This window comes from Halomonas sp. KO116 (genome assembly GCF_000734975.2).
Classification (GTDB): domain Bacteria; phylum Pseudomonadota; class Gammaproteobacteria; order Pseudomonadales; family Halomonadaceae; genus Vreelandella; species Vreelandella glaciei.
Genome location: NZ_CP011052.1, coordinates 2,645,246 through 2,702,916, shown reverse-complemented (window position 1 = coordinate 2,702,916; position 57,671 = coordinate 2,645,246). Strand labels below are relative to the sequence as shown.

The following is a 57,671-nucleotide window of genomic DNA, read 5'->3' as shown; positions in this document are numbered from 1 at the left end:
AGCCAAACTAAACTGGCAAAGGAGATTTTATGACGACATCTTCAGATACCCATAATCGCCTGACCTCGTTAAAACAATTCGGAACTGACCCTGGGTCGTTGCATGCAGACACCTATATCCCGAAGAATTTTCAGAAGAATGGGCCACTCGTCGTCGTTCTACACGGCAGCACCCAGTCGGCTGAGAGCTATGATCACGGATCAGGCTGGTCAACTCTCGCCGATGAATGCGGAATAGCGCTTCTGTATCCGGAGCAGAGGAAAACCAATAACGCTCTTAGCAGCTTCAATTGGTTCAAGGCTGGCGACACCCGTCGTGGCGGAGGCGAACCGCTCTCTATTCGTCATATGATCAATCAGGTCGTTGAGGATCACGGCATCGACCCAACACGTGTGTACATCACGGGGTTGTCCTCGGGTGGGGCAATGGCATCTGTGATGCTGGCGACCTATCCAGAGGTATTCGCGGGAGGTGCGATCATCGCTGGACTACCCTACCGCAGCACGGACACTCTGATGCAAGCGATGGTTCGCATGAAAGGATATGGCGGCCCTTCGGATAGCAAGCTCGACTCGCTTGTGCGTGGAGCGTCGACATTTGACGGCCCTTGGCCAACAATTTCGGTCTGGCATGGTGGCAGCGATTTGACTGTTGACAATGCCAATGCTGACTCCATCGTTCGACAGTGGCAGAAGATTCACGAGGTCGAAGGGCCACCGACCAGGGTGGAGGAGGTAGAAAGTTTTCCTCGACAGGTCTGGTGCAACGCGGATGGGCGGGAGGTGATCGAGGAATACATCATCGGGAAAATGGGGCACGGAACGCCGATCATGGCAGAGGGGGAAGACGGCCTCGGAGAAGAAGGCAGGTATATGCTGGAAGTCGGTATTTCTTCGACCCGCCATATAGCGCATTTCTGGGATCTTACTGCGTAAGGTAACGGTGGCCGGTTGGTTCTTTCCACCACCGCTTAGACACTCAAGATAGTGCCAAAGTACAACGCTATGCTCGAATGGCTCAGATAATGTAAAGCTTCGTCTAAGGCGCTTGCTTTGCATTATCTGAGCATTTTTTATTTGTCAGCACTTATAGTGTGAGGTCTATATTTTGCTCACACTTAACTATTCGTCTTTTCTCTTCCAACCGAGACATCCGTCTGAACGAATATGTAGTCGGTCCATGTTGCTGGATAAAAGGGCTTGGGAGAGAGGTCAGAGCGCTACTTCTCTTTTCTTTTACAATGACTTCATTACTCTGGCATATAGTGCGCAATCTTCGGTGTAGCACTCGCAGGCCGTCTCAATCAGACCCGGTCGGTCAAGCACGACGATTGCGCCACGGTGATAACGAATTAGGCTACGGGCCTGAAGGGTGGACGCTGCCAGCGTAATCCCGGCACGCCGGACACCGAGCATCATGGCGAGAAACTCATGGGTCAGCTGCAATTGAGCAGAGTTAGCGCGATCCTCCGTCATCAACAGCCAGCGGGCGAGCCGGGCTTCAATCTGATGAAAGTGGTTACAGGCCACTGATTTCGCTAGCTGATTCATCACCACATAGAGGTACTTATTTAACCGTTGATGCAGTACAGGGCCCTTCTCAAGTAGCCACTGGAAGCGGGCAGCGCTGATACGCAAGGCGGTCCCCGAGCCCTGAACCAATGCAAGGAGGGGCGCCTCATTGATACCTAGCACCAGTGAGGTGCCCAGCATACCTTCTCGGCCTGCCATCGCGACTTCAAGCCGGATGCCACCATTGATGACTGCAATGAGTGAAATAAAACTATCGATAGGGAAGTAAACGTGGGTGATCGTATCGCCGGGCTGGCATAACACTTTGCCAAAGGCAAGTTCCACGGTTTCACAGTCAGCCATCAAGGCATACCGCTCAACGTCTGGTAGCGACGCAAGTAGCTGATTGGTGTTAGGAGTGTGCAAAAAATAAGACATGCGCCTCTCCGGTCATAAGAACCTGGCAATCGGCACAATGAAGGTAATAATCATTTCAATGTCGGCTGCAAAACCATCATTAGAAAAACTTCTAACGTTAGTCTTACATAATAACATTGGATGCTTCACGCGTCGGCTCGCTAGCGTACACAACGCGCTAATACTTTTTTGCGGTTAGGCTTGTTGCCTTGATTTAGGCGCTTAAATTACGTTGTTACGTTCTCGTGGCTCAGCAGGCGGTCGTACTCTTCCTTGACGACCGCATAGCATTCACAGACACGCTCTTCTAGCCCAGCCCGGTCTATTACAGTGATACATCCACGACTATAGGAGATCAAACCGGATTTCTGAAGTTTACCCGCCGACTCAGACACCCCTTCGCGACGAACACCGAGCATATTGGAGATCAATTCCTGAGTCATGTTTAATGTCTTGCCAGGTAACCGATCAATGCTGAGCAGCAGCCAGCGACATAGCTGCTGATCGAGGCTGTGATGACGATTGCATACCGCCGTCTGTGCCATCTGCGTTAGCAAGGCTTGGGTGTAGCGCAGCAGCAACCGTTGCATCGGACCAGCGCGGTAGAATTCGTTTTTGAGCAAGTTACCCTTAAGACGATAAGCGTGCCCGGCACTCTGTACGACCGCTCGGTTGGGTGTAGTCTCACCGCCCATAAAGAGCGACACGCCTACAATGCCTTCATGGCCTACAACGGCAATCTCTGTTGAAGCACCGTTCTCCATTACATAAAGCAATGAAACAATGGAATCAACCGGAAAGTAGACATGGCTCATCAGCTCTCCGGACTCCCCCAGCGATTGGCCCAATGTCAGCGTCACCCTTTCGAGATCAGGCAATAGGCGATTCAGTTCTTCTTCCGGCAGTCGGCTAAGCAACGCGTTTTGTTGAAAATCACGCGGTTCAAGCATTGAATACCCCTCTCTCATTATCTCAAGCGTCATGCAGTCTTGTTTAAACTAGCACTGGGGAGTATGTGTTATAGGTATTTTTATACGGTGATTTACGCCGATTCACATACACTTAGATAAGTATAGAATATCGGGAGCACAGGACTGTACGCTAACGCACATAAAGTTTTCGGACAGGTAGGTGAGCTGTTAGTGACCTCAGGAAAGCGTTCCCGGTGGGTGGATTTCTCACGCAGTTTTCGCCAACATAGGGTCATGTGGTTATTTACCCGTTAGTTTCATTCTTAGAGCTTCGATGGATTTGCCTATACAACAGGTTGTTGCACTATGCGCTGCAAGGAACAAGCGGCGCCGCTAACGTAAGATCTTCCAGTTCGACCTCGCAAGGAACGCGCCGCTACTCTTATTAAATCCTCTCGTTTTTGCTGAGTGTTATATAGTTGCATTTTAAATTATGCGATACGTACGGTAGCGTATATAAGTTATGGTCGATCATTGATACGCTCGGCAAGCCTTTAGCTCAGGTCTTCAAGATTGTCGATGGGCAAACACTAAAGACGGCTAGCAGCCCGCCCCAACGAGCCATGGAAGAGAACCGCGCTGTCGGGCTCGCCATGGATTGCATTCTGATTCGCCAAGATGGTAGTCAGTTAGAGATAGAGGACTCAGCAGCGCCCATCCATGATCGTAATGGCGATCTCAGGGGGCGGTGATCGTGTTTCATAATGCCTGCCATTCGCCCACCCAATCGCTAAAGCTTGCCTATCTGGCGCAGCATGATTCACTCACTGGCTTGCCCAATCGCATCCTGCTTTTAGAAAGACTTTCCCGAGCCATCGGTTTGGCGAAGCGGCATCAGCATCAGGTCGCTCTGATATATCTAGACCTTGACGACTTCAAGCCCATCAACGACTCACTTGGCCATGCAGTAGGCGATTGTCTTTTAAAGTCAGTTGCTGTTCGCCTCAGCGACTGTATCCGCGACACAGACACGATATGCCGTCAGGGGGGGCGACGAGTTCGTGGTGCTATTGAGCGAAATTGAAAAGCCTCAGGATGCAGTCAGGATCGCAGAGAAAATACTTGGCGCGTTAGCCGCGCCTCACCAAATCGGTAACCATGAGTTGCGTATTACCGCCAGTATCGGGATCAGCCTCTATCCCGACCACGGAACCGATGACCGTACGTTGCTCAATAATGCTGACACGGCCATGTATCAGGCGAAAAATAGCGGTTGTAACACCTACCAACTGTTCAAGGCCGACATGAATGACACGAGAGACCAACATATCCGTATTGAGTCTCAACTTCATCAGGCCTTGAAGGAAGAGTCTCTCTTTCTAAATTTCCAACCCAGGGTAGATATAACTACCGGTGACTGGGTTAGTGCTGAAGCGCTGGTGCGCTGCCGCAACCCAACCGTTGGCAATATAGCACCTATGGCGTTTCTACCTGTCGCAGAATCTAGCGGACTTATCGTTCCCATTGGTCACTGGGTGCTGCGTGAGGTCTGCCATCGTCTACAGGCGTGGCGAGCTGAAGGCGTCAATATCGAGCCTATCGCGGTGAATATTTCCGCCATTGAACTGCGAGATAATACATTGCCCGCTCGAATTGCCGAGATATTGGCCGAGACTGGGTTAGAAGCACACTTTTTAGAATTAGAGGTAACCGAAAGCAGTCTCTTGCATAATCAAAATGACACTACTGCTTCGACACTAGTGGCGTTGAGCCACTTAGGGATACGCATTGTATCGACGACTTCGGAGCGGGCAATGCCAGCCTGAGATACTTGAAATGCTTTCCTATCGATACGGTCAATATCGCCTCCTGTTTTCTCCAGGATATGCTTGATAAACCGGGAAATGCCATTTTCATCAACGCACCCATCAACTTTGGCCAAAATTTATCGTTACGCATTATCGCTAAGGGCGTTGAGACCCAGGCACAGTTGGAACATCTTAAGTTACAAGCCTGCGATGGTGCTCAAGGATTTTTGTTTAGTAGGCCGCTTTCGGCAGAAGACTTTAGTACGTTACTCCGTTCTGAACGTCTGAGATGGAGGAGTGAAACATAATTAATAATCTTTTCTTCTCTGCTAAGTTCAGCTAACCCCTCAATTTTTTTATTATAACGGCGTCATGAAGATCTGCGCTTTTAATGAAATACTGCATAAAGGGTACCTGTTGCTGGAAAACTAAGATCAATAAAAATCTCAGTTAGGAAGTATCGAGCATAGCTGGGATAGACGGTAGAGAAAGGTTAAGCGGTGTCTGGGATCCGGTTGCTAACCGTGGGGTCACCCATTTACTGGATAACAACTGTTTAGGATAACAAAGAAGCTGTTTGTCGCGATTAGGAACCTCTATAGATCACTAAAGTGGCAGCGAACAGCGAATACCCACGGTATATCAGTACAGCAGCAACTTTAAGGCTTCTTCAGTGAGGACTATCCAGATACGTTCTGACAATGCAGGTAAGTCGGGTCAAATTGTGAAAATTGCTTTAACCGATCCCAGTCAAGAATCGTTAAGCGTTTCTTTTCCAGTTTCACTAGGCCTTCGTGGCGCAGCTTTTGAAGAACGCGGTTGATATGTACCTGGGTTAGCCCCATCGACTCACTGAGTTCCGCCTGGGTCAGTGGAAATTCAATATTATCATCTTCAGCACGCCCAGCCATTCGAGTACGTATCAGCATCTCACAAAAAATATGTGCCAAGCGCGCCTCGGCTGACCGAGTTCCCATATTAACCAGCCATTCACGTAAAACAGCTTCATCTACCAGCGTTGACCAGAAAAGCGCTCGCGCCAGTCGGTGGTGGTTTTCCATAATATTGCGTATCTCATCCGCTGGAAATTTGTGCATTGTTACTGGGGTAAGCGCGCGTATTGAGTGATCCATTTCTTCGAGAATGGTGATATGCACATCACATAGATCACCCGGAATCAGGAAAGCCATGATGTGATTCTCACCATTTTCCAAAAGCTTGTAGCGACATGCCCACCCCTTTTCTATGAGATAGACGTTTTCAGGCCGCTCGCCTTCGTTAATAATAACGTCTCCTTTCTCCACAGAGATGCTTCGGGTACCCGCCGTTTCCAGCACCCTTTTTTCTTCTTTGGAGAGAGTCATGTAGTAGCTCAATTTATTAACCAATGAAGTAATCAATGTCTCTCTCCTCTATCTAGATCTAGTGAGTGTACTTACAGTTATCTCTTATATATAGCTCAAGGCAGTATGGCAGGCATGAAGAGAAGAAAAAGAGGGATTTCCTGCACAATATTGGTTAGTGCGCACTGCTAAAAGTAAAAATTAACCATGAGAGAAATGTGCTCTTCCAGCCGTAACCTTGGTACAGGCGTACATGAGACCTTGTCATTCACACGCGCCATTGGGTCGAATTCAGCTTTTGGGCACCAGCAACGAATAAAGGGGAAGTGATAGGGGGTATCATTAGACCCGGTACGCAAAGCGCCAGGGTTCTATTGGATGAAGGCTTATTCCGGAAGCTGGTGCTCTAGCCGATATAGCGTACAGTCCATTTTGATCAGCTTGGTGGCGACACTACTAGGCTAAGGGGCTGATTGCGCCCGCTTTCTTTGCACCCTGGTTTTTCGGGGGGATTACCGTTGGAGACAGCCATTTCCAGCATTATCCGGCGCTGTTCATCGGTTTGTCATCACTGGAAGACGAGGCCGTCCGCCTGGCAGATCTTGTTGGCACCTTCCAGCTCAGAGAAGGCGCTGCATCGTCGACTCCGTCGCTGCCTCAAAAATCGCTGAGTGCCGAGGTACCCACCGCGGCAAGCTAATGACAATCTAACGCGGGCCAGCAGGCTCATATAACGAAAACCATTAAAGGCTCAACATCAGTTTGGTCCCACAGGAGAATCACCTTGATGTTGCCGTCATGCGTTGGATGTCATCTGGGCTTTTTGCGTAAGCCAAGTGATGAGGCTGTCCAGTGGCATCGGTTTGGCAAACAGGTAGCCTTGGAAAACCTCGCAGCCTAGTGACATCAAGTAGTCGTGCTGTTCTACCGTTTCGATACCTTCGGCAACCACCCTCAGGTCAAGCTCCAGCGCCAAGGTGATAACGCCCTGGCAGATAGCGGCGTTCTTGTCGCTCTTGGCAGCATCCTGCACGAAGCTGCGGTCGATCTTGATCTTGTCGATGGGCAGGTCGCGCAGGTAACTCAGGCTGGAAAAACCGGTGCCGAAGTCGTCGATGGCGGTACTGACCCCCATGCCGCTTAGGGCGTGGAGGATATCGATGGCGCCGTCGGCATCACGCATCAGTATGCCTTCAGTCAGTTCCAGCTCCAGGTGCTCAGGTGCAAGGTGCGTCTCGTTCAGTACATTGCGCAACGTGCTGAGGAAGTTGGGGCGGTGAAACTGGAGGGGCGAGAGGTTGACTGCCATGCGTCCTTTTAACAGGCCTTGTTCGACCAATTGTTGGGCATCTTTGCAGGCCTGCCGCATTACCCAGCGGCTCAGCGGAATGATCTGACCGGTCTCCTCCGCAATGGGAATAAACGTCGCTGGCGAGATAAAGCCCTTGGTCGGGTGGTACCAGCGAACCAACGCCTCTAGTCCGTCGACATCGCCTGCGCGGTTCAGCAGGGGCTGGTAATGCAGGTTGAGATGGCCGTGCTCAATGGCTTCCTGTAGCTCGCTGCGCAGGGTGACACGCTGACTGAGCTTGCTGTCGAGATCGTCCGTGTACATCTGGTAGGTGTTACGACCTTGCTGCTTGGCTTTGTACATAGCCATGTCTGCGTGCTGAAGCAGTCGCTCGGGCTCATCGAGCCCAGCGCGATTTACGGCGATACCAATGCTGGCCGACACGTGCAGCTCGTGCTCATTGATCCGGTGGGGTTTATTGAGTGCTTCCAACAGCCGGCCGGCCACTTCTTCGGCCTCATCGGGGTGGCTCAAGTCGGGCAGCAGCAGTACGAACTCATCGCCACCCAAGCGGGCGAGCGTATCACTGACCCGCAACCCCTGCTGTAGCTTCTCTGCCACGCTGATCAAGAGCTGATCACCAACGTTGTGGCCGAGCGTATCGTTGATAGGTTTGAACTCGTCCAGGTCAACGAAGAGTACGGCCAACGTTTGGCCATTGCGAGCCGCCAATTCAACATCATGGGCCAGGCGATCACTGAATAGCGCTCGATTGCCAAGGCCGGTCAGAACGTCGTGGGTCGCCTGATAAGCCAGCTGGCTCTCCTGCTCTTTACGCTCGGAGATATCGTTGATAATGCAGATGAAGTGGCTAACTTGTTGATTGGCATCCTTCACCGGCGACAGGAACAGTTGATTCCAAAAAGGGGAGCCGTCGCGACGATAAGTGCGCACGGTGGTGGTCAGGCTAATGCCGTGCTGGATCGCTGCTTGGATCTGCTTGGTGTCCTCAGTATCCGTTTCAGCACCGCTGAGAAGTAGCGGCGCGTGGCCGATAACTTCTTGCTCTGGGTAACCGGTAATCCGTGTGAACGCGTGGTTCACATAAACCACTTGTTTCTCTTCCGTACGAACGTCAATGATCATGGCGCCGTTGCCGCTCGCCTCAAGGCTTCGCTCCAGAATGAGCAGCCGCTCCTCGGCGGCAACGCGATCGGTGATGTCCTTGGCAATACCGAAGACCCCGCTGACCTCGCCATCAACCACTATGGGCACCATTGTTACTTCCAAATCTTGAGAAGCCCCTTCGCGTACGAAGCGCATGGTATAGCTGCTGGGGAGTCCGTTGATGGCGCGATTGAAAGCGATCTCCGTACGCTCTACATCCTGATTGGAACACGCTGGTTCGCAGACGACTGAGCGGAAGTGCTTTCCCAGTAGGTCGCTTTCCGAGAGTCCCACGATGGCTTCCGTCACCGGATTGAGGCTTTCATAGGTGCCGTCACGGTGATGAGCAAATACCGCATCTGGGTTATGGGTGAACAGGGACCGGAAGCGCTGCTCATTGAGCTGCAAAGCGGTGGCCTGTTGGTTACGGAAGGCGATAAGGGCACGGCTCATGATCAACTGATAAGAGAATACTAACCCCATTAGGCCGAAGATCACTGGCAAAGCGCCGGGCAGGCTGCTCAGCGACAGCGGCCCATCCAGTGCTGTAATCGTGAAGGTTGGCCCGCCGGGCAGCGTCACCTCGCGGGAGTCAAACGCCCTCGGGATAAGGGCTCCGTGCGAACTTTTGGCAGCCAACGTGCCCCACGTTTGGTCGTTTGAGGTATACGTGATGGTGAAGCCACTCGTATCCAGATGACGCTGCAACTGGATGATCTCGGCTAAGTCGATAGCAGCCAGCATGGTAGTCTGCCCACGATCGAACGTCACCGCTAGTAGGCCGTGGCTGCTGCGTTCGGGATCAGGAAAATGCCAGCTGACACGCTGATGAAGTTCATTTTGCTGACGTAGCCAGCCCAGTGTCGCGGGGCCGGTCAGTTGATCCATCATCCATAGTAGGTTTGCGGGTTCACGACCCACTCGCCATCGTACTTGGGAGTCATCGCCTAAGTGAACGATGGCCAGCAAGCTTGGCTCGTCACGCATAAACGTTCGCATCTCTACTTCTTGAAGCTCGCGAACGGCACTACGACCCTCGCCTCTTAACGCCATCCAGCGCTCTGTTAGGCGCTCAACCTGTTTTACTCTTGACTCAATCCGCTGCTCCATGCCATCGGCGACATTGTTCACTAGCGTATCGGCAGCGGTGAGGCGGGCGTTGTACTGTACCCAGCTGCTGGCCAGCCAGATCATGATACTGACCGTGACGCCTAACACACCGACGATAATGGCAGAGCGGGGCAGTGGCAGCGTCGGATAGGTGCGCTGATGGGCAATAATCAGTAGAGCCGCGCCCAGCAGAAGGCAGAATAAGCTACCCATGGAGGTGAGGCCTGCCACCGAGTCGGGTGACGTCTGGGTGATCAGTGGATAAGCCAACGTAGCGACGCCGAGGATGATCGACGCCCAGCCGATCAAGCGATAACCGCGCCGAGTGCCCCCCGATGCCGGAGAAAAGAAACAACTCGTTCCCATGATTACCACCAGCAACGCAGGTACCCTGCCCAGGCGTGGCTGTCCGGTGAGCCATGAAAGCCCGTCGTCCGTTCCCGGTGCGAGAAGATCATGGCCAAGGCTATAACCACCCAATACGATCATCAGGCCACCGGCTAAACGTCGCCAGCGTGACTGGTGGCTCAGCAGGGCCAGCAGGCCGACGCTAACCAACAGCACGGCAAGGGTGCCGTCAGGGCTTAAACGCCACTGTGGGGGTAGCGGAAGGTGTGCAACGCGGTCTAGCAGCAGGCTGCTGACACTGATCAGCAAACTACTAGTGAGTAGAATCAACAGCCAAGCCTGCATGGCGAGACGACGGTTATTCTGAGCCATCTTTTGTTGTTGTCCTTCGGCTATGGTGTGAGAAGCATTGTCACAATGGGCGGAAACGCTGGGAGAGGCCTTACTGACGGTCTTTTAGTCTACGGCGGCCAAAAATATTGCGCTGTTATACAGGAGTAAGCCTAGTGCGCAATTAGCGGTAAGTATTATAAAAGGATGTTATTAACGAACGCTGGTATTCATGTAACAAATGTTTCAGTTAGTGGTTGAGGTGTTTTGTGACAGATAGCCCATTCCCTATGCCACCGTCCCTGCTACTTTTGCTAGCCGACGCTATCCTCATACTTCATGTGTTGTTTGTGGCCTTCGTGGTACTCGGCTTATTCGCAGTATACGCGGGCTATTTTCTGAACTGGCAGTGGGTGCGCAATCGCATTTTCCGCATCGTGCATTTGTGCGCGATTGGCTATGTGGTGGGTCAAGCCTGGTTAGGTATCGTTTGCCCGTTAACCACCTGGGAAATGGCGCTTAGAGCAGAGGTGGGCGCTGGCACCTATTCGGGGTCATTTATTCAGCACTGGCTGCATAGCCTGCTCTATTTGACGTTGCCGGAGTGGGTGTTTGTGGTGGTTTATACGCTATTCGGCAGCTTGGTGTTGGCCAGTTGGCCAGTTGGCTGGTGGTGAAGCCGCATAAGCGTGTTCGCTAACTCACTCCAGTTGACTGTTTCGGTTAGTGGGGTAGCTTTACTTAGTGAACCCGAAAGAAATCGCCGCGTTACTCAGGGAGTGTGGGGCTTTGCCATTACAAAAAAAGCGGAACCAGGTGCATTGGTTAACGGGCCAATTTTGCGACGCTGGCAGGGAGTCGATGTATCGCCAGTCTATCCAGGAAAACGTTAGGTTGGAGTTTAGCCGTGCCTTAAGCGTCGCGACCTTAGTCTTTGGTATGTTTGCGATTTCGGATTACTACCTGCTTGGACTCACTAGCGAATTTTATCTGCTGCTTAGCATGCGTGCTGTGGTGGTAAGTCTTTGCCTTCTTATTGCCTTGATTGTTAGGTATGGGCTTGGCCATTCTTATCGCCCCTGGCTCCACGCGTTGCCATTGTGGATATTGGCAACGGGCATCATTTTGATTATTCCTTTACGCCCAGACAGTCTCCCCACCCAAATTACCGCTGTGGTGGTCGCCACTATGGCGTTCTATCTTCTAATTCCCAACCTGCTAACCGTGGTGGTGTTTGCCAGCCTTTACTTAAATATTGGCTTTTTAGTCGCTGCTGTTCTGTTTACGGAGATTGCCCTGATAACGGCGCTTCGCATCGTACTTTTGTTGATTATGGGAATCGTGGTGGGGTTCTTTGCCTTGCTGCGTTTGGAGATTCTTCAGCGCAAGCAGTATGCGTTGCTTCACGAAGAGCGTGATTATAACCACCAGCTGCACGCGGAAATAGCACATCGAAAATCGCTGGAGGCGCAGCTGCGAGTGGTCGCAGAGCGGGACGCGTTGACCAGCCTCAATAATCGGGGCCATTTTATGAAACTGGCCGAGGAGCTGTTACAGCGCTCACAGTCAGAAAAGATGCCGTTTAGCCTTTTTATGATCGATGTCGACCATTTCAAGCGTATTAACGATACCTGGGGGCATAGCCACGGGGATTGGGTGCTGATTAAAATCGCAGAGGCTTGCGCAGCGTCGCTGCGTCCATCGGATGTAATAGGGCGTTTTGGTGGGGAGGAGTTTGTAGTGGCCCTGCCGAACACTAACCCAAACGATGCGCAAATCATCGCTGAGCGCTTGAAAAAGAAGGTCGCTGAGCTGCCGTTAAAGGAAGAGATGAGCGAGCTGAGCCCAAGTGTCACCATCGGGGTAGCTGCAACGAATAGTGGTGAGGTCGATCTAGACTCTCTCATCACGCGGGCGGATCAGATGCTTTATGCTGGCAAGCGCGGCGGCAGGAACCAAGTCGTGGTGTGTCGCGATGCTATAAAAGAGGGCGAAGGCGGGGGGCGCCTTTAATCTTACTCAATAGGTGATGCGCGTGTACTAAACTTCGTTCAACACCCCCTTACTTGTGAGCGAACCCATGCGGCACTTATACCTAATGCGGCACGCCAAGGCCAAACAGCCCAGTGGCGATATGACCGACCACCAACGGCCGTTGCGAAAGCGGGGTAAGCGACAGGCAGCAGCGATGGCGTATGTGCTGCAGCGCTGGCAAGCGTTGGAAGGGGAGATTTACGTCAGTACAGCGGCTCGCACGCGGGAAACCTTCGACGAGATCGCGGTGCAACTGCCTGAACATACTCTGGTCGATCAGGTTCACTTCGATGAAGACCTTTACACTTTCGATGGCGCCGGGCTGCAGGCATGGCTCAAAGCGTTACCGGATGAAGCCGAAAGGGTGCTGGTGATTGGGCATAACCCGGCGCTGCATGATCTGGCCCGTTGGCTCGATAACACAGCGCCGCATTCGCTGCCCACCGGTAGCGTGCTGCATTTCACGCTGTCTGGCACTGCCTGGAAAAGCGTGGAGCAGGGCGGAGCTAAACTGACGGGGTGCCTGACCCCGGAAGCGGCCAGTTACCCACTTTTCAAGCGCCTTGCCCCCCAGCCACCCAAACACAAAGGCGACACTGCCAGCCGAATATGCGCCATGCTGGAGCACCAGTATCAGATGATTCGGGCCTTGGAGCCTGGCGTCATCGCAGGTGTTGATCCTGAGTTTCTGCACCAGTACCGGGTCAATCTGCGCCGCAGCCGGGCAGTGGGTGAATCCGTGCACGCCATTACCCGAGTGCCTGGTTTTAAGAAGATGCTTAAGCGGCTCAAGCATCGCGCCCAGGCCACCAGTGATCTCCGTGATATTGATGTGTTTCTGGAGGATATGGGCAAGACATCACCGCCGCTCTCGTCGGTTACTCGAAAGGGGTTAACGCAGTGGCTGCAGGCTAGCCAGCGGGAACGGCACCAGACGCTGTGCCAGCAGTTAAATGCACCGGAGTACGCTGAAGAGCTTGAGGACTGGCAGCGTTTTATCGCTTCCGATGATGTTGGAAAGGCGCTGTCAAAACTCACGCCAAAACGCATCAAGGCGGTACTAGACGAGCGCATCGCACGCCACGATGAGGATCTGGCGGCACTCTCATTGGACGCTCAAGACGCCGAGTTCCATGAACTGCGCAAGGGCGTGAAGCGCATTCGCTATCTGGCTGATCTGAATCCGCAGACTCCCGAGCTGTTCCTGACTGAATTGAAGCACCGCCAGGGCCTGCTCGGGGAGTATCAAGACCTGTGTTCCCGTCAGGCTTGGCTGGATGCCTTCGGCGCAAGCCCCGATAACGACCCGCAACAACAGCAGGAGTGTTCTCAGTGGCGCGCTTCGTTAGAGAAGCCGAAGCTGGCGCTGCGCAAGAAAGTAGTGGCGTTGAAACCTCTCTCTAACGTTACAGCTTAACGTAACCAGGTAGCCTTGCCGCCAGTCGTCACGCGATATATGATCCGTATATGGTTTATATTCGTTTCATATATTGGATGGTGTGATGGGTATCGTAAAAATCAATGATCAGCTGCACGAAGATATTCGCAAAGCGAGCTCGGTGATGGTGCGCTCTATCAATGCCCAGGCAGAGTACTGGATAAAAGTGGGCATGCTCGCTGAGGCCAATCCGACCATGACTTTCTCTGAGATTATGCGTGAGCAAATGAAACAAGCCGACGTTGAAGTAAGGAAGGTGGTCGGTGAGTGAGGTAACGCTAAAAAACGAGGAGGCGTTGCGCTTAATGCGGGAAGCCGGCCGGCTACTCGGATTGGTGTTCAGCCATCTTGATCAACGAGTTGCGCCCGGCGTATCCACCATGGCCATTAACGATTGGGCCGAGCGTTATATCGTCGATCAACTAGAGGCTCGCCCGGCCAGTAAGGGGCAATACGATTACCAATACGTATTGAATGCCTCAGTGAACCACGTAGTGTGCCATGGCATTCCATCCGACAAGCAAACGCTCAGATCAGGCGATATCGTCAATGTCGATATTACCCTGGAGAAAGACGGCTTTATTGCCGACTCCAGCAAGATGTACCTGATTGGCGATGTCACTCCCTATGCCAAGCGACTGGTCGATAAAACCTACGAAGCCATGTGGCAAGGGATTCAAGCGGTCAAGCCCGGTGCCACCTTGGGCGATGTGGGTTTTGCGATCCAGCAACATGCCGAACAGCATGGCTACTCTGTGGTTCGTGAGTATTGCGGCCACGGCATTGGCCGGGAAATGCATGAAGAGCCGGAGGTGCTGCATTACGGAAAGAAAGGCAGAGGCTTGGCGTTAAAAGAGGGCATGGTGTTTACCATCGAGCCCATGATTAATCAGGGCAGGGCCAAGATAAAAACCAAGCGGGATGGTTGGACGGTGGTCACCAGTGACAAAACATTGTCAGCCCAGTGGGAGCACACGATTGCCGTCACTGCTTCCGGTTTTGAAGTGCTCACCCTTCGGGCTGAAGAGCGTCTTCCCGATGAACTCAATCAATCTGGCGAAGATCATTAGGTGCGTTAAGCTGAAAGCACGACTCTCTGCATAGAGAGGCTTTGCTTTTTATGGGTAAGCACTTGAGCAGTAACGTTTGAAAGCCAGACGAAATGGAGGTCAGCGATGGCTAAAAAACCGACAGGCCGCGGAAACGGTAACACACCCACAGGAAAAAATGGGGCGCTTGCCACCGTATCTTGTAGCACCGAAAAACTGTTGTTGGCGGCCCTGGAGCGGGGAGGCAGCTGTCTGGAAACCGGTCGCTTTCTTATTAGCTTTCGTGACGGATGGATGGAAGAGGGTATCAAGTCGTTAAAAGCCCAGAACTTTCGGGTGGCTGATGCCCGTGACTTTACCGATCAGGCTGTCAGCCTGGAAGACGCCGGGGATGCCGAAGCGATGGTGTTTCCCGAGCTAGGCGTGGCACTGGTAGGTGGTGATGCATTGGAGCAACATGGCATGAGTGTGTTGGATAAGGTGTCAGCGGATAGTCCTATCGAAATCATTGAGCCAGAGTACTTTGCGTTTTCCGAGAGCTCTGATTTTAAAAACTCTGGCTCTAAAAACTCGGAATACCTCCGCGGCTTCTTGCGGGCAGCGAGCACCATCGCGCGCGACTTGGGTGTCGACCTTGATAGGGAGGACTCCGATGAGGGGGCTGAGTCTGAAGCTCAGCAGTCGACATGGGGGCTAACCCGGTGCAGGGTGCCGCAAAGTAGTTGGAGTGGTGCAGGCATTAAGGTGGCCGTGCTAGATACCGGAATGGATCTTGGCCACCCGGATTTCGCTGGACGGGAGTTCGTTACCCGCTCATTTGTCGGGGAGCCAGTGCAAGATATGAATGGGCACGGTACGCACTGTATCGGCACGGCCTGTGGCCCCCAGGCGCCAAGTGAAAACACCCAGCGTTACGGCATCGCGTATGAAGCTGAGGTCTACGTTGGGAAGGTGCTGACCAACTCGGGCAGCAGTACCGGGGCGGGCGTGCTCGCTGGCTTGAACTGGGCCATTGCCAACCGGTGTGAGGTGATCTCGATGTCGCTTGGCAGCCAGAGCCCGGTGCAGGCCGCCTACACCCATGCGGGTGAAGCGGCGCTGCGTAATGGGTGCCTCATTATCGCCGCGGCGGGGAATTCTGCGACCAATACGGGCGCGCCTGCCAATTCGCCTACGGTGATGTCAGTCGCGTCTCTCGATCCGAACCTGAAACCCTCCAGCTTTTCCAATCATGGCAAGATTGAGATTGCCGCGCCTGGGCGCGATATCTTCTCCTCATGGCCACGGCCTACTCGTCATAAGGCGATCAGTGGCACCAGCATGGCGGCGCCACACGTGGCAGGCTGCGCAGCCCTTTGGGCACAGTCTGATGACGCATTGCGGGGAAGGAAGCTGTGGCAGCAATTGATGGCTTCAGCGCAAGAGCTGCCGTTGCCTGAATCCGGCGTGGGAGCAGGGTTAGTGCAAGCACCCTAACATGGGCGACGCGCTGGGTAGCCGCTTCCACTTCTTTCAGGCCGCCCGGCGCACTCACTGTGGAGATATGCCAGATGCCAACGGTAGCGCTATGGGTGATCACTATTTCCAGCGATCAACCGATAAATGAAATGGCCACGCGTCTCAGCGAGGAAGGCCTGACCATCAAGGATATCCTTGAAGAGATCGGCTGTATAACCGGCTCGGCAGACGATGTCACCGCGGAACGGCTAAAGCATATACAGGGCGTGGTGGATATTGCGCCGGATATGCAGATGGATATTGGCCCGCCAGGGGCGGATGAGACTTGGTAAGCTTATTCACTTCTTAACATTTGAAGTGGAGCTGCCAAAAAAAGGCATTCGTCGCTACCTTTGGTGATGACAGGGGCAAAGGTGGGAGCACTTCTTAAGAGAAGGTGTGAATATCCTGAAGTAGCAATAGCCGCACCAAATACGAGAGCCTGTTTAGAGTAAGTCATCTCATGTAATTACGCTGGTTCGTGGTTGACGCTGTCAGCACCAGAGGGCCGTAGACGCCTTTATATATTGTTTAAAGTCTCATTTCATATTTTTATACCGTTATCTTAGTCCGTTGTTTAAAGTTAATATAATTTGCAGACAACATGCTTAATTCCGTTGAATCAGCTTGTCGGTTGCTTTTTCGCGGTACTTTTCCTTTTCGCATAACTCTTTCTTGTCTTACCCGTGCGCTTCGCTGGCGCGCCGGTTTCCCCCTGTGCGCTCTGCAAGCTCTGCCTGAGCTTTGCTGCATCGCTGTGGGTGAGCAGGCCGCGTAGATCATCTAACAACGCCTGCTGGAAAGCGCCGGGGTCATCTTGCTGTTCGGAAATCGCCCGTAGGCGCTGTTCCCAAAGGGCGGTTCGTTCGGGCGTGCTGACGGCGCTGGGCAGGGCGGTGATCAAGGCGGTGCCAAGCTTGGTGGCGCGCAGGGCTTTTTGCTGGCGAACTAAGTAGCCGCGCTGTACCAGGGTTTCGATAATGCCCGCCCGGGTGGCTTCGGTGCCCAGGCCGTCTGTATCGCGCAGAGTGCGGCGAACGGCGGGGTCATCCACGTAGCGGCCGATATTCATCATCGCTTTGATCAGGCTGGCATCGGTGAAGGGCTCCGGCGGGCGGGTTTCTTTCTCTTCCACGCCTGCGCCTAACGCTTGGCAGGGCTCGCCTTGGGTGAGCGGTGGTAGCGGTGGCGCTTCATCGCGGGTGGTAAATAGCGGCTTCCAGCCGGGGTCGAGAATACTTTGCCCACGGGCACGGAAGGCTTCATTTAGCAGCGTAAATTCTGCCTTTACTTCAAAGGTGCGCAGCGGGCGATAGAACTGCGCCATCACATTGCGCACGATCAATCTAAAAACATGGCCTTCGGTGTCGGAAAGCTGACTGAAATCTGCCGGTTTGCCAGTGGGTGCGATCGCATGGTGCGCACCGACCTGCTTATCGTTCCACGCTTTGGAGCGTAGCGTAAAGTCAGCCCCATTAAGCCACTGCTGGAGCGCTTGATCGTTTTGGCAAGCGCCAGTCAGGTTGCGTTGAGCTAGCTGGAGATGCTCCTCTGGCAGGTAGCGACAATCGGAGCGCGGGTAGGTGATCAACTTGTGGCGTTCGTACAGCCGCTGACAAATATCCAGCACCATCTGCGCGGAAAGCCCGTGACGGCGGGCGGCATCTACCTGAAGGGCAGAGAGCGAGTAGGGCAGTGGCGGCGCCTGGCGTTTCTCCTGCTGGTCGAGCTTGGTGAGCTGCCCTGATGCGCCGGGTAACTTCGCCGCTAGGTCATCCGCGGGCGCACGATCAATCAAGCGCCCTTGATCATCGAGCGGTTCATGCTCTTTGGGGGCCCACCAGGCGAGCAGTTGGCCCTGGGTGACTTTAAGATCCACCCATAACGGATAAAACGGATGGGGTACAAAGTCGCGGATGGCGTTGTCGCGGCGCACGATCAGCCCCAGCACCGGGGTTTGCACACGGCCTACGGAAAGCACACCATCGTGCCCCGCCTGGCGACCGGTAAGTGTCCAGGCACGGGTTAGATTGATGCCATACAGCCAGTCGGCACGGGAACGCGCCTGGGCTGCTAGAAAGAGCGGCTGGTACTCAACGTTGGAGCGCAGCTTGGAAAGTGCCCGGCTGACGGCGGGCTTGTTAAGATCACTAATTAGCAGCCGCTGCACCGGGCCGCGATACTTCATGTACTCGATCACTTCCTGCACCAACAGCTGGCCCTCGCGGTCCGGGTCGCCAGCGTGCACGACATCGGTGGCCTGTTTGATCAGTTTGCGAATCACCGCCAGTTGGCCGCGTGCTTTAGAACGAGGCATCAGTTTCCACTGGTGCGGCACAATCGGGAGTCGATCTAAACGCCACTGTTTATCGGCGGGATCGTAGGCCTCCGGCGGCGCTTGCTCTAATAAATGCCCCAGGCACCAAGTGACCGTGGTGTCACCACATACCACTGCGCCATCCTGGCGTCGGCCAGTGCCCGGTAAAGCCTCAGCAATGGCTTGGGCGAGGCTGGGTTTTTCGGCAATTATCAGGCGCATAGCAGCGAAGCCTTCATCGTATCCTTTGATGGTGCCTATGGTAGCAGACGCTTGACTGGCATTGGTGGGTGGGGCAGTAAGGCAGTAGAGTGATGCGATAAGTTGTCAATGCTGTTAGTTTGTACAAAGTTTGTATAGATAATTGTTTGTAGTGAGACTGAGTTGGGTCATCGGGATGGGTTTTTAAGGGGTATAAGCATGCGCGAACGAGGCAGAACACGACGTTTGATGGGGTTGGGCGCACGCACCGGTGGGGCGTTGCTGAAAACCCGCTTAGGCGGTCAGGCAGATTGGCGTGCTTTGGGCGAAGCGCTATTTGAAGGGCTTTCAGAGCTTAAAGGCCCGGCCATGAAGCTTGCGCAAATCATGTCGCAATGGGATGACCTGCTGCCCCCGGATCTTGCCGAGGAGTTAGCTCGCCTGCAGCGCCAAGCCGAACCCATGCCGTGGCCGCGGATTCGAGAAGCGTTGGTACTGCAATATGGCGATATCGACTTCTACTTCAGCAAAATCGAGGAGCGGCCGTTTGCCAGTGCCTCCATGGGTCAGGTGCACCGTGCCACCACCCATGAGGGTGAAACGGTAGTGCTCAAGGTGCAGTATCCGGGCCTTGCCGATGTATTAGAGAGTGATTTGGTTCAGGTGCGGCGCATTATGCGGTTAGGCCGTTGGTTTAAGGTGCCACAGGTGCGGTTGGATGCCCTGTTTGATGAGCTCGCCGAAAGCCTCAGGGGAGAGCTGGATTATCACGCTGAAGCCGATGCCTTGGCCCGTTACCGTGAACGTTACAAAGATGACCCCAGGCTTGTCATTCCCGAGCCGCTGCCTGCGCTTTCCGGGCAACACGTGCTGGCGATGCGCTTTGTCGACGGCACGCCGTTGCGAGAGTTGGCGGATGCCGATGATGCGACGCGCCAGGGCATTGCCCAAACATTAGCTGATTGGATTACCCAGGAGCTATTTACCTACGGCGAACTGCACGCTGACCCCCATGCGGGTAACTTCGCTGCCGATGCCCAAGGGCGACTGGTGATTTACGATTTAGGCGCGGTGATCGCCATGCCGGAGACGCGCATCAAAGCGATGATGCAGCTGCTTGATGCCACGTTAAAGCATGACCCCATGGGCATGGATGAGGCGCTGATGCAGATGGGCGGTCGCCAAGGGCAGGGCGCGCCGTTAGCGCTCTATCGCGAATCGGCGGAGTGTATCGCGCCACTGTTCGCACCGGGTGAGCAGGATTTCAGCGATGTGCGGGTACATCGTCAGTTACGAGAGCTAACCCCAAAGGTCTGGGCGGCCATGGACCGCCTGCAGCCACCTGCAGATACACTGCTGCTTTCACGCGCGCTCAACGGTCACTACTGGAATCTTGTGCGTTTAGGCGCGCGATTGGATATGAATGAGCGTACGACCCCATTGTTACAACGGGCCCATTAACGATAAACCGATTGCCGCTGCGAGGGCGTCGGCCTTCGTGATAAACTATGCCGCTTTCATTTTAGACATCGATTACGGGTCATCGTAAAACACAGTGGAGACGGCAATGCTGGCGGTATGGGTCGATCAGCTGCTGGGATTTGCCTCCGGGGCACTCTCGGCAATCAGGCAACAAGAACACTATCCGGACTTCATGACCTGGGTGCGCGCCAAAGGGGCGGACTCATTTGCAGGCGATGTGGCAATGGCTCAGGCATTAGCGCCCGTGCTGTGGTCGCAAACGCCGCTGGAGCGGCTTAATTTTGCCTGCGAGCCACTCGCTACGCCGGGTCGTAATGAGCCTTGCTGGTGCGACTCTGGGCGTAAGTTCAAGCAGTGCTGCTACAAGATTGAGTTTCCCACCGATATCCCTGATCAGATGATGTGGATGCTGTCGCTACGTGAGTGGAAGGGCGCCACCTTGAAAGCGGCGTTAGATAGCCAGCACGCGCCCCCTCAAGCGCTGCTTGAAGCCGGGTTGATCGCCGCTGAAAGCGGTCAAACAGGCCGCGCAATGCAAATTCTTGAATCTCTGTTCGACGGTAGCGATTGGTCACGTCTGCCGGAGCAGGCGGAACCCGCTTTTGAAATCCTGCTGGATATTTATCAAGAGCGCGGGTTCACTCGCAAGCGCGCCGATTTGCTTGACGAGGTGATGGAACGTGGGCCGCTGTTCTTACGCGGCGTTGCTCTTGAACGACTGTGCTTGATGCACCTCGATAACGATGATCTGGATAGCGCTCGCGGGGCATTCGTGAAAGCCCAACAGGCGCTGCCTGACTCGCCTACCTTGGCTTACATTGAAGCCATGCTGCTGCTGCATGAAGGTCATGAACAGGAAGCCAAAGAGCGCGCTAACTTCTGGTATCGCCGCCTGGTTCGCCAAGGCGAGCTGGACGAAGATCAGTTGGAGTTTCTAGCCGCACTGGCGGATAACCCCGGCGCGACGCTGGCTGACCAATTGCTCAGCGCAGAAGAGGATCTCGCTACTCCGCTGGTGGCGCTTCAAGCATTGCTGGCCGCGCTGCCTACCGCGCCCAAAATCGATGTCAGCGCCGATCCTGAAAGTGGCCGATTGCTGTATAACACAAGCGCCCGTGAAGCCACGCTGTTTGCCGGCTGGCATGAGCAGTTTCAAGTGCTGGTCGATGAAGATGTCGCGCTGGGTTTTCGTGATGACCCCTGGGGCAACGCCATTGAGTGGATGTCGGCGCTTTGCGCGCATCCTGAGTGGCTGGATGCCCCGCAGGTAGTGCAGGACTTAACGTTGGCACTTACCAGCCGCTTTGGCAGCCTGCCCTGGATGGCACCAAGCCTGCTGGAGCCCCTGGCGCTGCGCCTCTCGCGCTGGTTGGAGCAAGCCCGCGCCGAAGGCGATGGCAACCTGTGCTGGGACGATGCCAACAACGCGATGTTGCTACGTACTGGCTTGGCGCTGGTAGTGGGAATGGAGCGCGGTGCGCGTCAGCACTCTCGTAAGTTGGCCGAAGAGTTACTGTTGATCGATCAGGAAGATAGCTTGGGGCTGCGCGAACTGGTGCTGGATCAACTGCTGCGGGATGACCGCAACGAAGAAGCGCTGGCGCTAGCCGAAGAGAATGACGACGACGGCTCACTGGTGCTGGGGCTATTAATGGGTAAAACCCTGGCGCTCTATCGGTTAGAGCAGCGGGAGGCCGCAGAAGCCGCGCTTGGCGATGTACTTGGCCATAACCGCTACGCGTTAGAGCTGATTTGCGCAGATAGCCCGCGGCCTTCCATGCCTCATCCCGATGGCCAGGTTGACCCTGGCTCGCGGGCGGAAGCGTGGCAATACCGCACCTTGATGCGCGATCAGTGGCGCACTACGCCAGGGGCCTTGGATTGGCTCGAAACATACCGCTAGTCCAAATTTTCTCTTCACTCGTCTAAGCCTTCAAGCCTGTTTAAGCAGGCTTGGGGGTAGGCACTAGCTGCTTGTCTCGGCTGATCCAAATCGCCAGGATAATGGCGGGCAGGCCCAGTAGCGTTGCGATAACAAAGAAGCTTGGGTAGCCCTGTGAGGTAACGACCAAGCCGCCAAACCCGCTCAAAAACTTTCCTGGTAGCGTCATTAGCGATGAGAAAAGCGCGTACTGCGTTGCAGTATAGGCGCGAGATGTGAGGCTGGAAAGGAAGGCGATAAACACCGCGCTGGCTAAACCGTTGGCGAGGTTATCGCCGATAATCGTGACCACCAGCATGGGCAGTTGGTTACCCACCAAGGCAAGCACCGCAAACAGCAAGTTCGTTACCATCACCAACCCCGCGCCGAAGATCAGCAGTGGGCCGATGCCGTAGCGGGCCACGAAAAGTCCGCCTAATATCCCGCCAGTAATACTCATCGCAATGCCAAATATATTGGTCACGTTAGCAATCTCTGCCAGCGAAAAGCCCAGATCGATATATAGCGGATTAGCCATGGAGGCCATGGCCAAATCGCTGATTCTAAACACCGCAATAAACACCAAAATCCACAGCGCTTTTACACCATAGCGGCTGAAGAAGTCAGTGAATGGGCAGACCAATGCCCCAATACTCCAGGCGCCTAAGCGGCGTAAGATTTTCGGTTTGCCGCGGCTGGCGCGAATAAATGCGCGGACTTTGGGTTCATGAATAAGCTGAATAGAGAGCGATGCCCGTTTGGGTTCTGGTCGCAGCAGCACGGTAAGCACGCCAATGCTCATCAGTGCCGCCATGCTCATATACGCCGCATCCCAAGAGGCCGACGCCGCGATATACAGCGCGCCAGCACCCGCGGCCAGAAGCCCACCGCGATAGCCAATAATATAGGTCGAGGCCATGGCGGCCTGAACATCGTCATCGGCAGATTCAATCCGGTAGGCGTCGATGGCGATATCTTGCGTCGCTGAGCCAAACGCTACTAGCAGGGCAAACAGCGCCACCCAACCGAGATTACCCACCGGGCTTAAACCGGCCAGCCCTACCAGTCCGGCGGCAATTGTCCCCTGGGCTAACAGCATCCAGCCGCGGCGTTGACCAAACGCGCGGGTCAATAGCGGTAGCGCTAATCGGTCAACCACCGGTGCCCAGAAAAACTTGATCGAATAGAGCATGCCGATCCAAGCAAAAAAGCCGATGGCCGCGACTTCGACGCCATCACTGCGTAGCCAGGCGGAGAGCGTGGAAAATACCAGCAGAAACGGCAGGCCTGCAGAAAACCCCAAAAACAGCATGGTAATAACGGGCGCACGACAATAAATAGCCAGTGCAGCAAGCCAACTGCGCTGGGGGGTGGGGTTTAACATTAAACGCTACTCCAAGTGGAAAGACGCTGGCAACGGCCAAGTGATAAACTGATGCAGTGTTCGATTACAAAGCCGACAGCTTACCGGAGAGGAGTTTTCCATGTCGATTACGGCGCATCAGGTAGTTACCTTGCACTATGTCCTCAGCGACGTGCTCAACGATGGCAGCAAGCAGGTATTGGATGGCTCCCAGGCGCGCAATAAGCCGTTGGAGTACTTGCATGGGCACGACAATATTGTACCTGGGCTAGAAAATGCGTTAGCGGGCCAAACTGTTGGCGCCGAGCTAAGCGTTCAGCTCATGCCTGCGGATGCCTACGGTGTGCGCAACGAGGCGCTGATTCAAGAAGTTAGTCGCGGCTCTTTTGGTAACGCTGAGCTGCAGCCGGGTAGCCGCTTTCAAACCGAAGGTGAAGCTGGGCCACAAATTGTCACCGTGCTGGAAATCAATGGCGATCGAGTTACCGTGGATACCAACCACCCGCTGGCGGGCCGCACGCTGAACTATCAGGTAACGATTCTGGACGTACGCGACGCCACCCGCGCAGAGCTTGCCAAAGGACACCCGTTACCGCCGGGCACCGAGCACAGCAAGGTTGAAGACCGTAAAGTACTATAGCGTGGTAGCGCTGCTATGAACGCCCAAAAATTGACTAGTATCAATTTCCTGTTCAACCGCTTACTCGCGCCACTCGCCACTTGACCTAGATCAGCATTCTCCCGCCGTTGAGTGACTAGTATCAACGCATACATCACGGCGGGAGGATTCACCATGTATTGGGATGACACAATTGTTTTCGGCTTGGCCACCGTCGCGTTAGTGATCGCTTTTATGGTGGGCTGGGTTGGCTTCGTGATTCGCGATCATCTGCGTAAAGATGAGCGCAAAAAGTAGCTTATCCCGTTCATGTAAACCTTGTCAGGGGAGGGGGTTTGCTAACTTAGTAAACTTCCTTTTGCCAGCCCATATTGGGCTGGCTTTTTTTTTTGAAATATCAAAATCGGCTGGGTTGAAAGTATAGTGGATCCCATGATTTAGACCACTGGCTTAGATAGAATGCCACGATAATTCTGGAGAAGTAACGTGGCGAGAAAACAGTTCAATAGTGAATTCAAGGCCAAGGTTGCCATGAAGGCAATTCGAGGAGATAAGACAGTGGCTCAGCTGTCCTCACAGTTCGGTGTGCATGCCTCTTCGGCCAGGTATATTCGACCGATATTACTACCTACATCAGAGTAGGCCGAGGGTTCGCCTATCTGGTGGCAGTTATCGACTGGCACAGCCGCCAGGTATTGTCATGGCGGCTGTCGAATACATGGATACGGCGTTTTGCGTCGACGCGCTTGAAGAGGCTCTGGAGCGCTATGGCGCACCAGGCACATTTAAATACCGACCAACGCAGCCAGTTCACTAGCGAGGTGTTTACGGGCGTTCTCAAGGCTCATGACATTCACATCAGCATGGATGGCAAAGACCGAGTGTTGGATAACATTTTTGTTGAGCGGCTTTGGCGCTCAGTTAAGTACGAGGGGGTCTATCTAAAGCAATACCAAACGATGCAGGCAGCACGGGAGGGATTGAGTACCTACTTCGAGTTTTATAACCATGAGCGCCCTCACCAATCGCTCAATGACAAGACACCGGCTGAGGCACATGGAACTAACGTCCAGTGGCCGCAAGCCGCGTGAACAAGCACTTTAACCCCATAGGCATTTTATCTTAATTTAAAAGCATCACTGGTCTTGACGACGGGGTCCACAATGATTTATAGAAATTAGAGACGACACTTGGAGGGCTGAAAACTTAATCTACTAGCCTGATCAGTCGATTATGACGCCTACCGGCTGACTATTTGGGGAATGTCGGAAGAAAGCGAAGTAGCATCAAATGGCACCAATACCCTAAGGGGGAGATGCACAGAGAATTTATTTTGCTATTACCTATAGGCGTCTTGGCCACTAGTAGCAAAAAAATCGGGAAGGCAAAAAATTATGGCTAGTGAAAATAAATTTCCAAAATTTTTTATGTTTTTTCGCATTTTAAAGGCTATCAGCTTTCTGATGCTCGTGGGAGCTACAGGATGTACACATGATGGTTTAATCCATCCGAGCGTGTTGGGGATCGCCGCAGGCGTTGCGTCAGTAAAAAATCCAGATTTTGATCTAGAGGCGTTTAATAGATCAACAGATCAATATTACGGGAGGTCTGGATCTGGGTTGCAACAGGCCAACTCGAACGGTTCCGTCGGCCAACAAAGCGGAAAAGCGCCAATTACTTTTGTTACAGAGCAATGCATATCAATCAGACAAGCAAGACAAGTTCCTGGTGTCGACGAACAAGCACGTGAATTTGTTAATAAATGCAGCTTTCCAGTCATTGTTGCCCACTGTTTTGTGAACCAGAGATCAAGCGATTTCAGGGGCTGTAAAAGCTATAGCCTCACACAAATGGTGAAGAATAGTTACGATGCTATTACCGGCACACGAGTGCATCCGAAAGGCATTTCAACCGATGATTGGAATTACGCGGTAGTACATATTAAGGCTAGTTCGGCTACTAGCTTCTTGGATCCCGACGTCAGTCTGTTTGATAACAATCAGGGAAGCCTGAGGTATGTAGCGTTTCGTTGTCCTACAGGACGCATTGATCATAGAGACTTATGTGCAACATAGAAAATACAGATTACGCGGCTGCTTTATCACTCTTTGTTGCTTTTGTCGTGTCTCCGCGCGCTGGTTACATTTAACAGTTTATAAAACTCATCCAACTCTTCCTAAGAAACCCGCTGTCTGGGGTCTGCTGGCCAATTCAAAGCCTAATGATTGCGCACGACGTTGTAAGTTGCGAAGAATACGTTGATGGTAGCGTTCCTCATAATAGTCAGCACCGGGGTCTTGATAAACTCAGCCATGCCGCAGGACGTTATAAAATAAAACTGCAATTTTCCTTGCTGTCGCAGTGACCTCCTTAGCATTACCTAGTCGACTCGACAAACGGCGGTAGAACGCACCAAGAGCTGTTTGGGAGCGTCCAACCATCGTAGCAGTCAGACGCAGCAAGGCAGCCGCTCGCTTCTTGGTTCGTCGGGTTCTTGACGATAGCACTTTGCCAACAGAGATCTTGCTTCCCGGTGACAACGCTAGCCAGGAGGTAAAGTGCTTGACCATGGTCCAGCGACGCATATCAGTGCCACACTCGCTAATTAGCTTGAGTACCAAATAGGGACCAAGGCCATGGATCTGAGTTAGGTCAATGCCCAGAACCTGATACAGGCCATTGCGTACATCGAATGCTGGTGCATTAGGGTTGGCATCCCGATGTCGAGCGGCAGGCAGCGAGCTTTCCGGCATTGGCGTTGTAAGTGAAAGTCGTTTGAGAGTCGCTTCAATAAACTGATCGCACTCGGCGACATGCTCATGGTAGGTATCGTACAAGGAGAGAGACTGACGCAGCGCTAGTAAATGTTCCTCACGGTAGTGGCCCTCCAAGCTTTGACGAATTGTTTCCTCACTCGTTTTACAGCGCGGTGGCACGGTCGACATGGTTGGTCAGCACGGAGTAGAGGGTTTCGGTATCCTGGGTAGAAACGACGCTCTTAAAGCCGAAGTCTTCGGCGAGGATAGCCAACGTTATTGCTTAATTGTTCGCCGCGCGCATCCAATAACTGCTGCAATACGTTGGTGCCCACTTCTAAGCGTTCGGAGCCTTTTGCAAGAACGTCGTTTTGCGTAGCGCGTAGAAACTCCACACCAGTGGCAAGTTGAGAAACAATCACCACCGTTAGCAGTACCAGCATCAGACGCGTTCGAAAGCGCATAGCGACCTAAGAAAATGGCGGATCAACATCTTGTAAGCAGTAGGTAATGCCTAACTAGCGTCTCTAAACCGTTGCTGAAGAGGAGACAGCGTTGGCGCTGGAGGTACCGCATTTAGTTCTAATCGGACGTCCAGTTGGTCTGTATCGGTAATGGTGCCTTCCCACTAGACTTGCTGTCTGTCATCGAGACATAGATGCCAAACCCGAACGCGATGCTGGCCAGGCGAGCAGGTAAGGTAAGCATGCTGAACCGCCCCGGCTTTACCGGAGACTCCATATCTTGAGAGGATGGAGTTATGAACTCACCAAAACGATATTCCCCAGAAGTCCGGGAGCGAGCTGTTCGATTAGTCCTTGAACAGCAAGGCGAATACCCGTCCAAGTGGGCGGCGATCTGCTCCATTGCCAGCAAGTTCGGCTGTACACCAGAGACTTTGAGAGCCTGGTGCAAACGCACAGAACTCACGCAGGAAAACAGCTCGGTTAACCTGTCTGAACATGAACGACTCAAGCAGCTAGAGCGTGAAAACACCGAATTGAAGCGTGCCAATGAAATTCTCCGTAAGGCGGCTGCTTTTTTCGCCCAGGCGGAGCTCGACCGCAAACCCAATTGATGGTGTCATTTATCGACGAGCATCGTGCTCAGTTCGGGGTCGAGTCGATTTGTAGTCAACTGCCAATCGCCCCATCGACGTATTACCACCACAAGGCACTTGAAGCTGATCCTGAACGGCGGGCAGACCGGTATCGACAGGATGCGTTTCTTACCGCTGAGATTCAGCGCGTGTGGGAAGAAAACTTCTGCGTCTACGGTGCCCGTAAGGTCTGGCGGCAACTCCGCCGTGAAGGCGTTAATGTTGCTCGTTGCACTGTAGAACGGCTCATGCGCCGCCTAGGAATTCGCGGCGTGGTGCGAGGCCAACGCCCCTTCACGACCATCAGTGATCCCGGCCAGAAACGGGCACCTGATTTAGTGAAACGTGACTTTACGGCTATGCGTCCTAATCAGCTTTGGGTGGCCGATTTTACCTATGTCGCTACCTGGTCTGGCTTCGTTTACGTTGCGTTCGTTATCGATGTTTATGCACGCTGTATCGTGGGTTGGCGTGTAGCGACGTCGATGAGAACGGCACTGGTGCTGGACGCTCTGGAGCAAGCTCTGTGGGCACGAAAACACAGACAAGGGTTGATCCATCATAGTGATAGGGGAAGCCAATATCTCTCGATCCGCTACACCGAGCGTATGGCTGACGAGGGTATCAATGCCTCAGTCGGCACCACCGGCGACTCCTACGACAATGCGCTGGCTGAAACCATCATCGGCTTGTTCAAAACGGAGGTGATCCATCATCGTGGCCCATGGAGGGGACTGGATGCCGTTGAGTATGCCACGCTGGAGTGGGTTGACTGGTTCAACAACCGCCGACTGCTGGAACCCATCGGAAACGTTCCACCAGTAGAACGAGAAAGGACGTATTATCGTCAACTGGAAGAGTCGGGTGAAGCTGCCTGACTCAAACAAACCGGTCTCCGGAATAACCGGGGCGGTTCATGCCTTCCAAATCCGTTGTCGCTGCATAAGGGGCGTCACTCACCACAATGAATGCCTGCATATGGTCATGGATATTGCATCCCAATACGACGACCCCTGACTGATCAAAATGAACGGGCTTGGGTGTTTCCTGTAGATACAGATTCAAATCAAACGTTTTCGCCGGTGAAAATGAGTAGACGTGGAGGCGTGTGGTGTCCTGATTGGGAAAGGCAACATAACTGCCGGTGGGCACTGTTAGCACTCTGGGATGAAAAGCCGCATCGCGTTGATAAATATTCTGTTCTTGAGGCTGATTTGCTTCAGTGTCGTAGTAAACCTCAACAACGGCGTTTTCAAGCGGTAACCCTTCAGCATTGTGTATCGTTATTTGCGCGGCGTAAGCGGTAGCGTTAAACAGGCTGCTCGCCAGCAAAAACAGCGGGACATATAGGTGCTGGTAAGCCTATAAAAATTTCACTCGAACAAGTGCGTAAGGACATGGCCGAACTGTTGGACCAGTTCTTGGCGGTCGGCCTGATTGAAGCTGCTGAGCAGACTGCTTAACGCTGTGGTGGCTGGCGCCACGTGTCTCGCCACGCTTGCATGACGCGTTCTGGGTACCACGTCTCTCCCAAACTGCCATTATATCGCGCCAACGCACGAGTAAAGTCGCCACTCTCAATGGCTAGGTAGTGCGCCAGAATCGTACAGCCATAGCGTAAATTGCGCGGCGGGTGGGTGAGGTCGTCAATCGGCAACCCTAGCTCGCTGATCCAGAAAGGCATGATTTGCATCAAGCCAACAGCACCCGCTGATGAAATGGCATCGGCTTTGAACGCGCTTTCGACCTGAATTAAGGCTAACACCAAATCCGGTGGCAAACCTGCGAGTCTGGCTTCTTGGTAGATACGCGTGAGCAGCGTTTGACGTTGGGCCGCATCATCAATGAAGCGCGCCAGTGGCGCATCCATTTGCATGCGCCACTGGCGGGCTGCCCACTGCTGTTGAGCGGTTTGATGCTGCTGGTTGGCCGTTTCAAGAGTCGGGCGAAGAGCTGGTGGCAGCGGCTGTGCTGCTAATGGCACAGCGTCTAGCAACAACACGCCAAGCGTTATAGCAACGCTTGGACGTCGTGCCGTCATTAACCACCGCGCCACAAAGCCTAGAGCCCGCCACGCGGTGACAACCTTTGCCGACTTAGCGGGCCTTCTCACGCAAAAAGTCGATAATTTGATCTGCGGGCACCATGGTTGCTTCGCTATCCCGGCGGCCTTTGTACTCCAGCTCGCCATTATCCAAGCCGCGATCTCCAATCACCAACCGATGGGGTACGCCTATCAGTTCCAGGTCGGCAAATTTGACGCCGGGGCGAGTGTCGCGGTCATCTAACAATACGTCGAGACCAGCGGCGCTGAGTGCTTGGTAAAGGCGCTCAGACTCTTCACGGACACGCTGGGACTTGTGCGCATTCATCGGCACTAATGCCACTTGGAAGGGGGCAATGGCGTTAGGCCAGATAATCCCGGATTCGTCGTGGTTCTGCTCAATGGCGGCGGCGACCACGCGGGTCACGCCGATACCGTAGCAGCCCATCCACGGGTGGCTGGTTTTGCCGTTATCGCCTAACACGTTGGCGTTCATGGCCTGGGAATATTTTTGGCCAAGCTGGAAAACGTGACCGACTTCAATACCGCGCTTGATGGAGAGCGTACCTTGGCCATCGGGAGACGGATCGCCTTCAACGACATTGCGTAGATCGGCAATCTCGGGCAGGGCCACATCGCGCTCCCAGTTAATACCGAAGTAGTGCTTGTCATCCACATTGGCACCGGCGCCAAAGTCGCTCATCAATGCCACGCTGCGGTCAATAATGACCGGCATTTTCAGACCGACCGGGCCCAGTGAGCCGGGCCCGGCACCCACCGCTGCACGAATTTCTTCTTCACTGGCCATGGTTAGCGGCGCAGCGACGTTGGCCAAGTTTTCTGCCTTAACTTCGTTGAGCTCATGATCGCCACGAATCAGCAGCGCGATCAGGCCGCCTTCAGCTGCGTGAACCATCAACGTTTTGATGGTTTTTTCAATCGGCAGCTCGAACTGCTTCACCAGGGCAGCGATCGTTTTGGTGTCAGGGGTATCGACCAAGCGCAATTCTTCGCTGGGTTCGGCACGAGTTGCTTGGCTACCAAGCGGAGCAGGGAGCGCCTCGGCTTTCTCCATGTTGGCCGCGTAATCGGAGGAGTTGGAGAACACGATATCGTCTTCACCGGAATCGGCGAGTACGTGGAATTCGTGAGAGCCGGTACCGCCAATCGAGCCGTTGTCGGCGATGACGGGACGAAAGTTAAGCCCTAAACGCGTGAAAATGCGCGTGTAGGCATCGTACATATCCTGATAGGTCTGCTTCAGTGACGCTTCATCCAGGTGGAAGGAGTAGGCGTCCTTCATGATGAACTCACGCGAGCGCATCACCCCAAAGCGTGGACGAATCTCATCGCGGAATTTGGTTTGAATCTGATAGAAATTGACCGGCAGTTGCTTGTAGCTGGCGATCTCTTTACGCACTAGGTCGGTGATGACCTCTTCGTGGGTCGGGCCAACGCAGTAGTCGCGGTCATGGCGATCTTTTAAACGTAACAGCTCAGGGCCGTACTGCTCCCAACGGCCAGACTCTTGCCATAGCTCCGCCGGTTGAACGGCGGGCATCAGTACTTCTTGTGCACCGGCGCGGTTCATCTCTTCGCGCACGATGGCTTCTACTTTACGCAGTGTGCGCAGGCCAAGCGGCAGCCATGTATAAAGCCCTGAGGTTAAACGGCGAATCATCCCGGCGCGTAGCATTAGCTGGTGGCTAATGACTTCGGCGTCGGCCGGGGTTTCTTTCAGAGTGGCAATCAATAATTGGCTGGCGCGCATGGGTTAGAGCATTCCTTAGAGCTTAGAAAATAGCGTTTAGAAGAAAATGTGCTTGGAAGAAGCCATACTCACATTCAGGGCGGTAGCCCCGTTAGCGTTGAATCGGGCCATTGTACGGCCTAGCGGTTAAAGCGGCAAAATAGTGCTTATCGCCAAATTATCTATGCTTTTGGCAGGCTGTGCTAAACTACGTTGGTTTTAGAGCGCGATAGTCGGCAATGAATATCCATAAAAAAATGCTGCACGAAAGCATGTTACGCCGACTATGGTTACTTTTTTGATTGAGGGAATCTTCATGCATCAAGCAGTTCGTCGCTGGTTGACAGGCGCCGTGATTGGCGTTTCAATCGTGTCATTAAGTGGTTGCGGTACATTGTTTCATCCTGAGCGAAAAGGTCAGATGAGTGGCGATATTGATCCGGTTATCGCTATCGCCAATGGGGTAGGGTTACTGTTCTTTATCGTACCTGGGGTGATTGCCTACGCCGTGGATTTCTCTAATGGCACCATCTATCTGCCCGGCCGCAACAGCGCCTCAGTAGATGTTCACCACTTAGACGACGCTATGGATGTGGCTTCCCTGGAAAAAATACTCTCTGAGAAGGCTGGTCAGCCGGTGAGCTTAGAGAGCGAGTTAGTCATGATTGAAGAAATGGGCAGCCTTGATGAAGCGCTGGCCATGGTGCGTATGTCAGGCGTGCTGGACGAGGAAAAGCTTTCCGCGATGTAACGTTTAACGCTGCTCGCTAAAACCCAGCCCGGCTTTCTGCCGGGCTGGGTTTTTTTATGCTGAGTATGCGTTACGCATACTGGGCGGGATTGGGAACGCTGGGAAAACGTGGTGGATATGCTTCCATGTAAGCGTGGCAAGCGCGTAGAACGCGAATATCATCAAACTTGCCGCCAGCGAGTTGGAAGCCAACCGGCAAGCCTTCATTGGTAAACCCGCAGGGTACCGATGCGGCGGGTTGCTGGCTGAGGTTAAAGGGGTAGCTAAACGGCGCCCACTCTTCCCAGTCCTGCATGCCGCTGCCTGGGGGCACTTCCTGATTAATTTCAAACGGACTGACTGCCACCGAGGGTGTCATCAGTAAATGATATTCTTGATTGAAGTGTTCCAGGCGTTGCGTTAATGCCGCGCGGTCGGCCAGGGCACGAAACAGCTCAACGGCTTTCCAGGGCTCTGCTTCGCGGGCATTGGCTACCATGCCGGGATCTAAAAGCGTGCGCTGATGTTGGCTCGTTTGCGACCACTGCTCTAAGGAGGCGGTAAACCATAGCTTGCGAAATGTCTCCAGTGGTGACGAAAAGCCTGGGTTTACCTCGACGATTTCAGCGCCCAACTCCTCCAATCTCATGGCCGCTTCATGCACGCGCTCGGCAATTTGCGGGTCTACCTTGGCGTAACCAAGATCCGCGGAGTAGCCAATCCGCAGCCCGGTTAATCCTTTGTCCAGGTCGACCCCCCAGCACTCAGGCTGCCCGCGAGTGGCGTAGGGGTCACGATAATCGTAGCGACCTATCACATTCAGCATGCTGACCGCGTCGCGCACGGTACGTGTCAATGGCCCCAGGTGAGAAAGGCTGGGCTCTTTTGCGGGCGGCCACTGAGGTGTCCAGCCGTAGGTGGGCTTAAAGCCAAATACCCCCGTAAACGCCGCGGGAATACGGATCGAACCGCCTGAATCGCCGCCCTGGTGAAGCACGCCCATATTGAGAGCTGCGGCTGCAGCGGCTCCGCCGGAGGAGCCGCCAGGGGTCAAACGGGTATCCCAGGGGTTGGCCGTGGCGCCAAAGATACGGTTATCGGTGACCGCTTTCCAGCCGAATTCGGGCGTATTGGTCTTGCCCAGTATCACTGCCCCTGCTTCGCGTAACATGCGGGCCGGAGGCGCATCGGTATCGCATGGCGCGTCGGAGGAGGTCAGTGACCCTTCCCGGCAGGGCATGCCTGCCACCTGAGTCAGGTCCTTCAGCGATACCGGCACCCCATCGATGGGGCTGAGTGGTTTACCTTGCCCCCAGCGCCTTGCCGAGGCTTTTGCCGCTGATTCGGCGCCTTCGGCATCCACGTGAACATAAGCGTTCACGTCTGGGTTGAAGCGCTCGATCCGCTCAAGGGCGGCTCGGGCCGCCTCGAGGGGGGAAGCCTCACGGCTTGCGAACAAGTGAGCTAAGGTCTGGGCATCCAGGCTGCCAAGATCGGTACCGCTCATCGCATACTCCTTACGTCGGCTGGGCTTGGGAAAGGAGTCTAAGGGTAGGCAAGCATTGCCTGCGGTGCAAAAGCAGCAGCCATGCAAAAGCCGCAGCCATACAGAGTTTAATGGCTCGACGTGGCTTCTTTGGACGCCTGAGCGCGCAGCCAGCTGATCTCCTCGGCCCATATCTCAGGCTCGACGGTTTCCAATATTAAAGGAATGTCGTCAATCCGGGCATCCTGCATGATGGTGGTAAAGGCGGGTAGCCCGATATTGCCTTTGCCCAGGCTATGGTGGCGATCCACACGGCTGGCGAATCCGCTTTTGGCATCGTTCAAATGCATACCACGCAGGTAGTTGAACCCCACCACTTTGCCGAGCTCATCAAGCGTTGCCTGTGTCGCTTCTGTACTGCGCAGGTCATACCCGGCGGCAAAAGCATGGCAGGTATCAATACATACGCCCACGCGGGTTTTATCGTCTACATGCTCAATGATCTCGGCCAGATGCTCAAAGCGCCAGCCCAGGTTGCTGCCTTGCCCCGCGGTGTTTTCAATCACTGCCGTGACACCTTGGGTATGCGTAAGCGCTTCATTAACGGACTCGGCAATACGCTTTAAACAGTCGCTTTCGCTGATCTTGTTTAGATGACTGCCTGGGTGGAAATTGAGCAGTGTCAGGCCGAGCTGTTCGCAGCGCTGCATTTCATCTAAAAAGGCCTCCCGGGATTTGGCTAAGCCTTCCTGCTCTGGGTGGCCCAGATTAATCAGGTAGCTGTCGTGGGGTAAAATTTGCCCAGGCGAAAAAGCGTGTTTAGCACAGGCATCACGAAAGGCTTGAATCGCGTCATCGGTGAGCGGCTTGCCCTTCCACTGGCGCTGGTTTTTGGTGAACAGCGCAAAGGCATCGGCACCGATCTCCAACGCCCGGTGAACGGCTTGATCTGCACCGCCAGCGGCGCTCACGTGGGCTCCCAGGTATTTCACAACGGACTCCTTGTCATTGTTTGAACGTACTCAAGTATATGAATGGATTAATGGCTATCTAGAAAGCGCTTAAACGCGGCGGGTTCGTCGGTAATCACCCCGGCGATACCCCACGCCCAGCGGCTATGGAAGGCGCTGGGGTCATTGGCGGTATAGCACAGGATCTGGTAGCCGTCCTGTTGCATGGCCTCGACCTGGGCGCGCTTTAGGCGTGACCAGGACGGATGCACACTAAAAGCGTCAATGGCTTCGCACTGTGCTCGCCAGGTTTTGGGTACGCCATTGTACAGCACGCCCAGCGCCAGACGCTTCTTACCTGCCAACTGACGGCAGTGGGTTAGGGCCTCGGTATTGAAGGAGGAGATGATAAGCCGCTCGGGGGGCAGGGTGTCCAGCATCTCGGGCAGGGCGCGCTCCACCAACGCGATGGGGTCGCGTCCTTTGTTGACCTTGATCTCCATGTTGACGCCCATTTCCAGCTCGTTAAGCAGCGCCAGCATCTCTCCCAGGCTGGGCATCTTTTCACCTGCAAAGCGATCACCAAACCAACTGCCCGCATCCAGCGTTTGCGCTGTTGTCCAGCTCATTGAGGCCAGGCTGCCGCGCCCATTCGAGCAGCGCGACACGTCGGCGTCGTGCCAGATGACCGGGGTGCCATCACCGAGCAGTTGCACGTCCAGCTCTACCCAGGTGGCGCCCGCCTGATGGGCCGCGCGCACTGCCGCTAAGGTGTTTTCGGGAGCAGCGGCAGAGTAGCCGCGGTGGGCAATCAGCGAGGGAACTTGAATAACGGGATGCGTCATGACAGCGCTCTAAGCCTTGGACGGTAAAAGAGTATTGATTCTAGCATGGGGGGATGGCAGCGGTATTTCACCGCTAAACAGCATAGGGGTGAAAATAGGCTAGCGTGCTAGCTTGATTTAAACGTCATGACGCGCTTGTATAGCGGCACCTGTTGTCTTGACTATCTTCTACAAACCCAACAATGAAAGGAAACCCTAATGTCTAAGCGTATCCAATTTGCCCAGACCGGCGGTTCCGAGGTGCTTGAACTGGTCGACGTGACCCCCGCTGAACCCGGCCAGGGCGAAGTGCGTATCGCCAATAAAGCCGTTGGCCTTAATTTTATTGATATCTATTTTCGTACCGGGCTTTATCCTGCCCCCGCGATGCCTTCTGGCCTTGGCACCGAAGGCGCCGGTGTAGTCGATGCTGTCGGCGCTGGCGTGACGCACTTAAGCGTCGGTGATCGCGTCGCTTATGCCCAAGGGCCTTTGGGCGCTTATGCAGAACTGCATACGTTGCCTGCGGCTAAAGTGGTTAAGCTCCCCGATTTTGTCGATTTCGAGACGGCAGCGGCCAGTATGCTCAAGGGCCTGACCGTGCAATACCTGCTGCGCCAGACCTATGAGCTGAAAGGCGGCGAAACCATTCTGTTCCATGCGGCTGCCGGTGGGGTAGGGTCGATTGCCTGCCAGTGGGCGAAGCCATTAGGCGTCAAGCTAATTGGTACTGTCAGTTCCCAGGAAAAAGCGGATCTGGCTATGGCCAATGGTGCCTGGGCGACGATCAATTACAGCGAAGAGAACGTGGTCGAGCGGGTGCGCGAGCTGACTAACGGCGAGATGTGCGATGTGGTGTATGACTCGGTAGGGAAGGATACCTGGGAGATGTCGCTGGACTGCCTGAAGACGCGCGGCCTGATGGTGAGCTTCGGCAACGCTTCTGGCCCGGTGGATGGTGTTAATATCGGCATCCTCAACCAGAAGGGCGCGCTTTACGTGACCCGCCCCAGCCTTAACGGTTACGCCGACACGCGCGAGCGTCTGGAGATGATGTGCCAGGAGTTCTTCGCCATGCTCGAGAGCGGAAAGGTCAAGATTGACATCGCCAACCGCTATCCGCTGGCAGAAGCGGGTAAGGCCCAGGACGCCCTACAGAGCCGTAAAACTACCGGCTCGACTATTCTCTTGCCCTAATTCCTACCTACATAAATACCCTACATACGCAGCTACATACACACTCAACTGACGCATTCGGCTCTCAACGCTTGCCACGTTATTGACAAGCTGGCCAGGGCCGAATGCCTTGGTTGGCTATTCAACGGTCGATGCGTATGCAGGGACTATACCTGTGTATAGTAAACGTCTAATGTGCGTGGAGAATAGCCATGCCTGTGGCATGGCGTGCATCAATCGTATGCTGCCGTTATCAAACGGTGGCAAGGGAGTAGGAAAAGGATGTCGGCTGAGGACATGAGTGTTGAGAGCTCAGGTGCTGAGGGCTCAGGTGTTGAGAGTCTCAATCTTGAAGCGTTAGGTCTTGAATGGTTGGCGCTTTCGCCAAGTACGTTGGTGTTTATCGTGCTTGGCCTGACGCTGGTTGCGTTCATATGGGGACGCTTTCGCTACGATCTAGTCGCGTTGGCGGCGTTGCTGGGATCGGTCATGCTCGGGCTAGTGCCTGCCGAGAACGCCTTTATGGGTTTCGGCCATCCGGCGGTGATTACAGTGGCCGCCGTGCTAGTACTTAGCCGGGGCTTTGAACGCTCCGGCGTGGTCGATATTATTTCCAATCAAGTGTTAAAAGTGGGTGAAAACCTGCTGCTTCAGCTATTAGTGCTGGTGGGTACCGTCGTGTTGTTATCGGGCATTATGAACAATGTGGGCGCTCTAGCACTGCTGTTACCGGTGGCGATGCGGTTGGCTCGTGAACATAATACCTCGCCCTCTTTACTGCTGATGCCGCTGGCATTCGGGTCTCTGCTGGGCGGCCTGACAACCTTAATTGGCACGCCACCCAATATCATTATCTCCAGCTACCGGCGCGATGTGACGGGTGAAGCGTTCAGCATGTTTAGCTTTTCGCCTGTCGGGATTGCGGTGGCGCTGGTGGGGCTTGTGTTTATTGTGTTGGTGGGCTGGCGCTTGACGCCGAAGCGCAGCGGCCAAGCCTCTACCGATGAAATGTTCGATACCGCCAACTATTTGGTGGAATTGAAAGTAGGTGAAGAGTCGAAAGCCAAAGGCTTAACGTTACAGCAACTGCGTGATGAGCTGGACGAAACCATCCCCGTGTTAGCGGTCGTTCGCGATGATAACCGTCGTGCTGGCTATAACTTCCACGGCGCCTTGGAAGAAGGGGACATTCTGCTGTTGGAAGCAGGTCCCGATGAACTCCAGATGCTGGAAGATAAGGTAGGGCTTAGTGCGATAGCCGAACTGGAAGAAGAGGCGGACGTCCCTGAACACACCGCAAGCGGCGAAGAGGTCGAGAAAGCTGGCACGGGTGAAGCGAAAGATGCGGCACAGGACCGGCAGCCAGTGGATACCGAAGGCTTGCAGCTAATTGAAGCCGTGGTACGTAATGATTCCATGATGATTAACCGCAGCGTGCGTCAGTTACGCCTGAATCACCAGTTTGGCCTGCACTTGGTGGCCGTGGCCCGTGACGGTGGGCGCTTGAAGCAGCGCCTGCGTGATATCCGGTTCAAGAATGGTGATGTGTTACTGCTACAGGGCAGTGAGAATGAAATGTCCGACAGTCTGGCCTCCCTCGGTTGCCTGCCACTGGCTAGCCGGGAATTGCACTTGGGGCAGCCGCGCAAGCTGGCCATGTCGATCGCCATTTTTGCCTTAGCCATCATTGCCATGCTGTTCGATCTGCTGCCCGCGGCAGTCGCCATGAGTACCGCTGCTTTGATTTCGCTACTGATTGGCGTATTGCCGTTGCGAGAAGGGTATCAAGCCATCGACGGCCCTGTGATCGTGCTGTTGGCCGCAATGATACCCGTGGGGGAGGCGCTTGAAACCAGTGGCGGCGCCGACCTGATTGCCGATGCACTGCTGCGCTTTGGCAGCGACTGGCCGGTGGTGGTCACCATGGTGGGGCTGTTCCTGCTCTCTATGCTGCTCTCGAATGTGGTCAACAACGCGGCGGCTGCGCTGCTGATGGCGCCGATTGCAGTCAGCCTGGCCAATGGGTTCGATGTCTCGCTCGATCCGTTCTTGATGGTGGTGGCTGTAAGTGCTTCCTGTGCGTTTTTAACTCCCATCGGCCATCAGTCGAATACACTGGTGCTGGGCCCAGGGGGCTATCGGTTCGGTGATTACTGGAAGCTGGGGCTACCGCTTTCGCTGGTAGTACTGGCTGTCGCTATCCCGCTGATTCTGCTGGTATGGCCGCTGTAAAAAACGTCTAACGGTCCGGCCTGACGGTGTGATGGTAGCGAAGGGGTGGATGAAGGCTATTAGGTTTCGAAAATTTTGCTAACCTATTACGTTCAGAAACCAATAAAAATCGAACAGGCCGGGCTTATGAACCAACAATTTCGTCAGGATGCCATTGTCGAGCTAGTTCGTCAGCACGGCTACATGAGTATCGAACAGCTCACCGACCACTTTGCGGTGACACCGCAGACCATTCGGCGGGATTTGAATACCCTAGCTGATGAAGGCCGTGTGCGCCGTGTGCATGGCGGTGTAGGCATCGAATCCAGTACGGTGAATACCGCCTACAGTACGCGCAAGACGCTTCACCTGGAAGAGAAGGAGCGCATTGCCCGCTGCTTGGCGCAACACATACCCAACCACTCATCGCTGTTCATCAACATCGGTACCAGCAATGAAGTGATTGCCCACGCGTTGTTGGAGCATCAGGGTCTAGAGATCATTACTAACAACCTGAATGTGGCGGCCATTCTTCAGCATAAAGAGGATTTTACCGTGATCATCGCCGGGGGGCAGGTGCGCTCTCGCGATGGCGGTATTATCGGCGAAGCCACCATCGACTTTATCAATCAGTTCAAGGTGGATTACGGCATCATCGGCATCAGTGGCATCGATGAGGATGGCTCACTGCTGGAATTTGACTACCAGGAAGTACGTGTCGCCCAAGCGATTATTGCCAATTCGCGGCGCATCTACCTGGCGGCAGACTACTCCAAATTTCACCGTAACCCGGTGGTGCGGCAGGGCAATCTGGAGCAGTTGGATGCGCTCTTCACCGATCGCAAACCGCCGGAAGCGATCCAGCGCTTGCTGACCCAGCACGATGTAGCGCTGTATATCGCCTAGCCTGGCCGACTTTGTCGCAGTTTCATCCTTGAGCATTTCGAGCGGCTGGAGTAGCCTTAAAACATAATAAAGCGAAAGCAAGTCAACAAAATCGAAAGACAATACAACAAAGCGAACTCGATATGTCCTCTTATATACTCGCCATTGATCAGGGTACCACCAGCTCGCGCGCTATTCTCTTTGACCGCGAAGGTCAGGTGGCGGCCGTCGCTCAGCAGGAATTCACCCAGCACTTCCCTCACGACGGCTGGATCGAGCACAACCCTGAAGATATCTGGGAAACGGTGGTGGCCACCTGCCGAGAAGTGATGGCCAGGGCCGAGATTACGCCAGACCAGATTGCCGGTATCGGCATTACCAACCAGCGTGAAACCACCATCCTGTGGGATCGAAAAACCGGCAAGCCGCTCTATAATGCCATTGTCTGGCAGGATCGCCGCACTTCGGATTTGTGCCAATCGCTGCGGGATAAAGGGCATACCGAGATCGTTCAAGCCAAGACTGGCCTGCTGATCGACCCCTATTTCTCGGCGACCAAGCTTGCCTGGCTGCTGGAGAATGTCGAGAGCGCACGTGAGCGCGCCGAACGGGGGGAACTGGCCTTCGGCACCGTCGACAGCTTTCTAATCTGGCGGTTGACCGGCGGCCAGCAGCACGTCACCGATGCTACCAACGCGTCTCGCACCGCGCTGTTCAATATCCATACCCAGGAGTGGGACGACGAGCTACTGGCACTATTCGATATACCCGCCAATTTACTGCCCGAAGTGAAAGATTCCAGCGATGATTTCGGTACTACCGAGGCGCACTGGCTAGGCGCACCGCTTCCCATCGCAGGGGTAGCCGGGGACCAGCAGGCTGCGTTGGTCGGGCAGGCGTGCTTTCAGCCGGGGATGGGCAAGAGTACCTACGGTACCGGCTGCTTTATGATTGTGAACACCGGTGAGACGCCCTCGCTTTCGCGTAATCGTTTGTTGACCACGATTGGCTACCGGCTTAACGGTAAGCCGACCTATGCGATGGAAGGCAGTATTTTCGTGGCCGGGGCGACGGTGCAGTGGTTGCGCGATGGTCTGAATCTGTTTGCCGATGCATCAGAAACCGAAGCACTGGCCCAGAAGACCCGCAGTGGGCATAGCGTTTATCTGGTGCCAGCTTTTACCGGTTTAGGGGCACCGCACTGGGACCCAAAAGCACGTGGCGCGATTTTTGGTTTAACTCGCGATACCGGTATTGCTGAAATAGTCGCCGCGGGGCTCCAGGCGGTGTGCTACCAAACTCGTGACCTGCAGCACTGCATGAATGACGATATGGAGGCGCCGCCGGGCAATTTACGGGTTGACGGCGGCATGGTGAAAAACAGTTGGGTGATGCAATTTCTTGCCGATATGCTGGGTGTGCAGGTGGATCGCCCCACCATATTGGAAACCACCGCGCTGGGGGCTGCTTATTTAGCGGGTCTGCGCCTGGGCTGGTATCAAACTCTGGAAGAGATCGAACAGCTGTGGCGTTGTGAGAAGAGCTTTAGGCCCACCATGGAAGAAGCCACACGTGAGCAGCTTTACCAGGGTTGGTTGGATGCAGTGTCGAGAGTCCGCTCTACGCCTTAGATAATGACCTGAATTCAACTAATAAGGGCAGCACCCCTACTTAAGCACACTATCTATTCACTCTTTCGATTCTTTATAATGCGGCGGCCAATTAAGCCATTGGCCGCCTTTTTTCGCTTTTAGCGCCCCTCATGAAAGTCTTTAACACCATTAACGCTTATTGAGCGTTTATGTAGTCGAGTTACAACCATGCCTGCGGCCAATGACGCATTGTGAGCTTTCCTGTTGTAGCCCATAGTGAGGTCATGGATCAGGAAGGTGACTCGTTATCCCGAATCACTGAACTAATCCCTGCTACAGAACGATAGCGCTTCAGTATTACCCTAGCGCTAAAGGGCGAAGGTCTTGTAACGCTTGTGACCGTTTCGCAGTTACCGAACTGGGCACTTATCCGGCCCAGCATGAGTAGCAACGTCACCATACGTCGTTAATTAAGATGGCTGCTTTTAAACCGATTGGCGGTTAGGCAGCGGATGACCATACCATGAGGTAGTACTAATGAACTGCATCGAACTGAGCCAACAAGCCAATAGCATCGCCAGCTCCTTCAGCAAGCAAGATCTCGCCAGGTTGGTTGTGGCGCTGAAGGGTAATCGTGAGTCACTGCAACATGCGGTTGAGGTTATCGACACGGTGGATAGTCGTTCAGGCTGCACACTGGAAGAGGCCTGGGATGAAGTGCTCGCGGGAGACTCTCAACTTCGTATTGAAGATGAAGAGTAAAATAAACCAATTGCTTAAATAACCATTAGCCCCCCTTGTTCATATAAGGGGGGCTTTTTAGTTTTATAGACAATTAAGCATTGGCCATGGGTGTAAAAGGCAGTGATGTGTCCCGGTGTTGTTCGAAGTAACTGTTAAAACGCTCTTCCGCGTCGTCGCCAAATAATACCCGACAGGCTTCTTTCAGACCGTTTGAATGGCGCAACTGCTCATGGGGCACAACCAGCGAAACCTTGGCCCGTCGGCGTAGAAAGTCTTCAAGCTGGGTGATCATCTCGTGGTCACGGGCATGCTCAATCTCACAGCGGATATACTCGGTGCCCTCAATTAGAATTTCACCCTGGGCAGGATCCTGGCGGATTTTTTCCAATATCTGAATAGCCTGGTCGGCATAACGCCGCCAGAGCCGTGTGGAGAGCAGCTCAGATGAGGTCTGGGCGGTCATGGCATCCAGGTTCATGCGCTTGGCCTGATCCATAAACTGCTGCTTGACGGGGTTGGGTGGTTCGCCGTACCAGTGGAATTTAGGGTCTGTGAGGGTAACGCCCAACTGGCTGATCTCTTCGGCAATTTCATCACCCACATTCAAGCAATCGGTCAGCTTGCCGCCAAAGATACTGATATGCGCGCTTTCGGCATTGGTGTCGACTACATGCTTGCGCGATAGCTGCAGAAAGTCGCGATCGTTGCCTTGATCATCTTTGATCGCTAATGGCCGTACGCCGCAGCGGGTAGAGATAATGTCGTCCTGGCTCAATGGCTTGGCCAGGGTCAGGCGCTTGTTGATATTTTCCAGTACAAAGGCGATATCGTCAGCGGTGACTTCCACCTCAGGATGCTCCATATGGGTATCGGTAGTCCCGATGCAGGTACGGTTACCCATGGGAATGACAAAAAACAATCGGCCATCGTCAGCAAAAAACGCCAGCACCCGCTGGGAATCCGTTAATTGCGGAACGATGAGGTGAATGCCTTTGGAGTAGAGGTGGTGGTGAGTGGTTTTTTGGCCGGTCAGCTCATTATGCTGATCCACCCACGGGCCGGCCGCATTGATGAGTACCTTGGCGCGTATATCGAAGGTGCTGCCATCCATCACATTGCGTGCCTTGGTCACCCACAGGCCATCCTGGCGCTCGGCGCCGAGTGATTCGACGTAGTTGGCGGCAATCGCACCATAGTTAAGCGCTTGGCGAACAAAGTTGAAGACAAATCGAGCGTCGTTATCGTGCAGGTAGGCGTCAGAATACTCAAAACCGCCAACGGCCCCCTCAATTTCGATGATTGGCTCTTCCTGCTTGATTTTATTCGGTGAGAGCAGACGCGGCAGTTTGGTGAAGCCGTTGCCCATCAGCCAGTAAAGCCAGGTGCCCGCCCATAGGTAGCGTGGAGAGTGGCGGAAACCTTTTGAAATAGTGGTTAGGAAGCGGATTTCCTGCACCGTAGAAGGGTAACTCTTGATCAAGTGATTACGGCTTTTGCATAGTTTACGAACCAGGGCAAAATCCTTGCTTTCCATATATTTAATTCCTCCCCACACTAAGTTTGAGGAGTGCATGCTGGTGCTGCCAGCGAAGTCGCCGCGGTCAATCAATGCAACTTTTGCGCCTTTGCCAGCCAGTGCTGCTGCGGTGGCAGCGCCATTGATGCCGCCGCCGATAATCAGAGCATCAAAGGTCTCGTTAGGTAGCTTCTCAATGTTTCTATTTCGCAGTTTCATAGCGGATCCAATTAACCAATCAATAGCCCGGTTGCAGTGGGTGTTCTGTCTTTTGCTCTGGCATACCGCCAATGAAACCCTTGGCAGGGCGGGCGACTGCCCGCCCTGCAAGCTTTGACGCGTAGTTTTTCCTAAACTCAACTGATATTAAGCTTAGTTACTCTTGGCGCGTACCGGCGGCCATCCAGGCTTCCATCATTTCATCGTAAGGAACGGTGGTGCCTTGCGGCATTTCGTTATCCAGCTTGGCTTTCGGGGCGCCTTCCTGATCCAGCCAGACCTGTGGATCCTGCTCTTCGTTAAGTACAGGTGCGTAGCTGTCGAAGACGTTAGCGCGGGCCAAACGGTTCATGGTGCTGCCCAGATCTGCCGCTAGCTTGTCGAGACCTTCCTGGGGTGTGACTTCACCACTCATGACCGGTGCAAGGTTCTGCCACCACAGCGGTGCCATGCGCGGATAGTCAGGTACGTTGGTACCGGTAGGCGTCCAGTTCGACTCGTTGGGGCTGCGGTAAAACTCAACTAAGCCGCCCAGCTTCGGCGCCATCTCGGTCATCTGCTCAGAGAAGATGTCAGACTCACGAATCGGCGTTAAACCGTGCATGAGTTTTTCCAGCGAGGTAGTTTTCGCCACAGTGAACTGGGCAAATAGCCAAGCGGCGGTGCGGCGGTCTTCCGGTGTTGAGTCGAAGAACGTCCATGCGCCCACGTCCTGGTAGCCAACTTTCATACCTTCTTCCCAGTAAGGGCCGGTGGGGGAAGGAGCCATGCGCCACAGCGGATTACCTTCATCATCGGTCACGGCAACCGAGGGGTCGGTCATGTCAGCTGTGAACGCGGTGTACCAGAAGATTTGCTGGGCAATATGGCCTTGCGCGGGCACGGGGCCTGCTTCACCAAAGGTCATGCCCTGCGCTTCTTCAGGTGCGTAGTCGCGTAGCCAATCGACGGCTTTCTGCATCGCAAACACGGAGGCCGGCGAGTTGGTAGCACCGCCACGGCTAACGCTGGCGCCTACCGGCTGGCTATCTTCATTGACGCGGATACCCCAGTCATCCACTGGGTTACCGAAGGGAACCCCTTGGCTGCCCATGCCCGCCATGGAGAGCCAGGAGTCGTGGAAACGCCAACCTAGTGACGGATCACGACGACCGTAATCCATGTGACCGTAAATCTTGGTGCCGTCTATCTCACCCACGTCCTCGGTGAAGAACTTGGCGATATCTTCGTAAGCGGTCCAGTTGGTCGGTACGCCGAGCTCGTAGCCGTAGATTTCCTTAAACTGGGCCATCAGGTCGGGGTCGGTGAACCAGTCATGGCGGAACCAGTAGAGGTTGGCGAACTGCTGGGTCGGGAGCTGGTAGATGCTGCCATCTGGGCCGGTACCATATTGCAGGCCGATGAAGTCATCCAGGTCCAGCGTGGGCAGGGTGTAGTCGGCCCACTCGTTCTCCATCGCTTCAGAGAGGTTGATGGTGGTGCCATAGCGGATATGCGTGCCAATGGAGTCGGTATCATTGACGAAGCCGTCATAGATGCTGTTGCCCGACTGCATCTGGTTCTGCATGGTATCTACGACATCGCCTTCACCAATGATGTTGTGGGTCAGATTGATACCGGTCAGCTCACTAAAGGCTTCCGCTAACACTTCGCTTTCATAAACGTGAGTAGTGAGGCCTTCCGCCACGGTTTGAATGTCCATGTCACGGAAAGGCTCGGCAGCCTTGGCAAACCACATCAGCTCTTCGATCTGCTCTTCGCGGCTTAGCGTTGAGTTTTGGAAGTGCTCATCGACCAAGCGTTCAGCGATGGCGCGGGTATCCTCTTCCTGCGCTGACAGCGTGCCCGATGCCAGCAGCAAACTGGCGGCGAGGGTTGTCAGTTTGAACTTAGTCCGTTTGGATTTATTGTCGTGCTTTTGCATGGTGACCTCGTTTTGTTGTGTTCTTCCTTGATGGCTTGGCCGTCCTTGATACCGAATAAACGCTGAATTGCTTTTTCAACAACTTGTTAAGGGCTATCTCAAGAAGCTGTCTCAAGGGCTAGCCCCAGCGCATTAAAACCAGTAGCCATACGGCTGATACTGCTAGTGCAATCCAAATAGATAGTGAGGTGAAACCGATCACTCCCAGGTGGATAAAGGCCGCCGAGAGCAGGCCGATAAATAGCCGGTCTCCGCGAGTGGTGGCAATGGGTAAAAACCCTTTGCGCTCTATGGTGGGCGACAAAATCTCCCAGATTGTCATCCCCGCCAACATGGCAGCGATCGATGAAAAGAATATGGCGGTGGGTACTGTCCATACCATCCAAGACATAGCGAGATCTCCTCAGGTACGGCCCAGGGCAAAGCCCTTGGCAATATGGTTACGGACGAAATAGACCACCAGAATGCCGGGAATAATGGTCAGTACACCGGCGGCGGCCAGGGTGCCCCAGTCAATTCCCGATGCTGTCGAGGTGCGCGTCATGATCATGCCGATGGGCTGGGCGTCGGTGGCGGTCAATGTCCGGGCCAGCAGCAGTTCTACCCAAGAGAACATGAACAGGAAGAACAGCGTGACGCCAATGCCGGAGCGGATCATGGGGATAAAGATCTTGACGAAAAAGCGTGGAAAGCTATAGCCGTCGATATAAGCGGTTTCGTCGATCTCTTTAGGCACGCTGCTCATAAAGCCTTCCAAAATCCAGATGGCCAGCGGGATGTTGAACAGGCAGTGAGCCAGCGCGACAGCAATATGGGTGTCGAACAGACCAACTGAGTAGTAGAGCTGGAAGTAGGGCAGCAGGAAGACGGCGGGGGGAGCCATCAAGTTGGTCAGCAGCCAGAAGAACAGGTGCTTGTCGCCAATAAAGGTGTAGCGGCTAAAGGCGTAGGCGGCGGGTAGCGCGACGCAGATGGTGATGAGCATATTCATCGCCACATAGAGCATCGAGTTGACGTAGCCCATGTACCAGCTTGAATTGGTGAAGATGCCGATGTAGTTATCAAAGGTAAGGTTTTGGGGCCACAGTGTCATGGAGCCCAGAATTTCGCTGTTGGTCTGCAGCGACATGTTGATTAGCCAATAAATGGGCAGGATCATCAGCGCCAGATAAAGGCCAAGCAGGATACGCGAGCGCCAGTGCGCGCGGGCAGTGCGGTTCCGCCGCTTGGCCGGTGAAACCTTGCTAAAAATGCTGTTGTACTTTTCACCGCGCTGGGTGTTTTCGAGTTGATAGCTCATGTTAGGTACCTCCATGCGGCGATTTGTCTTTCTGCATATTCATAATGGTGGTGTAGAACACCCAGCTCACCAGCAGAATGACCAGGAAATAGATCAGCGAGAACGCTGCAGAAGGTCCTAAATCCTGTTGGCCGACCGCCATCGTGGTTAGCGATTGGCTTAAGAAGGTGGTGGCGCTGCCCGGCCCGCCGCCTGTCAGTACAAAGGGTTCGGCGTAGATCATAAAGGAGTGCATAAAGCGCAGCAGCACAGCGATTACCAGCACGTTGGTTAGCTTGGGTAGCTGGATATAGCGGAACACGGCCCATTTTGAGGCACGGTCAATACGCGCTGCCTGATAATAGGCTTCGGGAATCGAACGTAGGCCGCTATAGCACAGCATGGCCACCAGCGGGGTCCAGTGCCATACGTCCATCAGAATGATCGTTACCCAGGCGTCGCCGGCATTGCGGGTGATGTTGTATTCGACGCCTAACTCGCGCAGGCCCCAACCCATCAAGCCAATATCGCCACGAGTAAATATTTGCCAAATACTGCCCACCACGTTCCAAGGAATCAGTAGCGGCAAGGTGATCAGGATCAGCACTGCCGAGGCTTGCCAACCGCGTTTGGGCATAATCAGCGCGATGCCAATCCCAAGGGGGATCTGAATGGCAAGAATAATCAGCGAAAATGAAATCTGGCGCAGAAACGCTGCTTGCAGCGCGTCATCGTTGAGCATGCTTTTAAACCACTCGGTGCCGGTGAAGAAGCTCGCATTCGGACCAAGCACGTCCTGCACCGAGTAGTTGACCACGGTCATCAATGGAATGATGGCGGAGAACGCCACCAGCAACAGCATGGGTAACACCAGTAGCCAGGCTCTGTTATTGGGTACTTTGTTATTCATGGCCAGCCTCCACCAGATATTCATCGATATATAGCGCCACATGGGCGGCGTCGAAGTGCGCAAACGCCGCTTCACTCACTGGTGAGTGTCCTTCAGGCAGGCGGGCTTTAAAGGTTTGCTCGTTGAGCTTGAAAGTCAGCAGGGAGTAGGTGCCCAGGTCTTGCACGCTAATTACTTGAATCGGCACGCTGTTGGCTGAAGAGCTTGAGGAAATCGCAATAAACTCAGGGCGAATACCTAGCTTGATATTGGCTGAGCTAGCGTTGGCGACGGCGTGCTTCATGTGCTCGCTAACCGGTAGCGGCTGTGCGCCGAACATCACTTGTCCGTCACGGTGTTCCACGGCCATAAAGTTCATGCCGGGGCTACCAATAAAGTAACCCACAAAGGTATGTGCGGGGCGCTCGAACAGCTCTCTCGGCGTACCGAATTGCACCACCTGACCCTCATACATCACGGCAATTTTATCCGCGAAGGTCGAGGCCTCGAGCTGATCGTGGGTCACGTAGATCATGGTGATGTTAAAGCGCTCGTGAATCTCTTTGAGCTTGCGGCGCAGTTTCCACTTTAGCTGCGGGTCGATCACGGTGAGCGGTTCATCAAACAGGATGGCCGTGACGTCGTCACGTACCAGTCCACGGCCCATGGAAACTTTCTGCTTCTCGTCGGCGGTTAGGTTCTTGGCTTTACGATCCAACAGTGGCGTCAACTCAAGAATGTCGGCGACTTCGAGTACCTTGGGTTTTACCCGGTACTCGGGGGTATTCATATTGCGCAGGGGAAAGGCGAGATTGTCGAACACCGTCATGGTGTCGTAGATCACGGGGAACTGAAAAACCTGGGCAATATTGCGCTCTTCAGGGGGTAGCTCATTGACTCGCTGGCCGTCGAAAAGCACGTCGCCCTCTGAAGGTTCAAGCAGGCCCGAAATAATATTGAGTAGCGTCGATTTACCGCAGCCCGATGGGCCCAGCAGCGCATAGGCGCCACCCTGGTGCCAGACGTGATCCATCTGCCGGATGGCGTAATCCGCCGCGCCCTTGGGCGTTTTTTCGTAGGAGTGCGCCAAGCCTTTTAGTGTGATCTCAGCCATGGGCAGCTCCTCCCTGACGCGCAGGAATATGGACCGTGTGGCCCTGCTTGTCGAAGGCGTAAAGTTGATGGGTGGGGAAGTAGACTTTCAGGGGTTCATTAACACTAAACTGGTGAATGCCCGCTAGGTGCAGCACTAAGGGGAAACGTTCGTGGTGAACATGTAGGAAGGTTTCTGAGCCGCTGATTTCCGCTACATCCACATGGACGTCCAGCGCCAGGTCATCGGCGCGTTGTGGCTGCAGGGTGAGGTGCGAAGCGCGGACACCAAAGTCGTAATCACCCGGTTCAAGGCGCTTTAGCTTGTCGTCACAGGGAAAGTGTAACGTTTGGTCAAAAGTGATTTCGCTGTCGGTCAATTGGCCGGGGACGATATTGATCGGGGGTTCAGAGAACATTTCTGCGCTAAAGCGACCATTCGGTTCGCGATAGACCTGCTCGGTAGGGCCGTATTGAAGAAGCTTACCCTCATGCAGCACCGCTGTGTTACCGCCCAGCGCTAACGCTTCATTGGGTTCGGTGGTGGCATACACCGCAATGCAGTTACGCGCTTTGAACAGATCGCGCAATTCATCGCGTAGTTCTTCACGCAGTTTATAATCCAGGTTGACCAGCGGCTCATCAAACAGAATTAACTCAGCATCCTTCACCAGTGCCCGGCCCATGGCGGTACGCTGCTGTTGGCCGCCGGAGAGTTCCTGTGGGTAGCGTTTGAGCAGGTGTTCGATATGCAGCATTTCAGCAATTTCGCCAACCCGCTTATCAATTTCGCTTTTAGGCTGTTTGGCCAGCTTAAGCGGTGAGGCAATGTTGTCGTAAACAGTCAGGCTGGGGTAGTTGATAAACTGCTGGTACACCATGGAGACATTGCGTTTTCGCACGGAAACATTCGTTACATCTTTGCCGTCCATGATGATTTTGCCCCGGGTGGGCGGTTCAAGCCCTGCCATTAGGCGCATCAGCGTGGTTTTCCCGGCGAGCGTTCGCCCAAGCAGCACGTTGAAGGAGCCTGGCTCAAGGGCTAGATCAACGCCACTGATATGCGGCACACCGTTAACGATGTGATCGATATTTTGCAAATGTAAGGACATGCCGATCTCGCTAGCGTCATTGTTATTGGAAATAGCGGTTGGAGAGTGCTATTTAAATGCGACTTGTTAGGGCTAATCGCTTTCGTTTACGAAAGGCTAGTTGATCGTTTGCGAACTTGCAACGCGTTTTTGATCCATCGGACTACGCATTTAGGCGTAGAAAGTGAACACAAAAAAGCCGACTCCTGCATGCCAGGAGTCGGCTTTCTTTACAGGTAATGCTTTGAAAAAGAGGTATTACTTAACGTTTTCCTCGGCCTGCTTTGGCGCTGGCGCAGGTTTTTCGTTGTGATCGATCAAGGTGGACTTATTCTTGGCAAAGGCATCGTAGGTGAAATCGTCCACGGTCAGCATTTCCAGAACTTCGGCCTCAAAGGTGCGCATGAACTCCGCATCCTCGGCACTGATCAGGCCTTTTTCCAGGCCAGCCTCAACGCGTGCTTCAGGGTGCAGTGCTGTTTGCGGTAGCTCGCCTTTGGCATAGGCTTTGTTCACCGTGCGGTAAAGCGCCTCAGCGCGATCGTAATCGATCAGCAGGGCGTTGTAGCGCGCCAGCGGGTTACGCTGTTCACCGTCATCCGTGTCCCATGTGTTTTCCAAAAGCTTGGTACGTAGGGCACTGTGAGTGGATACACGCCTGGCAATGTCGCGAGCCAAGTCATCGTGAGGTTTATTCCAGCGGCGGCCGGTCGGCATCACCACAGCATTAAGCGTTTTGCCTAGCGCGCGGTTAGGTAGATTGTCGAAAATCTCCACAAACGCCTGTTCGGCACGCTGCAGCAGGAAACGACAGCTGTAATGCAGTAGTGCTTCCTCACCTTCTACTTTACTGCCCGCTTGCCACTGCTTGAGCACCATCGAAGTTAGGTAAAGATTAGACAGCACATCTCCCAGCCGCGCAGAGATCATTTCGCGTTTCTTGAGCGCTGAACCCAGGCTTGCCATGGCGGCGTCGGCGCACAGGCCAAAGCCAGCGGAGAGACGGGCAATATCCTGAGCATAGACGGTGGCGGGGCCATCGAAGGGCACGCTGGCTTTGCCGATGCCAAAGCCCAAAGTAAAGGCGCGGGCCGCGTTACCAAAGATCAAGCCCGCATGACCAAAGAAGGCTTTATCAAACGCCTGCATATCATTGGCGTCTTTCGCCGCCAGCTCGTCCAGCACGTAGGGATGGCAGCGGATAGCACCCTGACCAAAGATCATCAGGTTGCGGGTCATGATGTTGGCGCCTTCCACGGTAATCGCCACTGGGTTGGCGCTGTAGCCGATACCGAGGTAGTTACGTGGGCCAAGGGTCACCGCCTTGCCGCCGTGTACGTCCATGGCGTCGCTAAGCAGCACGCGCTGGAACTCGGTCAGCTGGCTTTTCAGGATGGCCGAGGGCACCGCAGGCTTTTCGCCATGGTCGATCATGTTGGCAGTTTGATACACGGTGGCCTGGGAGATATAGGCAAGCGCCGCCATGCGAGCGAGGGGCTCTTGTACCCCTTCCATTTCGGCCACCGGTACGTTGAACTGGCGACGAACGCGGGTGAAACCGCCGCTCCAGCCTAGGGCGTAGCGTGCGGTGCCGGTCGCGCCTGAGGGTAGTGTGATGCAGCGACCAATAGACAGGCACTCCACCAGCATCCGCCAGCCTTGGCCGATCATGTCCGGGCCACCAATAATGGTATCCAGCGGTACAAAGACATCTTTACCGATAATCGGGCCGTTCATAAACGGGCTGCCGATGGGGTGGTGACGACGACCGATTTCCATGCCATCGGTATCGCGGGGAATTAACGCCAGCGTAATGCCGCGATCTTCTTCGTCACCGAGCAGCTTTTCCGGGTCAAACAGACGGAAGGCAAGACCAACGACTGTGGCGATGGGCGCCAGCGTGATCCAGCGTTTTTCAAAGTTAAGGCGCAGGCCAAGCACTTCTTCGCCATTGATAGTCTGTTTGCAGACTACGCCAGTATCAGGCAGCGAGGTGGCATCGGAACCTGCGCGCGGGCCGGTGAGGCCAAAGCAGGGGATTTCACGGCCATCGGACAAGCGCGGCAGGTAGTGATCTTTCTGCTCTTGGGTACCGTATTTAAGCAGCAACTCGCCAGGGCCGAGGGAATTGGGCACACCTACGGTGACCATCAGGGTTTCGTTGGCAGAGAGCTTCTGCAGCACCATGGACTGCGCTTTGGCCGAGAAGCCAAGGCCGCCGTACTCCTTCGGAATAATCATGCCGAAGAAGCCCTCTTTTTTCAGGTAGTCCCACAGCTGCTGGGGCAGGTCGGCGCGCTCTTGGGCGATATCCCAGGCGTTGCACATACCCGCGGCTTTGGCGCACTGATTATCCAGAAAGGCTTGTTCATCGTCGCGCAGGCCATCATCTTTGAAGGCGAGCAGCTTTTCCCACTGGGGTTTGCCTGAAAATAGCTCGCCGTCCCAAGAGACGCTGCCTGCTTCCAGAGCCGTGCGCTCGGTGGCGGACACTTTGGGGGCGACTTTCTTAAAGGTGGCGAATAGGCGTGGAGTAAGCCACTTGCGACGCAGCGTGGGCAGGCCTGCCACGGCTACTGCCGCAGCGCCAAGAAGCAGCAGGCCACCAATGATTTCCGCGTCAAACAGTAGGCCAACAAGGCCTAATACGCCAAGTACAGCTAGCGCCGCGGGGGCGCCTGCTTCGCGACGCATGACCACGAGCAAGCCGACAATGGCGAGCACGATCAGAAGTAGGGTGAGCATAGGTTATCTCTCTTTTTGCTGGCCACTGTTGCAGGCCGACTGTTGTTAATAAAACGCGAGTAACATGGTTGTTGAGATATTGAGTCGAACACTTGTTTGAATATTGGCAGATGGGGGCTATCACACGCAAGTTTTTAGGCACGTTTGGCGCAGCTTGTTCCTTTAACGTAGCCAAAAAAAACGCCATGGCGGCAAGCCATAGCGTTTGGAGTGGTAAACAGGCTAAATGTTCAAGCGCGTTTGGCCGGTGCACCGTTTGCCACATAGTAGTCAACGCTGGCGCGGGGGAGCGGCTCGTGCCCCTTAATACGGTCGGCGATTTTCTCCGCCAGCATGATGGTGGGCGCATTCAAGTTACCGGTAGGAATCACCGGAAAGAGGGAGGCATCGACCACGCGCAGACCTTCAATCCCATGCACGCGCCCTTGGCCATCGGTGACCGCCATCTCTCCTTCGCCCATTCGGCAACTGCCACACGGGTGGTAAGCGGTTTCTGCGTGCTGTTTAACAAAAGCATCTAGCTCAGCGTCCGTCTGAACGTTCGGACCAGGCGCTATCTCACGCCCTCGGTATTTATCAAACGCAGGCTGGGCGACGATGTCACGGGTGAGGCGGATCGCATCACGGAACTCTTGCCAATCTTTTTCTTTGGCCATGTAGTTGAACAGAATGCTGGGTGCCGCGTGTGGATCCGTTGACGTCAGGCGGATACGACCGCGACTTTCTGAGCGCATCGAGCCAACATGGGCTTGGAAACCATGTGCTTCTACCGCGCTTTTGCCGTTATAGCTGATAGCGATGGGCAGAAAGTGGTACTGAAGATTGGGCCACTCCTCTTCATCACTGCTGCGGATAAAGCCACAGGATTCAAACTGGTTGCTGGCGCCCACGCCGGTGCCATTGAATAGCCATTCGGCGCCAATCTTAGGCTGGTTGTACCACTTTAGCGCTGGATAGAGCGAGATAGGTTCTTTGCATTCGTATTGAATGTACATTTCCAGGTGATCCTGGAGATTTTCACCCACGCCGGGCAGGGCATGAACCGTCTCGATATTCAGTTCGTTCAGCAGTTCCGGGTTGCCAATACCTGAACGCTGCAAAATCTGCGGCGAGGCGATGGCGCCGCCACACAGAATTACTTCGCGGCGTACATAGGCCTGCTGTTTTTCACCTTTCTGCTCATAGCGAACGCCCACCGCACGCTTGCCTTCAAACTCGATCACATCGGTAACGGCATGGGTTTCGATGGTCAGGTTATGGCGCTTTTTGGCGGTATCCAGGTAGCCCCGGGCCGTGGATGCGCGGCGGCCTTTGGGCGTGACGAAACGGTCCATGGGGCCGAATCCCTCTTGCTGGTAGCCGTTGACGTCTTCAGTCTCTGGGTAGCCTGCCTGTTTACCGGCTTCAATAAAGGTGCGATAGAGCGGGTTGTTGGTGGGCTTTGGCGTGGTCACGCTCACCGGTCCATCGCCGCCGTGATAGCTGTTGGGCCCAATGTCGCGGGTTTCGCACTTTTTGAAGTAAGGCAGGCAGCTCAGGTAGTCCCAATCTTCGAGACCGGGTTGTTTGGCCCAGTTGTCGTAATCAAGCGCATTGCCGCGGATATAGCACATGCCGTTAATCAGCGAGGAGCCGCCCAGGCCTTTGCCGCGGCCACATTCCATACGGCGGCCGTCCATATAGGGTTCGGGGTCGGTTTCGAAAGCCCAGTTATAGCGCTTACCCTGAAGCGGGAAGGCAAGGGCGGCCGGCATTTGAGTGCGGAAATCGAAGCGGTAGTCCGGCCCACCCGCTTCTAGCAGCAGTACGCTGACGTTGCTGTCTTCGGTGAGGCGAGTGGCGAGCACGTTGCCCGCCGAGCCTGCACCGATAATGATGTAATCAAATTCGCGTGGTTGAGACATGGTGAGTTACCGAGGCTGAAGATGGGGCTGGGCTTCCTGGCGGTAGCTTTACGCGAGGGCGCTGTGAACCCATCCCTGGGCGCTACTTTTCCCATCCCTGGGAAAAGACCCTCGCTACAAGCCACCCCCAGCGCCCTGGTCAGTTATTGCGCGGAAAGTAGCACTTTGATTTAAAACACTGACTCAAATGGCCCCATCTCGATTTGAACTGACTTGGTTTGGGTATAGTGATTAAGCGTCTCGATACCGTTCTCACGACCAATGCCAGATTCTTTATAGCCGCCAACGGGCATTTCGGAGGGTGACTCGCCCCAGGTGTTGATCCAGCAGATACCCGCTTCCAGCTGGTGAATCACACGGTGGGCGCGGTTCAAGCTTTCGCTGAAGACACCAGCGGCAAGGCCGTAGGTGGTGTCATTGGCGCGACGAATGACTTCTGCTTCGTCATCAAAGGCGAGTACCGACATTACTGGGCCGAAGATCTCTTCGCGCACAATGCGCATTTCGTCGGTGCAGTCGGTGAAGATCGTCGGTGCCGCCCAGGCACCATTGGCAAAGCTGCCGGTATTCCACTCGTCGCCACCCACGAGCAGGCGAGCGCCTTGCTCCTTGCCCAGAGCAATATACGAAAGCACTTTCTCTTGATGTTCAAAGCTAACCAGCGGGCCAAAGTTGACGCTGGGATCCATCGGGTCGCCTGCTTTGATACGCTTGACGCGCTCTACCAGCTTGGCTTCAAAGACCTCTTTAACGCTGCGTTCAACAAATACCCGCGTGCCGTTAGTGCAGATTTGGCCGCTGGAGTAAAAGTTGGCCATCATGGCGGCGTCTGCAGCGCGATCAAGGTCGGCATCTGCAAAAACTAGTAGCGGCGATTTGCCGCCTAGTTCCATGGTGACGTCTTTTAGCGTCGAGCTAGCGGCGGCGGCCATGACTTTTTTGCCGGTGCCCGCTTCGCCGGTGAACGAGACTTTGGCGATACCAGTATGCTCAGTGAGCATGGCGCCTACACGGCCATCGCCCTGTACCACGTTAAAGACGCCATTAGGCAGGCCGGCTTCTGTGAAGATTTCCGCCAGTTTCATCACGGTTAGCGGGGTCACTTCGCTGGGCTTGAATACCACTGCGTTGCCTGCCGCAAGCGCCGGTGCGGCTTTCCAGCAAGCAATTTGGATCGGGTAGTTCCAGGCGCCAATGGCGCCAATGACACCCAGCGGTTCGCGGCGGGTGTACACAAAAGAGCTATCACGCAGAGGGATCTGGCTGCCTTGAATAGCAGGCGCCAAGCCAGCGTAGTACTCCAGCGCATCTGCGCCGGTAACAATATCGACACTGGCGGTTTCGCTGATCGGCTTACCGGTGTTGCGGGTTTCCAGCTCAGCAAGTTCATCATTGCGTTCTCTTAGCAGCGCGACGGCGCGCAGCAGAATACGCGAGCGCTCCATGCCAGTCATCGCGGCCCACTCGCGCTGGCCTCGCTGGGCAGCGGCGACCGCGGTGTCGACATCAGTTTGGCTAGCTTGGCCGATAGTGGCCAGCAGGCTGCCATCAAACGGGTTGGTAACGGTAAAAGTATCGCCTGAGGTGGAGGCTACCTGGCGACCATCAATATAAAGAGGCTGTACGTCTTGAGCGGCCATGTCGGTCTCCTTGAATATAAAAAATTAACTGTTCGTGTGGGATGCAGGCGTTGTACATCCATAATGAGCAAAAAGCTGATCGAGATAAGTGTGCGCAAGAAGGCGGGCTTCGTCAGCATCTAATCCTTCTGGGGTAAGGGCGCCACGTAGCCACAGACCGTCGATCATGGCAGCCAAACCACGCGCTGCGTTGCGGGCTTCTGCGCGGGCCATTACACGTCGAAACTGGTGACATAAGTTGCTGTAAAGACGACGATCATTGACGTTTTGCAACCGCTGTAGCATGGGTTTATGCATGCTGCTGGCCCAGAACGCTAACCACGTTTTAGCGGCGGGGCCGGTGACCTGGGTGCGGTCAAAGTTACCCTCAATAATGGCGCCAATATGAGCACGGGGAGAGTCGTCTTCCAACGCATGTCGGCGCACCGCAACGGCCCCGGTCAGGTCGGTCAGGATTTGCCGCATTGTCGCTTCCAACAAGCCATCTTTACCGCCAAAGTAGTGACTGATAATGCCCGCTGAAACACCCGCATGACGTGCAATGCGCATGACGGTCGTTTCGGCCAGGCCGACTTCATCAATGGCTGCCATGGTTGCGGTAATTAACTGCTGGCGGCGTATCGGTTCCATTCCCACCTTTGGCACAGCGCTCTCCTAATTCGTTGAATGCCTAGCAGGGCCACTGCTTGAAACCCAGGCGTAGACATGATTACCTAACCATGATGGCATTTTTTTATTGAACGTTCAATCAATAAAAGGCGCCGACGATTTCTATGCACTGCGACCACGGCAGCAACTGAGTGTTCGTATCTATGTAATTAGCAATAAGCTTATAAAGGGGGCAACGATGATGAACAGAACTTCTTCACGCTACGTAGGTGCTTTATTGTTGGCAGCGGGTCTGCCAACGGCGGCTTTTGCAAACGAGTGCAGCAGTGTGCGCTTTGCCGAAGTGGGTTGGACGGATA

General features: G+C 54.4%; 47 protein-coding genes, 2 pseudogenes and 1 other annotated feature (1 of these 50 cut by a window edge). Of the genes and pseudogenes, 24 read left to right on the top strand and 25 right to left on the bottom strand.

All coding sequences use genetic code 11. The features are described 5' to 3' along the window. Positions 1 to 29: 29 nt before the first annotated feature. Entirely contained in the window at positions 30 to 935 is a 906-nt protein-coding gene (locus KO116_RS12515) for an extracellular catalytic domain type 1 short-chain-length polyhydroxyalkanoate depolymerase (protein WP_035565981.1), read from the top strand. Between the two features lie 300 nt (positions 936 to 1,235). On the opposite strand, the gene KO116_RS12510 is transcribed toward KO116_RS12515, so the two are convergent. Together KO116_RS12510 and KO116_RS12505 are read right to left on the bottom strand one after the other, a co-directional pair. Further along, positions 1,236 to 1,949, bottom strand: coding sequence for a Crp/Fnr family transcriptional regulator (locus KO116_RS12510; protein WP_035565979.1), 714 nt, complete (start codon positions 1,947 to 1,949; stop codon positions 1,236 to 1,238). A gap of 206 nt (positions 1,950 to 2,155) precedes the next feature. Beyond that, a complete protein-coding gene (locus tag KO116_RS12505; RefSeq protein ID WP_035565977.1) occupies positions 2,156 to 2,878 on the bottom strand; it encodes a Crp/Fnr family transcriptional regulator in 723 nt (240 codons plus the stop codon). A 715-nt stretch (positions 2,879 to 3,593) separates the two neighbouring features. Between KO116_RS12505 and KO116_RS24680 the strand changes: the two genes are divergently transcribed. Beyond that, on the top strand, positions 3,594 to 3,923 hold the full coding sequence (locus KO116_RS24680; protein ID WP_158414216.1) for a diguanylate cyclase domain-containing protein: 330 nt from the start codon (positions 3,594 to 3,596) through the stop codon (positions 3,921 to 3,923). Further along, positions 3,901 to 4,955: pseudogene (locus KO116_RS24135) on the top strand (putative bifunctional diguanylate cyclase/phosphodiesterase). Before KO116_RS24680 ends, KO116_RS24135 begins: the two are co-directional and overlap by 23 nt. A 372-nt stretch (positions 4,956 to 5,327) precedes the next feature. Here KO116_RS24135 and KO116_RS12495 read toward each other — a convergent pair. Further along, positions 5,328 to 6,047, bottom strand: a complete 720-nt coding sequence (locus KO116_RS12495; protein WP_035565975.1) for a Crp/Fnr family transcriptional regulator — start codon at positions 6,045 to 6,047, stop codon at positions 5,328 to 5,330. A gap of 739 nt (positions 6,048 to 6,786) precedes the next feature. After that, positions 6,787 to 10,278 (bottom strand): sensor domain-containing protein, encoded by a 3,492-nt coding sequence (locus KO116_RS12490; protein ID WP_045812130.1) that lies wholly within the window; start codon positions 10,276 to 10,278, stop codon positions 6,787 to 6,789. Positions 10,279 to 10,505: 227 nt separating this feature from the next. On the opposite strand from KO116_RS12490, the gene KO116_RS12485 reads away from it, so the two are divergent. The 7 genes from KO116_RS12485 (at position 10,506) to KO116_RS12455 (ending at position 16,547) form a co-directional block, all read left to right on the top strand. After that, a complete protein-coding gene (locus KO116_RS12485; protein ID WP_235272384.1) occupies positions 10,506 to 10,913 on the top strand; it encodes a DUF2784 domain-containing protein in 408 nt (135 codons plus the stop codon). Positions 10,914 to 11,097: 184 nt separating this feature from the next. Then, positions 11,098 to 12,249, top strand: a complete 1,152-nt coding sequence (locus KO116_RS12480) for a GGDEF domain-containing protein (protein ID WP_082072584.1) — start codon at positions 11,098 to 11,100, stop codon at positions 12,247 to 12,249. A gap of 67 nt (positions 12,250 to 12,316) precedes the next feature. Beyond that, positions 12,317 to 13,687: a CHAD domain-containing protein gene (locus KO116_RS24130; protein WP_052703764.1), complete on the top strand. Its 1,371-nt coding sequence runs from the start codon at positions 12,317 to 12,319 to the stop codon at positions 13,685 to 13,687. An 85-nt stretch (positions 13,688 to 13,772) separates the two neighbouring features. After that, positions 13,773 to 13,979 (top strand): ParD-like family protein, encoded by a 207-nt coding sequence (locus tag KO116_RS12470; protein WP_035565969.1) that lies wholly within the window; start codon positions 13,773 to 13,775, stop codon positions 13,977 to 13,979. Beyond that, complete coding sequence (gene map, locus KO116_RS12465) at positions 13,972 to 14,778, top strand: type I methionyl aminopeptidase (protein WP_035565966.1); 807 nt, start codon at positions 13,972 to 13,974, stop codon at positions 14,776 to 14,778. Before KO116_RS12470 ends, map begins: the two co-directional genes overlap by 8 nt. 105 nt (positions 14,779 to 14,883) lie before the next feature. After that, positions 14,884 to 16,233, top strand: a complete 1,350-nt coding sequence (locus KO116_RS12460; protein ID WP_035565963.1) for a S8 family serine peptidase — start codon at positions 14,884 to 14,886, stop codon at positions 16,231 to 16,233. Between the two features lie 74 nt (positions 16,234 to 16,307). Next, a complete protein-coding gene (locus tag KO116_RS12455) occupies positions 16,308 to 16,547 on the top strand; it encodes a hypothetical protein (protein ID WP_035565961.1) in 240 nt (79 codons plus the stop codon). A gap of 329 nt (positions 16,548 to 16,876) precedes the next feature. Here KO116_RS12455 and KO116_RS12450 read toward each other — a convergent pair whose 3' ends face one another. After that, positions 16,877 to 18,793 (bottom strand): DNA topoisomerase III, encoded by a 1,917-nt coding sequence (locus KO116_RS12450; RefSeq protein WP_035565951.1) that lies wholly within the window; start codon positions 18,791 to 18,793, stop codon positions 16,877 to 16,879. Positions 18,794 to 18,991: 198 nt separating this feature from the next. On the opposite strand from KO116_RS12450, the gene KO116_RS12445 reads away from it, so the two are divergent. Together KO116_RS12445 and KO116_RS12440 are read left to right on the top strand one after the other, a co-directional pair. Beyond that, positions 18,992 to 20,233 carry an ABC1 kinase family protein gene (locus KO116_RS12445; protein WP_035565948.1) on the top strand — a complete coding sequence of 414 codons (1,242 nt, stop codon included), beginning with the start codon at positions 18,992 to 18,994 and terminating at the stop codon, positions 20,231 to 20,233. A 106-nt stretch (positions 20,234 to 20,339) separates the two neighbouring features. Further along, positions 20,340 to 22,157 carry an SEC-C metal-binding domain-containing protein gene (locus KO116_RS12440; RefSeq protein WP_035565946.1) on the top strand — a complete coding sequence of 606 codons (1,818 nt, stop codon included), beginning with the start codon at positions 20,340 to 20,342 and terminating at the stop codon, positions 22,155 to 22,157. A gap of 40 nt (positions 22,158 to 22,197) precedes the next feature. On the opposite strand, the gene KO116_RS12435 is transcribed toward KO116_RS12440, so the two are convergent. After that, the gene (locus KO116_RS12435) at positions 22,198 to 23,559 is read right to left on the bottom strand and encodes an AmpG family muropeptide MFS transporter (protein ID WP_035565943.1); all 1,362 of its coding nucleotides are present in this window, start codon (positions 23,557 to 23,559) and stop codon (positions 22,198 to 22,200) included. Positions 23,560 to 23,659: 100 nt separating this feature from the next. On the opposite strand from KO116_RS12435, the gene KO116_RS12430 reads away from it, so the two are divergent. The 4 genes and pseudogenes from KO116_RS12430 to KO116_RS12420 all read left to right on the top strand — a co-directional run bounded on the left by KO116_RS12430 (position 23,660) and on the right by KO116_RS12420 (position 26,232). Further along, entirely contained in the window at positions 23,660 to 24,178 is a 519-nt protein-coding gene (locus tag KO116_RS12430; protein WP_035565941.1) for an FKBP-type peptidyl-prolyl cis-trans isomerase, read from the top strand. A 153-nt stretch (positions 24,179 to 24,331) separates the two neighbouring features. Further along, complete coding sequence (gene ccoM, locus KO116_RS26080) at positions 24,332 to 24,454, top strand: cytochrome c oxidase subunit CcoM (protein WP_008956688.1); 123 nt, start codon at positions 24,332 to 24,334, stop codon at positions 24,452 to 24,454. 305 nt (positions 24,455 to 24,759) lie between these two features. Then, a pseudogene (locus KO116_RS12425) lies at positions 24,760 to 25,248 on the top strand (integrase core domain-containing protein); the annotation flags it as partial. Positions 25,249 to 25,551: 303 nt separating this feature from the next. After that, entirely contained in the window at positions 25,552 to 26,232 is a 681-nt protein-coding gene (locus KO116_RS12420) for a hypothetical protein (RefSeq protein WP_035565936.1), read from the top strand. 231 nt (positions 26,233 to 26,463) lie between these two features. Here KO116_RS12420 and KO116_RS12415 read toward each other — a convergent pair whose 3' ends face one another. Then, positions 26,464 to 27,102: a transposase gene (locus tag KO116_RS12415; protein WP_052703763.1), complete on the bottom strand. Its 639-nt coding sequence runs from the start codon at positions 27,100 to 27,102 to the stop codon at positions 26,464 to 26,466. Between the two features lie 53 nt (positions 27,103 to 27,155). Beyond that, a complete protein-coding gene (locus tag KO116_RS12410; RefSeq protein WP_035565933.1) occupies positions 27,156 to 27,377 on the bottom strand; it encodes a hypothetical protein in 222 nt (73 codons plus the stop codon). 296 nt (positions 27,378 to 27,673) lie between these two features. Here KO116_RS12410 and KO116_RS12400 point away from each other — a divergent pair. Continuing rightward, positions 27,674 to 28,890 (top strand): IS3 family transposase gene (locus KO116_RS12400; RefSeq protein ID WP_144408586.1). Its coding sequence is split into 2 segments (ribosomal slippage): positions 27,674 to 27,959 and positions 27,959 to 28,890, totalling 1,218 coding nucleotides; the frame shifts between segments, so codons are not numbered across the junction. Further along, positions 27,949 to 28,065: a sequence feature (AL1L pseudoknot), on the top strand. (Overlaps the previous gene by 117 nt.) A gap of 1 nt (position 28,891) precedes the next feature. Here KO116_RS12400 and KO116_RS12395 read toward each other — a convergent pair. The 3 genes from KO116_RS12395 to KO116_RS12385 form a co-directional block, all read right to left on the bottom strand. Continuing rightward, a complete protein-coding gene (locus KO116_RS12395) occupies positions 28,892 to 29,344 on the bottom strand; it encodes a hypothetical protein (protein ID WP_235272382.1) in 453 nt (150 codons plus the stop codon). Positions 29,345 to 29,471: 127 nt separating this feature from the next. Next, positions 29,472 to 30,053 carry a transglycosylase SLT domain-containing protein gene (locus KO116_RS12390; protein ID WP_035563599.1) on the bottom strand — a complete coding sequence of 194 codons (582 nt, stop codon included), beginning with the start codon at positions 30,051 to 30,053 and terminating at the stop codon, positions 29,472 to 29,474. 55 nt (positions 30,054 to 30,108) lie between these two features. Then, positions 30,109 to 31,827: a proline--tRNA ligase gene (locus KO116_RS12385; protein WP_035563602.1), complete on the bottom strand. Its 1,719-nt coding sequence runs from the start codon at positions 31,825 to 31,827 to the stop codon at positions 30,109 to 30,111. A gap of 295 nt (positions 31,828 to 32,122) precedes the next feature. On the opposite strand from KO116_RS12385, the gene KO116_RS12380 reads away from it, so the two are divergent. Further along, positions 32,123 to 32,557 (top strand): hypothetical protein, encoded by a 435-nt coding sequence (locus tag KO116_RS12380; protein WP_035563605.1) that lies wholly within the window; start codon positions 32,123 to 32,125, stop codon positions 32,555 to 32,557. 70 nt (positions 32,558 to 32,627) lie between these two features. Here KO116_RS12380 and KO116_RS12375 read toward each other — a convergent pair whose 3' ends face one another. The 3 genes from KO116_RS12375 to KO116_RS12365 form a co-directional block, all read right to left on the bottom strand. Then, the gene (locus KO116_RS12375) at positions 32,628 to 34,043 is read right to left on the bottom strand and encodes an amidase (RefSeq protein ID WP_035563608.1); all 1,416 of its coding nucleotides are present in this window, start codon (positions 34,041 to 34,043) and stop codon (positions 32,628 to 32,630) included. Positions 34,044 to 34,150: 107 nt separating this feature from the next. Next, positions 34,151 to 35,014 (bottom strand): deoxyribonuclease IV, encoded by an 864-nt coding sequence (gene nfo, locus KO116_RS12370; RefSeq protein ID WP_035563611.1) that lies wholly within the window; start codon positions 35,012 to 35,014, stop codon positions 34,151 to 34,153. Between the two features lie 47 nt (positions 35,015 to 35,061). After that, positions 35,062 to 35,817, bottom strand: coding sequence for a glycerophosphoryl diester phosphodiesterase (locus tag KO116_RS12365; RefSeq protein WP_035563614.1), 756 nt, complete (start codon positions 35,815 to 35,817; stop codon positions 35,062 to 35,064). Positions 35,818 to 36,015: 198 nt separating this feature from the next. On the opposite strand from KO116_RS12365, the gene KO116_RS12360 reads away from it, so the two are divergent. The 5 genes from KO116_RS12360 (at position 36,016) to KO116_RS12340 (ending at position 42,422) form a co-directional block, all read left to right on the top strand. Next, a complete protein-coding gene (locus tag KO116_RS12360; protein WP_035563617.1) occupies positions 36,016 to 36,993 on the top strand; it encodes an NADPH:quinone reductase in 978 nt (325 codons plus the stop codon). A gap of 261 nt (positions 36,994 to 37,254) precedes the next feature. Next, a complete protein-coding gene (locus KO116_RS12355) occupies positions 37,255 to 39,204 on the top strand; it encodes an SLC13 family permease (protein WP_035563620.1) in 1,950 nt (649 codons plus the stop codon). Positions 39,205 to 39,330: 126 nt separating this feature from the next. Then, on the top strand, positions 39,331 to 40,089 hold the full coding sequence (locus tag KO116_RS12350) for a DeoR/GlpR family transcriptional regulator (protein WP_035563623.1): 759 nt from the start codon (positions 39,331 to 39,333) through the stop codon (positions 40,087 to 40,089). A gap of 122 nt (positions 40,090 to 40,211) precedes the next feature. Further along, on the top strand, positions 40,212 to 41,699 hold the full coding sequence (gene glpK, locus KO116_RS12345; protein ID WP_035563625.1) for a glycerol kinase GlpK: 1,488 nt from the start codon (positions 40,212 to 40,214) through the stop codon (positions 41,697 to 41,699). Positions 41,700 to 42,197: 498 nt separating this feature from the next. Then, positions 42,198 to 42,422 carry a hypothetical protein gene (locus KO116_RS12340; protein ID WP_008956668.1) on the top strand — a complete coding sequence of 75 codons (225 nt, stop codon included), beginning with the start codon at positions 42,198 to 42,200 and terminating at the stop codon, positions 42,420 to 42,422. Positions 42,423 to 42,495: 73 nt separating this feature from the next. Here KO116_RS12340 and KO116_RS12335 read toward each other — a convergent pair whose 3' ends face one another. The 11 genes from KO116_RS12335 to betI all read right to left on the bottom strand — a co-directional run bounded on the left by KO116_RS12335 (position 42,496) and on the right by betI (position 57,348). Continuing rightward, positions 42,496 to 44,139: a glycerol-3-phosphate dehydrogenase/oxidase gene (locus KO116_RS12335; RefSeq protein WP_035563628.1), complete on the bottom strand. Its 1,644-nt coding sequence runs from the start codon at positions 44,137 to 44,139 to the stop codon at positions 42,496 to 42,498. Positions 44,140 to 44,296: 157 nt separating this feature from the next. Continuing rightward, positions 44,297 to 46,063 (bottom strand): ABC transporter substrate-binding protein, encoded by a 1,767-nt coding sequence (locus KO116_RS12330; RefSeq protein ID WP_035563631.1) that lies wholly within the window; start codon positions 46,061 to 46,063, stop codon positions 44,297 to 44,299. Positions 46,064 to 46,181: 118 nt separating this feature from the next. Continuing rightward, positions 46,182 to 46,454, bottom strand: a complete 273-nt coding sequence (locus KO116_RS12325) for a DUF2160 domain-containing protein (protein ID WP_035563634.1) — start codon at positions 46,452 to 46,454, stop codon at positions 46,182 to 46,184. 12 nt (positions 46,455 to 46,466) lie between these two features. After that, positions 46,467 to 47,363 (bottom strand): carbohydrate ABC transporter permease, encoded by an 897-nt coding sequence (locus KO116_RS12320; protein ID WP_035563637.1) that lies wholly within the window; start codon positions 47,361 to 47,363, stop codon positions 46,467 to 46,469. Between the two features lies 1 nt (position 47,364). Continuing rightward, positions 47,365 to 48,252 carry a carbohydrate ABC transporter permease gene (locus KO116_RS12315; RefSeq protein ID WP_035563641.1) on the bottom strand — a complete coding sequence of 296 codons (888 nt, stop codon included), beginning with the start codon at positions 48,250 to 48,252 and terminating at the stop codon, positions 47,365 to 47,367. Beyond that, complete coding sequence (locus KO116_RS12310) at positions 48,245 to 49,345, bottom strand: ABC transporter ATP-binding protein (protein ID WP_035563644.1); 1,101 nt, start codon at positions 49,343 to 49,345, stop codon at positions 48,245 to 48,247. The genes KO116_RS12315 and KO116_RS12310 overlap by 8 nt, the downstream gene beginning before the upstream one ends. Next, positions 49,338 to 50,435, bottom strand: a complete 1,098-nt coding sequence (locus KO116_RS12305; RefSeq protein WP_035563647.1) for an ABC transporter ATP-binding protein — start codon at positions 50,433 to 50,435, stop codon at positions 49,338 to 49,340. The genes KO116_RS12310 and KO116_RS12305 overlap by 8 nt, the downstream gene beginning before the upstream one ends. Positions 50,436 to 50,672: 237 nt before the next feature. Next, positions 50,673 to 53,159, bottom strand: coding sequence for an acyl-CoA dehydrogenase (locus KO116_RS12300; protein WP_035563652.1), 2,487 nt, complete (start codon positions 53,157 to 53,159; stop codon positions 50,673 to 50,675). 230 nt (positions 53,160 to 53,389) lie between these two features. Further along, positions 53,390 to 55,063, bottom strand: coding sequence for a choline dehydrogenase (betA, locus tag KO116_RS12295; protein WP_035563655.1), 1,674 nt, complete (start codon positions 55,061 to 55,063; stop codon positions 53,390 to 53,392). Between the two features lie 170 nt (positions 55,064 to 55,233). After that, entirely contained in the window at positions 55,234 to 56,703 is a 1,470-nt protein-coding gene (gene betB, locus KO116_RS12290; RefSeq protein ID WP_035563658.1) for a betaine-aldehyde dehydrogenase, read from the bottom strand. A 24-nt stretch (positions 56,704 to 56,727) separates the two neighbouring features. Further along, positions 56,728 to 57,348 carry a transcriptional regulator BetI gene (gene betI, locus KO116_RS12285; protein ID WP_179915953.1) on the bottom strand — a complete coding sequence of 207 codons (621 nt, stop codon included), beginning with the start codon at positions 57,346 to 57,348 and terminating at the stop codon, positions 56,728 to 56,730. A gap of 202 nt (positions 57,349 to 57,550) precedes the next feature. Between betI and KO116_RS12280 the strand changes: the two genes are divergently transcribed. After that, on the top strand, positions 57,551 to 57,671 hold the start of the coding sequence (locus KO116_RS12280; protein ID WP_035563663.1) for a choline ABC transporter substrate-binding protein. It continues 818 nt past the right edge of the window; the window shows 121 of its 939 coding nt (coding positions 1-121); the start codon lies at positions 57,551 to 57,553; the stop codon falls past the right edge of the window.

Bases quoted from the DNA above. Each gene is read 5' to 3' on its own strand.
- KO116_RS12415 (WP_052703763.1), bottom strand. From the start codon at position 27,102: ATGTCGACCGTGCCACCGCGCTGTAAAACGAGTGAGGAAACAATTCGT.
- KO116_RS12390 (WP_035563599.1), bottom strand. From the start codon at position 30,053: ATGACGGCACGACGTCCAAGCGTTGCTATAACGCTTGGCGTGTTGTTG.
- KO116_RS12420 (WP_035565936.1), top strand. From the start codon at position 25,552: ATGGCTAGTGAAAATAAATTTCCAAAATTTTTTATGTTTTTTCGCATT.
- KO116_RS12470 (WP_035565969.1), top strand. From the start codon at position 13,773: ATGGGTATCGTAAAAATCAATGATCAGCTGCACGAAGATATTCGCAAA.
- KO116_RS12330 (WP_035563631.1), bottom strand. From the start codon at position 46,063: ATGCAAAAGCACGACAATAAATCCAAACGGACTAAGTTCAAACTGACA.
- KO116_RS12435 (WP_035565943.1), bottom strand. From the start codon at position 23,559: ATGTTAAACCCCACCCCCCAGCGCAGTTGGCTTGCTGCACTGGCTATT.
- KO116_RS12350 (WP_035563623.1), top strand. From the start codon at position 39,331: ATGAACCAACAATTTCGTCAGGATGCCATTGTCGAGCTAGTTCGTCAG.
- KO116_RS12355 (WP_035563620.1), top strand. From the start codon at position 37,255: ATGTCGGCTGAGGACATGAGTGTTGAGAGCTCAGGTGCTGAGGGCTCA.
- KO116_RS12455 (WP_035565961.1), top strand. From the start codon at position 16,308: ATGCCAACGGTAGCGCTATGGGTGATCACTATTTCCAGCGATCAACCG.
- KO116_RS12490 (WP_045812130.1), bottom strand. From the start codon at position 10,278: ATGGCTCAGAATAACCGTCGTCTCGCCATGCAGGCTTGGCTGTTGATT.
- betA (WP_035563655.1), bottom strand. From the start codon at position 55,063: ATGTCTCAACCACGCGAATTTGATTACATCATTATCGGTGCAGGCTCG.
- KO116_RS12365 (WP_035563614.1), bottom strand. From the start codon at position 35,817: ATGACGCATCCCGTTATTCAAGTTCCCTCGCTGATTGCCCACCGCGGC.
- KO116_RS12360 (WP_035563617.1), top strand. From the start codon at position 36,016: ATGTCTAAGCGTATCCAATTTGCCCAGACCGGCGGTTCCGAGGTGCTT.
- KO116_RS12340 (WP_008956668.1), top strand. From the start codon at position 42,198: ATGAACTGCATCGAACTGAGCCAACAAGCCAATAGCATCGCCAGCTCC.
- KO116_RS24130 (WP_052703764.1), top strand. From the start codon at position 12,317: ATGCGGCACTTATACCTAATGCGGCACGCCAAGGCCAAACAGCCCAGT.
- KO116_RS12300 (WP_035563652.1), bottom strand. From the start codon at position 53,159: ATGCTCACCCTACTTCTGATCGTGCTCGCCATTGTCGGCTTGCTCGTG.
- KO116_RS12440 (WP_035565946.1), top strand. From the start codon at position 20,340: ATGCTGGCGGTATGGGTCGATCAGCTGCTGGGATTTGCCTCCGGGGCA.
- KO116_RS12505 (WP_035565977.1), bottom strand. From the start codon at position 2,878: ATGCTTGAACCGCGTGATTTTCAACAAAACGCGTTGCTTAGCCGACTG.
- KO116_RS12445 (WP_035565948.1), top strand. From the start codon at position 18,992: ATGCGCGAACGAGGCAGAACACGACGTTTGATGGGGTTGGGCGCACGC.
- glpK (WP_035563625.1), top strand. From the start codon at position 40,212: ATGTCCTCTTATATACTCGCCATTGATCAGGGTACCACCAGCTCGCGC.
- KO116_RS12450 (WP_035565951.1), bottom strand. From the start codon at position 18,793: ATGCGCCTGATAATTGCCGAAAAACCCAGCCTCGCCCAAGCCATTGCT.
- KO116_RS12335 (WP_035563628.1), bottom strand. From the start codon at position 44,139: ATGAAACTGCGAAATAGAAACATTGAGAAGCTACCTAACGAGACCTTT.
- KO116_RS12510 (WP_035565979.1), bottom strand. From the start codon at position 1,949: ATGTCTTATTTTTTGCACACTCCTAACACCAATCAGCTACTTGCGTCG.
- KO116_RS12515 (WP_035565981.1), top strand. From the start codon at position 30: ATGACGACATCTTCAGATACCCATAATCGCCTGACCTCGTTAAAACAA.
- KO116_RS12325 (WP_035563634.1), bottom strand. From the start codon at position 46,454: ATGTCTTGGATGGTATGGACAGTACCCACCGCCATATTCTTTTCATCG.
- KO116_RS12430 (WP_035565941.1), top strand. From the start codon at position 23,660: ATGTCGATTACGGCGCATCAGGTAGTTACCTTGCACTATGTCCTCAGC.
- KO116_RS12320 (WP_035563637.1), bottom strand. From the start codon at position 47,363: ATGAGCTATCAACTCGAAAACACCCAGCGCGGTGAAAAGTACAACAGC.
- KO116_RS12410 (WP_035565933.1), bottom strand. From the start codon at position 27,377: ATGCGCTTTCGAACGCGTCTGATGCTGGTACTGCTAACGGTGGTGATT.
- KO116_RS12460 (WP_035565963.1), top strand. From the start codon at position 14,884: ATGGCTAAAAAACCGACAGGCCGCGGAAACGGTAACACACCCACAGGA.
- KO116_RS12380 (WP_035563605.1), top strand. From the start codon at position 32,123: ATGCATCAAGCAGTTCGTCGCTGGTTGACAGGCGCCGTGATTGGCGTT.
- KO116_RS12375 (WP_035563608.1), bottom strand. From the start codon at position 34,043: ATGAGCGGTACCGATCTTGGCAGCCTGGATGCCCAGACCTTAGCTCAC.
- KO116_RS12385 (WP_035563602.1), bottom strand. From the start codon at position 31,827: ATGCGCGCCAGCCAATTATTGATTGCCACTCTGAAAGAAACCCCGGCC.
- KO116_RS12305 (WP_035563647.1), bottom strand. From the start codon at position 50,435: ATGTCCTTACATTTGCAAAATATCGATCACATCGTTAACGGTGTGCCG.
- ccoM (WP_008956688.1), top strand. From the start codon at position 24,332: ATGTATTGGGATGACACAATTGTTTTCGGCTTGGCCACCGTCGCGTTA.
- KO116_RS12315 (WP_035563641.1), bottom strand. From the start codon at position 48,252: ATGAATAACAAAGTACCCAATAACAGAGCCTGGCTACTGGTGTTACCC.
- KO116_RS12310 (WP_035563644.1), bottom strand. From the start codon at position 49,345: ATGGCTGAGATCACACTAAAAGGCTTGGCGCACTCCTACGAAAAAACG.
- KO116_RS12480 (WP_082072584.1), top strand. From the start codon at position 11,098: ATGTATCGCCAGTCTATCCAGGAAAACGTTAGGTTGGAGTTTAGCCGT.
- betB (WP_035563658.1), bottom strand. From the start codon at position 56,703: ATGGCCGCTCAAGACGTACAGCCTCTTTATATTGATGGTCGCCAGGTA.